The sequence below is a fragment of the Rhodothermales bacterium genome, from assembly GCA_041391505.1.
Lineage (GTDB): Bacteria > Bacteroidota > Rhodothermia > Rhodothermales > JAHQVL01 > JAWKNW01.
The window spans coordinates 288,358-346,028 of record JAWKNW010000002.1 but is presented as its reverse complement, the minus strand read 5'-3'; the positions used below and the strand labels follow the sequence as shown (position 1 = coordinate 346,028).

General features: G+C 65.7%; 43 protein-coding genes (1 of these 43 running past the window's edge). 28 read left to right on the top strand and 15 right to left on the bottom strand.

Annotation, left to right across the window (positions count from 1 at the left end; translation table 11 throughout):
• Positions 1–154: 154 nt before the first annotated feature.
• From R2834_03405 to R2834_03390, 4 genes are all read right to left on the bottom strand, one after another.
• Entirely contained in the window at positions 155–892 is a 738-nt protein-coding gene (locus R2834_03405) for a DUF547 domain-containing protein (protein MEZ4699354.1), read from the bottom strand.
• 322 nt (positions 893–1,214) lie between these two features.
• Positions 1,215–2,525 (bottom strand): aminotransferase class III-fold pyridoxal phosphate-dependent enzyme, encoded by a 1,311-nt coding sequence (locus R2834_03400; GenBank protein MEZ4699353.1) that lies wholly within the window; start codon positions 2,523–2,525, stop codon positions 1,215–1,217.
• Positions 2,526–2,594: 69 nt separating this feature from the next.
• Positions 2,595–3,629, bottom strand: coding sequence for a phosphotransferase (locus R2834_03395; GenBank protein ID MEZ4699352.1), 1,035 nt, complete (start codon positions 3,627–3,629; stop codon positions 2,595–2,597).
• A 3-nt stretch (positions 3,630–3,632) separates the two neighbouring features.
• Complete coding sequence (locus tag R2834_03390) at positions 3,633–5,192, bottom strand: sulfatase (GenBank protein ID MEZ4699351.1); 1,560 nt, start codon at positions 5,190–5,192, stop codon at positions 3,633–3,635.
• A 577-nt stretch (positions 5,193–5,769) separates the two neighbouring features.
• Here R2834_03390 and R2834_03385 point away from each other — a divergent pair.
• Complete coding sequence (locus R2834_03385) at positions 5,770–7,077, top strand: cytochrome c peroxidase (GenBank protein MEZ4699350.1); 1,308 nt, start codon at positions 5,770–5,772, stop codon at positions 7,075–7,077.
• An 85-nt stretch (positions 7,078–7,162) separates the two neighbouring features.
• Here R2834_03385 and R2834_03380 read toward each other — a convergent pair whose 3' ends face one another.
• Entirely contained in the window at positions 7,163–8,584 is a 1,422-nt protein-coding gene (locus R2834_03380; protein MEZ4699349.1) for an alpha/beta fold hydrolase, read from the bottom strand.
• Between the two features lie 155 nt (positions 8,585–8,739).
• On the opposite strand from R2834_03380, the gene R2834_03375 reads away from it, so the two are divergent.
• Positions 8,740–9,783: a 6-bladed beta-propeller gene (locus R2834_03375; protein MEZ4699348.1), complete on the top strand. Its 1,044-nt coding sequence runs from the start codon at positions 8,740–8,742 to the stop codon at positions 9,781–9,783.
• Positions 9,784–9,833: 50 nt separating this feature from the next.
• On the opposite strand, the gene R2834_03370 is transcribed toward R2834_03375, so the two are convergent.
• Together R2834_03370 and R2834_03365 are read right to left on the bottom strand one after the other, a co-directional pair.
• Positions 9,834–11,756, bottom strand: a complete 1,923-nt coding sequence (locus R2834_03370) for a heavy metal translocating P-type ATPase (protein MEZ4699347.1) — start codon at positions 11,754–11,756, stop codon at positions 9,834–9,836.
• A gap of 20 nt (positions 11,757–11,776) precedes the next feature.
• Positions 11,777–12,508, bottom strand: coding sequence for an SUMF1/EgtB/PvdO family nonheme iron enzyme (locus R2834_03365; protein ID MEZ4699346.1), 732 nt, complete (start codon positions 12,506–12,508; stop codon positions 11,777–11,779).
• 315 nt (positions 12,509–12,823) lie between these two features.
• Here R2834_03365 and R2834_03360 point away from each other — a divergent pair, with 315 nt between their 5' ends.
• Positions 12,824–18,814, top strand: coding sequence for a putative Ig domain-containing protein (locus R2834_03360; GenBank protein MEZ4699345.1), 5,991 nt, complete (start codon positions 12,824–12,826; stop codon positions 18,812–18,814).
• Between the two features lie 79 nt (positions 18,815–18,893).
• Here the strand turns inward: R2834_03360 and R2834_03355 are convergent, their stop codons facing one another.
• The 3 genes from R2834_03355 to R2834_03345 form a co-directional block, all read right to left on the bottom strand.
• Positions 18,894–19,175 (bottom strand): DUF427 domain-containing protein, encoded by a 282-nt coding sequence (locus tag R2834_03355; GenBank protein ID MEZ4699344.1) that lies wholly within the window; start codon positions 19,173–19,175, stop codon positions 18,894–18,896.
• A 112-nt stretch (positions 19,176–19,287) separates the two neighbouring features.
• Positions 19,288–19,719 (bottom strand): hypothetical protein, encoded by a 432-nt coding sequence (locus tag R2834_03350; protein ID MEZ4699343.1) that lies wholly within the window; start codon positions 19,717–19,719, stop codon positions 19,288–19,290.
• Entirely contained in the window at positions 19,716–21,116 is a 1,401-nt protein-coding gene (locus tag R2834_03345; protein MEZ4699342.1) for a TIGR01777 family oxidoreductase, read from the bottom strand. Before R2834_03345 ends, R2834_03350 begins: the two co-directional genes overlap by 4 nt.
• A 345-nt stretch (positions 21,117–21,461) precedes the next feature.
• Here R2834_03345 and R2834_03340 point away from each other — a divergent pair, with 345 nt between their 5' ends.
• Both R2834_03340 and R2834_03335 read left to right on the top strand, forming a co-directional pair.
• Entirely contained in the window at positions 21,462–22,040 is a 579-nt protein-coding gene (locus R2834_03340; protein MEZ4699341.1) for a hypothetical protein, read from the top strand.
• A gap of 157 nt (positions 22,041–22,197) precedes the next feature.
• Positions 22,198–22,815: a mercuric transporter MerT family protein gene (locus R2834_03335; GenBank protein MEZ4699340.1), complete on the top strand. Its 618-nt coding sequence runs from the start codon at positions 22,198–22,200 to the stop codon at positions 22,813–22,815.
• On the opposite strand, the gene R2834_03330 is transcribed toward R2834_03335, so the two are convergent.
• Together R2834_03330 and R2834_03325 are read right to left on the bottom strand one after the other, a co-directional pair.
• Positions 22,809–25,409 (bottom strand): serine/threonine-protein kinase, encoded by a 2,601-nt coding sequence (locus R2834_03330; protein ID MEZ4699339.1) that lies wholly within the window; start codon positions 25,407–25,409, stop codon positions 22,809–22,811. The two genes, R2834_03335 and R2834_03330, sit on opposite strands and share 7 nt — an antisense overlap.
• Before the next feature lie 32 nt (positions 25,410–25,441).
• Positions 25,442–26,044: an ECF-type sigma factor gene (locus tag R2834_03325; protein ID MEZ4699338.1), complete on the bottom strand. Its 603-nt coding sequence runs from the start codon at positions 26,042–26,044 to the stop codon at positions 25,442–25,444.
• Between the two features lie 313 nt (positions 26,045–26,357).
• Here R2834_03325 and R2834_03320 point away from each other — a divergent pair, with 313 nt between their 5' ends.
• From R2834_03320 to R2834_03245, 16 genes are all read left to right on the top strand, one after another.
• Entirely contained in the window at positions 26,358–26,561 is a 204-nt protein-coding gene (locus tag R2834_03320) for a hypothetical protein (GenBank protein MEZ4699337.1), read from the top strand.
• Positions 26,562–26,630: 69 nt separating this feature from the next.
• Positions 26,631–27,554: a methyltransferase domain-containing protein gene (locus tag R2834_03315; protein MEZ4699336.1), complete on the top strand. Its 924-nt coding sequence runs from the start codon at positions 26,631–26,633 to the stop codon at positions 27,552–27,554.
• A gap of 3 nt (positions 27,555–27,557) precedes the next feature.
• Positions 27,558–28,403, top strand: coding sequence for a methyltransferase domain-containing protein (locus R2834_03310; protein MEZ4699335.1), 846 nt, complete (start codon positions 27,558–27,560; stop codon positions 28,401–28,403).
• A 61-nt stretch (positions 28,404–28,464) separates the two neighbouring features.
• On the top strand, positions 28,465–29,373 hold the full coding sequence (locus R2834_03305) for a homogentisate phytyltransferase (protein MEZ4699334.1): 909 nt from the start codon (positions 28,465–28,467) through the stop codon (positions 29,371–29,373).
• A 184-nt stretch (positions 29,374–29,557) separates the two neighbouring features.
• Positions 29,558–32,173, top strand: coding sequence for a tetratricopeptide repeat protein (locus R2834_03300; GenBank protein MEZ4699333.1), 2,616 nt, complete (start codon positions 29,558–29,560; stop codon positions 32,171–32,173).
• A gap of 41 nt (positions 32,174–32,214) precedes the next feature.
• Positions 32,215–32,946: a DUF4159 domain-containing protein gene (locus tag R2834_03295; protein ID MEZ4699332.1), complete on the top strand. Its 732-nt coding sequence runs from the start codon at positions 32,215–32,217 to the stop codon at positions 32,944–32,946.
• 370 nt (positions 32,947–33,316) lie between these two features.
• Entirely contained in the window at positions 33,317–34,360 is a 1,044-nt protein-coding gene (locus tag R2834_03290; protein MEZ4699331.1) for an AAA family ATPase, read from the top strand.
• A gap of 77 nt (positions 34,361–34,437) precedes the next feature.
• On the top strand, positions 34,438–35,340 hold the full coding sequence (locus R2834_03285) for a DUF58 domain-containing protein (GenBank protein MEZ4699330.1): 903 nt from the start codon (positions 34,438–34,440) through the stop codon (positions 35,338–35,340).
• Positions 35,341–35,403: 63 nt separating this feature from the next.
• Positions 35,404–37,458: a VWA domain-containing protein gene (locus R2834_03280; protein MEZ4699329.1), complete on the top strand. Its 2,055-nt coding sequence runs from the start codon at positions 35,404–35,406 to the stop codon at positions 37,456–37,458.
• A gap of 114 nt (positions 37,459–37,572) precedes the next feature.
• The gene (locus R2834_03275) at positions 37,573–41,046 is read left to right on the top strand and encodes a DUF4175 family protein (GenBank protein ID MEZ4699328.1); all 3,474 of its coding nucleotides are present in this window, start codon (positions 37,573–37,575) and stop codon (positions 41,044–41,046) included.
• 132 nt (positions 41,047–41,178) lie between these two features.
• On the top strand, positions 41,179–43,494 hold the full coding sequence (locus R2834_03270; GenBank protein ID MEZ4699327.1) for a glutamine amidotransferase: 2,316 nt from the start codon (positions 41,179–41,181) through the stop codon (positions 43,492–43,494).
• Positions 43,495–43,549: 55 nt separating this feature from the next.
• The gene (locus R2834_03265) at positions 43,550–44,038 is read left to right on the top strand and encodes a hypothetical protein (GenBank protein ID MEZ4699326.1); all 489 of its coding nucleotides are present in this window, start codon (positions 43,550–43,552) and stop codon (positions 44,036–44,038) included.
• An 11-nt stretch (positions 44,039–44,049) separates the two neighbouring features.
• Positions 44,050–45,042 carry a hypothetical protein gene (locus R2834_03260; protein ID MEZ4699325.1) on the top strand — a complete coding sequence of 331 codons (993 nt, stop codon included), beginning with the start codon at positions 44,050–44,052 and terminating at the stop codon, positions 45,040–45,042.
• Positions 45,043–45,120: 78 nt separating this feature from the next.
• Positions 45,121–45,333, top strand: coding sequence for a hypothetical protein (locus R2834_03255; GenBank protein ID MEZ4699324.1), 213 nt, complete (start codon positions 45,121–45,123; stop codon positions 45,331–45,333).
• A gap of 79 nt (positions 45,334–45,412) precedes the next feature.
• Entirely contained in the window at positions 45,413–47,797 is a 2,385-nt protein-coding gene (locus R2834_03250; protein MEZ4699323.1) for a T9SS type A sorting domain-containing protein, read from the top strand.
• 206 nt (positions 47,798–48,003) lie between these two features.
• The gene (locus tag R2834_03245; GenBank protein MEZ4699322.1) at positions 48,004–49,293 is read left to right on the top strand and encodes a hypothetical protein; all 1,290 of its coding nucleotides are present in this window, start codon (positions 48,004–48,006) and stop codon (positions 49,291–49,293) included.
• 27 nt (positions 49,294–49,320) lie between these two features.
• On the opposite strand, the gene R2834_03240 is transcribed toward R2834_03245, so the two are convergent.
• A complete protein-coding gene (locus R2834_03240) occupies positions 49,321–50,028 on the bottom strand; it encodes a hypothetical protein (GenBank protein MEZ4699321.1) in 708 nt (235 codons plus the stop codon).
• Positions 50,029–50,369: 341 nt separating this feature from the next.
• Between R2834_03240 and R2834_03235 the strand changes: the two genes are divergently transcribed.
• The 6 genes from R2834_03235 (at position 50,370) to R2834_03210 (ending at position 54,815) form a co-directional block, all read left to right on the top strand.
• Positions 50,370–50,723: a PRC-barrel domain-containing protein gene (locus tag R2834_03235; GenBank protein MEZ4699320.1), complete on the top strand. Its 354-nt coding sequence runs from the start codon at positions 50,370–50,372 to the stop codon at positions 50,721–50,723.
• Between the two features lie 112 nt (positions 50,724–50,835).
• On the top strand, positions 50,836–51,519 hold the full coding sequence (locus R2834_03230; protein MEZ4699319.1) for an OmpA family protein: 684 nt from the start codon (positions 50,836–50,838) through the stop codon (positions 51,517–51,519).
• A gap of 30 nt (positions 51,520–51,549) precedes the next feature.
• Entirely contained in the window at positions 51,550–52,119 is a 570-nt protein-coding gene (locus R2834_03225) for a hypothetical protein (GenBank protein MEZ4699318.1), read from the top strand.
• 111 nt (positions 52,120–52,230) lie between these two features.
• A complete protein-coding gene (locus R2834_03220) occupies positions 52,231–52,632 on the top strand; it encodes a hypothetical protein (GenBank protein MEZ4699317.1) in 402 nt (133 codons plus the stop codon).
• A gap of 20 nt (positions 52,633–52,652) precedes the next feature.
• Positions 52,653–52,817, top strand: coding sequence for a DUF1328 domain-containing protein (locus tag R2834_03215; protein ID MEZ4699316.1), 165 nt, complete (start codon positions 52,653–52,655; stop codon positions 52,815–52,817).
• A gap of 138 nt (positions 52,818–52,955) precedes the next feature.
• Positions 52,956–54,815 (top strand): APC family permease, encoded by a 1,860-nt coding sequence (locus R2834_03210; protein MEZ4699315.1) that lies wholly within the window; start codon positions 52,956–52,958, stop codon positions 54,813–54,815.
• A 72-nt stretch (positions 54,816–54,887) separates the two neighbouring features.
• Here R2834_03210 and R2834_03205 read toward each other — a convergent pair whose 3' ends face one another.
• Both R2834_03205 and R2834_03200 read right to left on the bottom strand, forming a co-directional pair.
• Complete coding sequence (locus R2834_03205) at positions 54,888–55,670, bottom strand: DUF4159 domain-containing protein (protein ID MEZ4699314.1); 783 nt, start codon at positions 55,668–55,670, stop codon at positions 54,888–54,890.
• A 71-nt stretch (positions 55,671–55,741) separates the two neighbouring features.
• On the bottom strand, positions 55,742–57,079 hold the full coding sequence (locus R2834_03200) for a PQQ-dependent sugar dehydrogenase (GenBank protein ID MEZ4699313.1): 1,338 nt from the start codon (positions 57,077–57,079) through the stop codon (positions 55,742–55,744).
• 252 nt (positions 57,080–57,331) lie between these two features.
• Here R2834_03200 and R2834_03195 point away from each other — a divergent pair, with 252 nt between their 5' ends.
• Positions 57,332–57,671, top strand: partial view of a DMT family transporter gene (locus R2834_03195; GenBank protein ID MEZ4699312.1) — the 5' portion only. 497 nt of this gene lie beyond the right edge of the window; only the first 340 of its 837 coding nucleotides appear in the window; the start codon lies at positions 57,332–57,334; its stop codon lies off the right edge, out of view.

Here is a 57,671-nt window from a genome sequence, read left to right as displayed (position 1 = left end):
AAAAGGAGGGTATGTGCTTATAGAGTGCGCACAGCCATTTTTGTTAACAGTCCTGATGCAGGATGCAGGATATGAGGCGCCTTACACGTAGCAATTTCCGATTTTCGATTTCCAATGTCCTATTTCCCCTGCCCAGTCATCACTTGCGCCGACCTTATTGGCCGTTGAGTGTCCAGTCGTAGGGGATGGAGGCCGTTTGCGCGTTGGAGGGGATTGGTGTATCGCGGTAGGCGTTGATGAAGGCGAGTACTGATGGATGATTCCGGGTGAAGTCCGCTGCGTACCAGGTGAAGAGTTCGGAGAGCCGGGCGGTTTTGGTGCCGGCGTCGTACTGCACGATCTGCGGGCTGGTCATGGCGTGGCGCGTCTGGCGGTCGAGCTGGGCGTCGAGTGTGGCTGCTCGGTAGGCGTCGGGGATCAGCTCCGGGCAGCCGCGGGCGGCGCAGACGAGCGCGAAGTGGAGGCGGGCGTCCGGGTAGGCGGCGTAGAGCGTCTTTTTCTCGAGATCGTCCAGCGTGAGGGTCGCGCCGGCGACCGGGTAGGCGGCCTTATTAAAAAAGCCGGCGTCGTCGAGCGGGGAGTCGAGGGGGAGGCGGTCGACGACCGTTTTAATGACCAGGATATTGTACGCATTGACCAGAAACGCCTTGTCGTCGTCCGGTGCGAGGGCGGATCGATCCATCGAGGCGATGGTCTCCAGCAGGGCGTCCAGCGCAGCCGGCTGCTTCTTGATGGCCGAGTAATCGACCCGGCCGGCGCGGACGTGTTTTCCAAAAAACGCGTGCACGGAATCTTCGAACAGTTCCAGATCCGTTGTTTGGGCCCACAAACTGCCGTACGCCGGCAACAGGGCGCAGAGGAGTGCGATCAAGGTCGTACGTTTAGCGAGCATGATGCTACCGAGGTTGAGTGTGCTGCCTGAGCCAGGCAGCCAGTTCGTCTTCCGTCAAATCCCCGCTTGCGAGCTTCCGTGCTGAGCGGGCGGGGCAGGGCGGACTCCAGCAAACCCTGATCCCGAATGCCGTACGAACCGCCGTGTTGCCTGATTTGATCGACATGGATCACATTCGCCAGGGGCAGCTGGACCCATATTGGGTCTTCGATCACGACAACTCGTTCATGGCGTTTTGATCCTGAACATGATCTGCCCTGTGCGCTTGAAGTGGTGTCTACTTTTGTAGCTGTTTCCGGCGAAAGTGGTTTCGATCGAACGGCTAGAAAGCATCTCTACCTGATCGCCGGCGCTCCAGCCAGGCATCCAGGGCCCGGGTAACCTGACCCGCATTCTCCCGATCAAACGGCATCGGCGGCTTGATCTTGATGACGTTGTGATCGGGTCCGTCGGTGCTGAGCAGGATGCCCTGTTCCTTGAGGGCCTCCACGGCGGCCGATGCGGTTTCGGCGTCAGGGCTCCGCGTATCGCGGTCGGTCACGAACTCGATCCCGATGAACAGACCGAGCCCGCGCACGTCGCCGATAGCGGGGTGCCGGCGCATGAGGTCGCGCAGCCGCTCCAGAAAATAGCGGCCGGTATCCAGGGCGTGCTGCTGGAGGTCTTCGTCCCGGATCACGTCCAGCACGGCCAGGCCGGCGGCGCACGAGACGGGGTTGCCGCCGAAGGTGTTGAAATACTCCATGCCGTTGTCGAAGGCGTCGGCGATGGCCGGCGTGGTGACGACGGCCGCCATCGGATGGCCATTGCCGATCGGTTTGCCCATCGTAACGATGTCCGGCACCACCCCCTGCGTCTCGAACGCCCAGAAGTGTGAGCCGACGCGGCCGAAGCCGACCTGCACCTCGTCGGCGATGCAGACGCCGCCGGCGCGGCGGACCGCCGCGTAGGCCGATGCGAGATACCCTTCTGGCAGAACGATCTGGCCGCCGCAGCTCAGGATGGATTCGGCGATGAAGGCGGCCGGAGGATGCGCGGCGGCGAGGTCGGCCACGTAGCGGGCATAACGCGACCCGAGGTCCGGTTCGGGCGCGCGGTGCCGGCCCCGAAAGGCATCCGGCGCCGGCGCGACGTGGACGTGGGGCGGGGCGCCTTTTCCACCCGGGCTGTTGAACTTGTATGGACTGATATCGATCAGGGCGCCGGTATTTCCATGGTAGGCATGGTCGACCAAGATGACGTCCTTGCGGTTGGTATACGTCTGCGCCAGTCGAAGCGCCAGTTCGTTGGCCTCGCTGCCCGAGCACACGAAGTAGCAGACGCGAAGCGGTTCGGGGAGGGTCGCGGTGAGTCGCTCCGCGTAGGTGACGATGTGGTCGTGGAGGTAGCGGGTGTTGGTGTTGAGGAGCGCCGCTTGCTCCTGGATCGCGCTTACGACGCGCGGGTGGGCATGCCCGACGTGGCAGACGTTGTTCACGCCGTCGAGGTAGGCGCGGCCGGCCTCGTCGTACAGGTATTGCGCGCGCCCTCGCACGATCTTGAGGGGTTCGCGGTAGGAGACGCTGAGCGACGGCCCGAGGTGACGCCGGCGACGGGCGAGCAAGGCGTCTATGGGGGAGGGTGGCGTGGGCATGGATGAAGATGAAATGTGTAGGTGGGGTGCATCGAAAAATGGGCCAGCGTCGTTAAACCCGAAGGGTTTTCAAAACCCTTCGGGTTTGGGGGCCATCGCAGCGATAGCTAAAAATCGCCCCATCACCGCAGCCCGATCCAACGCCGCGAAGCGCTCCAGGACCTCCCATGCCGGCGCCTCGCTCACGGCCAGATACGCATTCTCCGGGGCGCGTTCGCGTTCGCGCGCCGAATAGCACACGCTCATCGCCAGCCGCAGCCGGATCAGGTCGAACCCGAGCGCCAACTCCTCCGCCGTCAGCGGAAAAACCTGATGGTAGCCTTCGAATAGACGGAGCGCGGCATCCACCGGATCCGACTTTCCCAGCAGCGCATACGCGGCCGCAATGGCCGGCTCGCACACGAGCGCCGTGCAGATCATGTCCCCAAAATCGATAACGCCGCTTACGGCCGCGTCGTCGCCGGAGGCCCCCACCAGCACGTTGTGGTCGTTGCCGTCGTTGTGGATGACCTGCATCCGCAGCCGATCCAGCGCCGCGGACGTCTCGCGCGCAAACCGGTCGAGGATATCTTCCGCGAGGCGCCGGCGCGCGGCATCCGCGATGGCCGGCAGACACGCCACCGCGAGGCCGGCCTGGCGCAGGTCCCACCGCAACACCCGATGCATTGCCTCGTGCTCGAAACCGGCCAGCGCCCGATCGAGCCGGCCGAAAAAACGGCCGACATCCCGGAGCAACGCCGGCGGATGCACGGGCAGATCCGCCAGAAACCGACCCTCCAGATACGAAACCATCCAGACGCCATGGCGCGCGCCCTGCGCGCCGTCGACCACGGTCCGCGGATGCCCCTCCGTCGTCGGGCGGAGCCTGGGGATCCGCAACCCGGGATCCGTGGAGGCCAGATGCAGCAACGCGCGTTGCTGGAAGTCCAGCATCGCCTCAGGTTCGTCGCTGTTGACGATCTTCAGGACCCACGCCCTATCCCCCTCGACCTCCAGCGCGATATTGAGATCGCTATAACTGGGCAGGGCGCGCGGCGTGGCCTCGAGTCCGTAAACCGAGCGGATGAGCCCGTCGATCCGGTCTGGCGTCAGCGAAGGGCGCATGCGTCAGGGTGTTTCGAAGCCCTGCCAGTCCTCGGAGTCGAATTCGCACGGCCCGCTCGGGCGCGTGTCTTCCGGCACCTCGTACTCCCGGCGCAGCCGCTCCAGTTCGGTTTTCATCTCCGCCACGACGTCCGCATATGCCGGGTCGTCGTACACGCTGGTCAGTTCGTCCGGGTCGGTTTCGAGATCGAACAATTCCCACTCGTCGACCAGGTAGAAATAGATCAGCTTGTAGCGCTCGGTGCGCACGCCGTAGTGCCGTTGCACGCAGTGCGAGGCCGGGTATTCGTAATACTGATAGTAGTGGCTCTTGCGCCAGTCCGCCGGCGTGTTACCCTCGAAAATGGGTTTCAGGCTGCGGCCCTGCATCGACGCCGGCGGGGTGACGCCGGCCAGCTCGAGAAAGGTCGGGCCGAAGTCGAGATTGGAGACGAAGTCGCCGTTCACGCTGCCGGGCTGGATGTGACCGGGCCAGCGCACGATGAACGGCGTCCGCAGCGATTCCTCGTACATCCAGCGTTTGTCGTACCAGCCATGTTCGCCCAGATACCAGCCCTGGTCGGAGCTGTAGACGACGATGGTGTTGTCGGAGAGGCCGGCCTCGTCGAGGTAATCCAGCACCCGCCCGATGTTGTCGTCGACGGACGCGACGGCGCGGAGATAGTCCTTCACGTACCGCTGGTATTTCCAGCGCGTGAGGTCGTCGCCCGAAAGCGGGTTGGCGCGCAGGACTTCGTTTTTGGGGTCGTATGCGGCGTCCCAGGTCGCCTGCTGCTCGGGGGTCAGGTTGGGGGGCGATACGATCTTGAGGTCGAGCGCGCGCAGGTTGTGGGCGATGGTCATGTGTTGATTGCGGGCGGAGCTGGTGCGGCCGGCGTAGTCGTCGAACAGCGTCGGCGGCTCCGGTATCGTCACGTCGTCGTACAGGTTGAGGTGGTCCGGCCCCGGGTCCCAGGTGCGATGGGGCGCCTTGTGCTGATACATCAGGAGAAACGGTTTCTCGGGATCCCGCCCCGTTTGCAGCCAGTCGAGCGCCAGGTCGGTGATGATGTCGGTGGTGTAGCCCTCCACACGGCTGGTATCCTCGGGTGAACCGATCGGCGGGTTGTAGTAGGGGCCCTGCCCGATGAGCGCGCGCCAGAAATTGAACCCGGTGGGTGTGCTCTTGAGGTGCCACTTGCCCACGAGCGCCGTTTCGTAGCCGGCTTGCTGGAGCAGCTTGGGGAAGGTGGTTTGCGTGCCGTCGAATCGTTCCTCGTTGGTGATCTGGCCGTTGATGTGGTTGTAGGTGCCCGTCAGAATGGTCGCGCGGCTGGGCGCGCAGATGGAGTTGGTGACGAAGCAATGCCGGAACAGCATGCCTTCCTGCGCCAGCCGGTCGATGTTGGGGGTCTGGTTGATGACGGAGCCGTAGGCGCTGATGGCTTTAGCGCTGTGGTCGTCGGTGAAGATGAATACGATATTGGGCGGCGGCGCGGCCTGGCGCGTGCAGCCGTTCGTCAGGAAGAGCAAGCCGGCGGTAAAAAGAACTACAAAATGCCGGCTGGATGCCGATACATGCATGGCGACCCCACGAGAATGAGCGAAGGAATACGATCGCCTGAACTTACAATGAATCCATTGAAACTGCGCGGATCGTCGTCAGATCTGCATTTTTTGGATGTCGGCATGGCGGGTTCTTCGCGTGGGTGTCGCATCGGTACAAAGGATGGGCATCCCGTGCGCTCGCGCCGCGCCCTGCCGCCCGATGCGGGCCATCCCGGCGAACGCTTCCGTCAAACACCCCCCCGGCCGGAAGCCCCTGCAAAGGTGTAGGGCTTGTCATTACAACCGCGATACGCAGCTCAAATGAGGCAAATATCCCTCGGGGTATGCGCCAAAAGGCTACGCGTCGAGTCGGGTCTCGCGGAGTACTTTGTGTTTGCAAGCGTGGGACTCCCATTCGCCCCTGTCACACCCTCAGCCCCTCTCGACTCCGTACAGGGTCACCACCTTTTTGAATCTCACTTAACCGTTCCAAGCAATGATCAGTACAGCGAAACACCTCCGTCGTGAGGGTGGGGCTGGCGATGCCAGTGCCGCTCCGGCGGGAACACGATTTTATGGTCGCTACCTGCGCCAGGCCGCCATTTATACGTTGATGGGCGTATTCTTCGTCGGTTGCGACATCTTCAAGGGCAAGGACGACGATCCGAAGCTCGATGAACAGCTCGAAGCCGCGCTGGTCGATGCCTCGAACGGCCAGGGCATGGATTATTTCCGCTTGCCGGAAAGCACCGATTTTAACGCGATTCCGCAGGATCCGCGCAACCCGATCACGGCGAAAAAGGTCGAACTCGGCCAGTTGCTCTACCACGAAACGGCGCTGAACATCAACGCCGTCAAGGCCGAAGGCATGGGCACCGAGTCCTGCGCCTCGTGCCACCATGCGGCCGCCGGCTTCCAGGCGGGTCGCATCCAGGGCATCGGCGAAGGCGGCTGGGGCTTTGGCCAGAAAGGCGAAGCGCGCACCCAGAACCCGAACTACGACGTCACCGAGCTGGACATCCAGCCGATCCGTACGCCGTCCGCGATGAACGGGGCCTACCAGGAAGCGCAGCTCTGGAACGGCCAGTTCGGCGCGCTCGGCATCAACGCCGGCACGCAGGCCTTCTGGACGCCGGGCACGCCCAAGGCGGACAACAGCTTCGGCTACGAAGGCCTCGAGATCCAGGCCATCGCCGGTCTGAAAGTGCACCGCATGGGCGATGTCGACCAGTCGATCGCAACCACGCACGCCCGCTACACACAGCTGTTCGCCGAGGCCTTCCCGGGCCAGCCGATCGACCGTGAGCATGCGGGTCTGGCGATCGCCGCGTTCGAACGCACGTTGATGGCCAACCAGTCGCCGTTCCAGAAGTGGCTGCGCGGCACCAAAGACGCGATGACCGAACAGGAAAAACGCGGCGCCATCCTCTTCTTCGACAAGGCGAACTGCGCCGCCTGCCACACCGGCCCGGCCCTGAACTCGATGACGTTCTACGCCCTCGGTATGGAAAACCTCAACGGCCCCGGCGTCTACGGCGACCCGTCCGTCGATGCGTCCCGCTTCGGCCGCGGCAGCTTCACCGGCAATGCGGCGGACAACTACAAGTTCAAGACCCCGCAGATCTACAACCTGATGGACTCGCCGTTCTACGGGCACGGCGGCACCTTCAAGTCGGTCCGTGAAGTGGTCGAGTATAAAAACGCGGCCATCCCCTCGAACAGCGAGGTGCCGGAGAGCCAGCTGGCCGCCGAGTTCGTGCCGCTCAACCTGACGGCCGACGAGATGACGGACCTGACGGCCTTCATCGAAGGCGCGCTCTACGATCCGGACCTCTTCCGCTACGTGCCGAACAGCGTGCCCTCGGGCAACTGCCTGCCGGCCAACGACAGCCAGACGCGCGCGGACCTGAACTGCAACTAAACAGCTTTTGACGCTGGCGCGATGTGCCGGCGAATGAAGTGCGGCCACGCCCCGACCGGTTAACCCGGTCGGGGCGTGGCCGTTTTTAGTTCCGTTCCGTGGTTTCCCTGATCCACGACGTGACGGCGTCCAGCGCCGCCGGCGAGAAGGTTTCTTCGATCTGGCCGTATTCGGTGATCGACCCCGTCGTCGCGGTCTGGAACAGGTGGTTGAGCGACGGCAGGATCATCGTTTTGCCCCGTGTATTGCCGGCCTGCCGGAAGGCCGCCTCGATCGCCCGGGTGTTGGGCTCGGCGGGCACCTGCATGTCGCGCTCGCCAATGAGCGACAGGATGGGGATCGTCAGGCGGGCGAGCGCCGGCGCCGGGTCGTAGGTGATGAACGTGCGCATCCACGGGCTGGTGAGCTGCTGGAGGAGGCCCTCCTTCCGCTCCGGAGATAGGCCCATCATCTGCCGATCCAGCGGAGACAGGGCCGCATACTGTTCCTCGTAGTAGGCGGATGCGCGTTCTTTCAGCTGCGCGGGATCGTCGGTCGTCCGGATGATGCGATAGAGGCCGCGATTGAACGCCAGGCTTTTTTCAACGAGGGGCCCGCCCACGCCGGCCGCCTGGAGTAGGGCTTTCGTCTGCAGCGCCAGCAGCGAGTCTCCGGGGATTCCGGGGCCGGCCAGCATCACGATAAAGGCGACCCGCGCGTCGTCACCCGCGACGATCGGGGCGATGAGGCCGCCCTCGCTATGCCCGATCAACCCGACGTTGCGGGCATCGATGCCGGCGTGACGCGCCAGGAAGTCGAACGCCGCCCGGGCATCCGTGGCGAAATCCAGGCTGGTGGCCTGCGCGATGTCGCCCGTGGAGCCGCCCACCCCGCGGTCGTCGTACCGGAGGACGGCGATGCCGTTGCGGGTGAGGTGATCGGCGAGCACCAGAAATGGTTTGTGGCCGAAGAGTTCTTCGTTGCGGTCCTGCGGCCCCGACCCGCTGATCAGGACGACGCCCGGATGCGGCCCCGACCCCTCCGGGAGGGTGAGGGTACCCGCCAGCGTCACGCCGGCGGTGGGGGTTTCAATCGTCACCTCCTCTACGCGATAGGCGTAGGGCGGATGCGGTTCCTGCGGGCGGTTGGGGCCCTGGATGGCATCCGCCTTCTCCATCGCGAGCGGGAACGACTGACCTCCCTGCGACCACGTGCCGATCAGGCGAAGCCCGTCGATGCTCAGCGTGCCTTCGTAGGATGCCATGAGTGCCGGCAACCGGAGCGTCAGTGCATCGTCCAGAAAGGTCGTCGTGCCTACCGGGATGCCGAAGGCCCCCTGGTCCGGACTGTCCAGTTTGGCCGTCAGCTGGCCGTCGTCGCCGCGTTCGATGTGGAAGACGATCTTCAGCGACGCGCCGCCCACCTGCAACGCGCCCTGCCAGTCGCCGGCGACACGGGTGTTTTCCTGCGCGTTGGCCGGCAGCGCGATGAGAACGAACAGGGCCAGAAGGATGATCGCTATACGCATGGTCGTAGTAGATTAGATATTTAGAGAATCGTCTAAATAGACGGGGCTTTTGCGTGGAGGTTGCACGTGTGATATTTTAAACCTGCGCCCGGCGGTTGAGGATTGGCAGGCCGGCGCATCAATCCCGAATGTCCACACCCCAGGAGACACCCATCATGAATCGTCGTTCGTTCGTTCAGCAGGCGGCCGCGCTGGCCGGCACCGCCTTCGTCGCCCCGAACATCATCGTCAAAAATCCGCTCGACGGCGAGATCATCGGGCACGGCGATTTCAAGTACCGCGTGCAGAAGACCTGGGGGGATCTCGATCCGGGCAGCACGCCGGTGAAGAATTGCCACGAGATGGTGATGGACTCGAAGAAGCGTCTCATCATGATCACGGACGAGACGAAGAACAACATCCTCATCTACGACAAGTCGGGGAAGCTCCTCGATTCGTGGGGCTCGGAATACCCGGGCGGCCACGGCCTGACGCTGTGGGACGCCGGCGGTGAGGAGTTTCTCTTTCTGACGGACCCCGGGCTGGGCCTCGTCGCCAAGACGACCCTCGATGGCCGCGTCCTGCTCAAGATCGAGCACCCGAAGGCGATCGGCCAGTACGGCGAAGAGGATCCGTTCCGCCCGACCGAAACGGCCATCGGGCCGAACGGCGACATCTATGTGGCGGATGGATACGGTTCGCAGTACATCCTGCAGTACACGAAAGACGGCGAATTCATCCGGAAATTTGGCGGGAAGGGCGACGGCGCGGATCAGTTCTCGACGGCGCACGGCGTCTGCGTCGATACCCGCGATCCGGCAAACCCCTCGCTGATCTGTACGTCACGGGCGCACAACGCCTTCAAGCGGTTCTCGCTCGACGGGCAGTATCAGTCGACCCTCTTCCTCCCGGGCGCCTTCGTCTGCCGCGCCGTCATCGCCGGCGATCACCTGTATTCCGGCGTCTGCTGGTCGCGCCTCAAATACCTCAACCAGACCGATCGCTCGGGCTTCGTCACGATTCTGGATAAAAACGACCGCGTGGTCTCCAACCCGGGCGGTACCCCGCCCGTCTACCGCGAAGGCGAGCTCCAGCTCATGGTTCAGGATCTGCCCATCTTCTTCCATTGCCACGACGTGTGCATCGACGACGACGAGAACATCTACGTCTGCCAGTGGAATGCCGAAAAAACCTATCCGATCAAGCTGGAAAGGGTTTAAACGGTTCGAGGTTGGCGGTTTAAGGTTCAAGGCGGATCACCCCTTGAACCCTAAACCTCAAACCTTGAACCCTTGAACGCCAGCAGCCGGAGCCCGTTGAGCGAAACGAGCACGGTGCTGCCTTCGTGGCCGATCACGGCGAGGGGGAGGGGAAGTTCGATGGTGAGGATCGAGATGATCATCACGATGATCATGAAGAGCGCGAAGCCCAGGTTGACGTAGAGCGTTTGGCGCGCCTTCCGGCTCAGTTCCACGAGGTAGGGGAGCAGCATGAGGTCGTCGCCCATGAGCACGACGTCGGCGGTCTCCAGGGCGACGTCGGTGCCGATGGCGCCCATCGCGATGCCCATCGACGCCTTGGCGAGCGCCGGCGCGTCGTTGACGCCGTCGCCCACCATCGCGACGGCCCCATACGTTTCATGGAGCCGGTCGAGCACCTGCATTTTTTCCTCGGGCAGCTGGCTGGCATAGACGGCGTCGACGCCGGCTTCGCGCCCGATGGCCTCGGCGACGGCCTGATTGTCGCCCGTGATCATGGCGATATGCGCGATGCCGAGTCGTTTGAGCGCTTTGACGGCGTTCGCCGCTTCGGGGCGCAGGGCGTCGGCGAAGGCGATGACGCCGACGAGGCGCTCGGAGGCTTCATCCTGCCCGGCGGATACGAGCACGCTCGTTTTCCCTTCGGCTTCGAGCCGGGCGAGCGCGGTCAGGGCGGCGGCCCGTTCGTCGCCGCCGGCGTTCGGGAAAAAGCGGGCGTTGCCGATGCGGACCGATCGTCCGTCGACGCGACCGCGCACCCCCAGGCCGGCCACGGCTTCGAAGGTCTCCGCGTCCGCCACGGCCAGCTGGCGCTGTCGCGCGGCATCGACGGTCGCATTGGCCAGAGAGTGTTCGGAGCGGGACTGGAGCGCGGCGGCCATGGCCAGCAACTCGTCCTCGCCGCCCTGCCAGGCGCCGTTCGTGCCAGGAAGCAGCTCGATATCCGTCACGGTACGCCGGCCGATGGTGAGCGTCCCGGTCTTGTCGAAGGCGATCGCCTTGATGTCGGCTCCCTGTTCGATGTACACGCCCCCCTTGAACAGCACGCCACGACGCGCGCCGTTGCCGATGGCCGAGAGGATGGTAGCAGGGGTGCTGATGACGAGGGCGCACGGCGAGGCCGCGACCATGAGCGTCATGGCGCGGTAAAAGGCCGGGTCGAACGCCTCGCCCAGGAGGAAATACGGGACGGCGATCGCGAGGCCTGTAAAGAGGATGACGCCGATCGCGTAATACTGCTCGGCCGTATCGATAAAGCGCTGCGTTTCCGCTTTTTCGCTCTGGGCCACTTCCACCAGCTGGATGAGCCGGGCGATGGTCGAGTCGGCCGCCCGCCGCGTGACCCGGATGTCGAGCGCGCCGTTTTCGTTGAACGTGCCGCCGAACACCGGGTCGCCGGCTTTTTTGGGGATGGGGACCGATTCACCCGTGAGCGACGACTGGTCCACCCGGCTCTCGCCGGCCACCACCTCGCCGTCCAGCGGCACCAGGTCGCCGGGGCGCACCTGCACCAGCTCGCCAATGCGCACCGCTTCCGCATCCACCTGCACCCAGGCGCCCTCGCGCTGCACCCGGGCCTGCTGCGGGTTGAGCTTCATCAGCTCCTGGATGGCGTTGCGGCTGCGGTCGATAGCAAAATGCTGTAGGGTGTTCGAGAGGGAGAAGAGGAAGAGCAGCATGGCCCCCTCGAACGGCGCGCCCACGAGGGCGGCCCCGAGGGCGGCCAGCACCATGAGCAGATCGATGTCGATGGTGAATTCCCGCAGCCCTTCGATCGCACTCGTCAACCCCATGTATCCGCCGGCGATGTACGCGATGACGTACATCGAGAGGACGAAGCGAGGATGGGCGCCCTGCCAGTCGCCCACGAGGCCGGCGATCATCGTGAGGAAGGCGGCAACCGTGAGGACGATTTCGAGTCTGCGATGGGACATGAGCTCGGTGGATGTCGCGCTCAGCGGGCGCAGCGAAAACCAATGTTGTCGGACGTCACATCGGCCAGGGTGCCCGACCGCCAGAACGTCTGGGTGAGCCGGGCTTCCGACTTGAAGCTGCCCCCCCGGAGGATGCGCATGGCGAACTGGTCGAGGTCCTTGAAAACGGGCGATTGGCCGGAGTCGGGGTACGCCTCGTAGTAGGCGCCGATCCATTCGTACACATTGCCGCTCATGTCGAGCAGGCCGAGTTCGTTGGGCATCTTGGAGCCGGCGGGAAACGAATGCATCACGCTATTCTTGAGCCACCGGCCGACGCCGTCGACGCTGTCCGCGCCGGCGAAGCGCCGGGGCAGGCCGCCGCCGCGGGCCGCGTATTCCCACTCGGCTTCCGTGGGCAATCGGTAGCCGTAGTAGGCGCAGAAATCGCGCGCATCGTACCACGACACATTCACCACGGCGCGGAGGCCCCGGCCGTAGCCGGCGTCGTCAGGCAGCGGCCGATCCGTGGCCGCTGCGAACGCGTCGTACTGCGCGTAGGTCGTCTCCACCCGTGCCAGCTCGAAGGCGTCGACAGCCACGGTATGCACCGGGATGGCGTCCTCGTTCTCTCCCTCGAAGATATCGCCCATCCGGAATTCGCCGGCGGGAATGCGCACGAAATCGAGAGGCATCGACGGCTTCCTGTGCCGCAGGGTGGCGCAGCCGGCGAGCAGCATGGCGAGCGCCAGCGTCGTTGCGATTCGCATCATGGGGCCGGAGAAGGGGAAAGGAGCATAGGGGCGGTCGTACTTGCGCCATTTCGCTAGATCAGACGCACCCATAAGTGGATTCGGTGTTCCAGCGCGTCTCGTTAGATTTTGCTCATCCCCACGCACACGCATCGCTTTCCCTCGCCGGTTGCGCTCGTCCCGAGTACCCACTCTTTCTGGACCGGCTTCGCTGCGCGTGACTTCCTTCTGTTGCATTCAAGGAACGTCTGTCTGGTTTTTCATATGGTATCTGCACGGGCTATTCGTACGCGCCTGCTCACGCGCGTTGGGCTTTTGTTGTTGTTGGCAGGATTCGTGGGTCCCCGCGCGTACGCGCAGGAAACATCGGTCGAGCATGCCGAAAGCGATGGATACTGGGCGGAACGCGCCCAGGCCTACCCGGCTTTTGAAGTCGATCCCGGCGCGCTCCGCGTCGCGGCGGCGAACGAGTTGAGTGCGCTCGGCGAATGGGGGCCCGTGCTCGAGTGGCCGCATATCCCGGTCTCGGTGGCCAACCTGCCCGACGGACGCATCCTCACCTGGGCCTCGAATCAGGTCGACGCCTTCCCGGTCGGCCCCGAGTACACGTTCGCGGCGGCGTGGGACCCGAAGACGGGGGCGTTTCAGCTCGTTCCGCACACGTCGCACGACATGTTCTGCGCGCACCAGGTGATGCTGGAAGACGGCCGCGTGTTCGTCAACGGCGGCCGCAACACGGTGGCCACGACCAGCTATTTCGATTTCGAGACGAACACCTGGACGACGGTCCAGCCGATGAACAATGGACGCTGGTACCCCACGACCGTGGCCCTCGCCAGCGGCGAGGTGATGACGGCGGTGGGCAGCGGCGGCGGCGCCAACCCGGAAGTCTGGAACGAAGCCGGCGGATGGCGGAAGCTCACCGGCGTGGACCTCAACGGGCCGATCCTCAACTACACCGGACACTACGAGCAGAACTGGTGGCCGCTGCTCCACGTCGCCCCGGACGGCGACGTGTTTCATTCCGGCCCGACGCCCGAGATGCACTACATCAACGCCGCCGGCACGGGCTCGATTCGCCCTGCGGGCGTCACGCTGGATGCCTGGTACCCGAAACACGGCACCACGATCATGTATGACGAGGGCAAACTTCTCGTCGCCGGCGGCGCCATCAGCGGCGGAAACCTCGCGAGCACCAACCTCGCCGTGACGATCGACATCAACGGCGACACGCCCAACGTAAAAAACATTGCTCCGATGGCCTATGCCCGCAAGTTTCACAGCGGCATGGTGCTTCCGAACGGCGAGGTGTTCGTGGTGGGCGGCAATACGTCCGGCACCAAGTTCAGCGACGACGGCACCATCCTGACGCCGGAGATCTGGAATCCCCAGACCGAAGCATGGCGCCCGGTGGTGGACATGGCCGTGCCGCGCAACTACCACTCGTTCGCGCTCCTGCTGCCGGATGCCCGCGTGCTCGTGGGCGGGGGCGGTCTTTGCGGCGCCGGCTGCGCCGCCAACCACCAGGACGCGCAGATCTATTCGCCCGGCTATCTCTTCGCCGCCGACGGCTCGCTCGCCGTCCGGCCTTCCATCTCCTCGGCGCCGGTGTCGGTGCGCAACGGCGCCACGTTCACCGTGACGGCCTCGGCCGGCGTCGCCTCGTTCAGCTTCATCAAGATGTCGAGCGCGACGCATGCCGTCAACAGCGACGTCCGGTTCCTGAACGTCGCCCACACCGACCTGGGCGGCGGCAACTACCAGATGACGGCTCATCCCAACCAGAATGTGCTCACGCCCGGCTACTGGATGCTGTTCGCGCTGGACGCGAGCGGCGTGCCTTCCGAGGCGGCCGTGATCCAGGTGAGCACCGAAGGCGCGCCCGACGTCGTGAATCCGGGTACGCAGGTTTCTCCGGTCGGGCAGCCCGTGTCGCTCGCGCTCGACGCCACTGACCCAGACGGCGATGCGCTGACCTTTGTCGCGACTGGGCTACCGGCCGGACTGTCGATCAACGGCGCCGGCGTCATCACCGGCACCCCGCCGGAAGGCAGCGAGGGCGTCAGCGAAGTCACGGTCTCGGTCAGCGACGCCGTCGGCAGCGTCACGATCTCGTTCGACTGGGTCGTCACCTCGGGCGCCACCGGTACCATCCTCCGGGAATGGTGGACGGGGATTACTGGCACCGCCATCACCGCGCTCACCGGCAACGGCAACTATCCCGACAATCCCGCCGGCAGCGACTTCCTGCCCAGCTTCTTCGCCCCGTCCGACTGGGCCGACAACTACGGCACCCGGATGCGCGGCTACATCTACCCGCCCGTCACCGGAGACTATACCTTCTGGATCGCGTCCGACGACAACGGCGAACTCTGGCTCAGCACCGACGAGAACCCCGCCGGCGCGGCGCTGATCGCCACCGTTCCGGGATGGTCGACGGATACGGAGTGGACCAAATTCCCCGAACAGCAATCCGCGACGATCGCGCTCGTGGCCGGCCAGCGGTATTACATCGAGGCGTTGCAGAAAGAAGGCGCCGGGCTCGACAACCTGGCCGTCGCGTGGCAAATCCCGGGCGGCTCGGTCGAGGTCATCCAGGGCGCCTTTCTGTCGCCGTACCTCGGCGAACCGCTGGTCGAAAACCCCGGCGCGATGACGCATGTCGAAGGCGCCGCGATCGACCTGGCCATCGCGGCGTCGGACCCCGAGGGCGCGGCGCTGACGTATGCCGCCGCCGGCCTCCCCGGCGGCCTCGCGATCGGCGCGTCGACGGGCGTCATCGCCGGCACCATCGCGGACGATGAGGCGGGCGATCATACCGTGTACGTGACCGTCAGCGACGGCGAGGCCGAGACGGTCGTATCGTTCGTCTGGACGGTGCTCGACGGCGGCGTGCTGCAGCCGGGCGTCGCGTATGACTATGTGGAAGGGACCTGGGATTTCCTGCCGGACTTCGACGCGCTCCATGCGGTGCGCACCGGCCGGATGACCAATTTTGCGCTGTCGCCCAGGGAGCAGAACGACTTCTTCGGCTTCCGGCACCGGGGGTACCTGCAGATCGAGACGGCCGGCGATTACACCTTCTATACGACGTCGGACGACGGCAGCCGCCTCTGGATCGACGGTGCGCTCGTGGTGGATAACGACGGCCTGCACGGGGCCGCCGAGAAGTCGGGCGTCGTCAACCTGGCCGCCGGCTTCCACCCCATCGAGGTCACATTCTTCGAGAAAGGCGGGGCGGAGAGCCTCGTGGTCCAGTACGCCGGCCCGTCCCTGACGAAACAGCCGATTCCCGATGCGAAGCTGTACCTGAACGCCCTCTCGAATCAGGCGCCGACGATCGCCGGCGTGGCGGACCAGTCGGGCGCCGAGGGCGAGGCGGTTGCGCTGGCGCTGAGCGCCACGGACCCTGACGGCGACCCCATCACGTTCAGCGCCGAAGGGTTGCCGGCCGGCGTCACGCTCAATGCGAGCACCGGCCAGATCGGGGGCGGACTCGTGGCCGGTTCGGCCGGCGCGACGATGGTGACCGTCACCGCCTCCGATGGTGAAGCCGCTTCGTCCACCACCTTCACCTGGACGATCGACGCCGCCCGCGGCACGTGGATCGACTTTACCGACGACTCGTCCATCCGGCTCGACATCACGTCGGTGCCGGCGACGGACAGCGAAGAGAAGGACGTGGCGGTGGGCGACCTGAACAAGGACGGCTGGGACGATATCATCGTCGTCCGCAAGGCGCCGTTCATGGAGACCGTCGCCAAAACCGATCTCCTGCTCATGAATGAGGCCGGCACGCTCGTCGACCGCACGACCACCTACGCCCCGGGCTTTGCCGCCCGCCCGACGATCGCCCGCGACGCGCTCATCGAGGACCTCGACGGCGACGGGTGGGATGACGTGATCATCGCCAACACCTTCGGCGATCAGCCGGTGTACTACCGCAACCTCGGGCTCGACGCGGCGGGGAACTGGCTCGGCCTGGCGGATGAGTCCACCCTCCGGCTCCCGACGCTCAACGCCGGCGCCATCCAGTACTGCGGCGTCGCCGCCGGCGACATCAACGGCGACGGCGCGCCCGATCTCTATTTCGCCAACTACGTCATGGACGGCACGACGCAGGACGTCCTGCTGATCAACGACGGCGCCGGCCACTTCGCGGATGAAGGGGCCGACCGCCTCGGCGACCTGCTCAACGCGGCCTTCGGGGTGCAGGCGACCATCATCGACTTCGACAAGGACGGCGACAACGACATCGTGAAGCTGTCCGCCGAACACGCCGCCCAGCCGTGGGGCGACGACGGCATCTTCATCCTCTACAACGAGGGCGGCGGGCAGTTCACCAACTGGTCCACCATCCCGTCGACCCTCGCCTACATGTACGCCATCGGCGATTTCGACAACAACGGCGGCTATGACGTCTATGTCGTCGATGACGAAGCCGACTATGTGAACCTGTCGACCGGCGTCACGGTCAATGCCGGCGCGAGCTTCAGCCAGACGGCGACGCCGTGGGCGCGTACCGCCGGCCATGGCGCGAACCTGCGCACCGGCGACCTCGACGGGGACGGAGACCTCGACATCGGCGTCGCGGACGTGGATACCTCGTTCCCCCCGTGCGCGCCAGGAGCGGGCAGCCTCCGTTCGTTTGTTATCCTGGAAAATGAGGATCAGGCCAGCGGCCGGTTCATCGACCCGTACGGCGCGGCGACGAAGCCCTGGAACGTGAATATGTTCGATTTCGCGCTGGTCGACGTGAACAACGACGGAAACCTCGACATCTTCTCGGCGCAGTGCAGCGGCTACGGGCTCTTCGTGAGCACGCAGGATCCGGTGGAGCCGCCCACCGAGCCGGTCGCGATCGCCCTGGGCAACCTGAACATGGGCATCGCCGCGCACGACACGCGCACCGGCGGGGGCTATGTGATGTATTCCGAGGAAAGCGTCCACACCCGGTTCGCGGCCACGCCGCCGAGCAGCGGCAACGCCGACCACCTGATCGCCGTCGTCTACGAAGCCGGCGCGTGGAAGGCCGACCGCAACAAGTACGCGCTGGTGCCCTTTACCCCGCGGGGCACGGATCGCCTCGTGGCGGCGGTGGATTTTGGCGCGAACACGGTGACGCACCTCGTGGGCGTCGCCGAGCCGATCCAGGGTATCGAGGCCGGCTATGCGAGCGGCGACCTCGTCATCACGCCCGAGATATGGGATGGACAGCCCAACGAGGGTGAGTTCGGCGTGGCGGGCACCCAGATTGTGATCGCCGGCGCGGGCGGCGGCAACCAGGCGCCGGTGCTGGCGTCGATCCCCGACCAGTCGCACGTCGTCGGCGCCGATGTCAGCCTCGCCCTGTCGGCGACGGATGCGGATGGCGATGCCCTGACGTTCAGCGCCATCGGGTTGCCCCCGGGGCTGACGCTTGACGCGTCGACAGGTTCGATCGCCGGGAGTGTGACGACGGTGGGCACCTTCGACGTGACGGTGACGGTCGCCGACCCGCAGGGCGCCTCGGACGGGGATACGTTTACCTGGACGGTGGACGCCGGCGACCCGACGGCCTCGGTCACTCTCCCGCTCGGCTCGCTCAATCTGGGCGTCGCCGCGCAGGAATCGGCCCGGGGCGTGGGCTACATCATGTATTCGAGCGAGAGCGTGCATACCCGGTTCGCCGCCAACGCGCCCAGCGCCTGGAACGCCGATCACCTCATCGCCGTGAAGTACTTCGACGGGCAGTGGCAGTACGACAACAACAAGAAATACTACCCCTTCACGCCGGCGCCCGACGACCGGCTGCTGGTGGAGGTGCAGTTCGAGACCGATGTCGTTACGCCGCTCGCCGGCGTGAACACCATCGTGAGCGGCATCGGCAGCGGGTACGTTTCGGGCGACCTCACCGTGACGGCCAACGAGTGGGGCGGCGTGTTCAACGAGGGCGAGTTCGGGATCGGCGGGTCGTTCGTGGAAGTGCCGGGGTCGGCCTCGAGCAAGCAGAAGGGCGCGTTCGATCTCTTCGCCTCGATCGCGGGCGATGGCAGCGGTCTGCCGGAAGTCTACGCGCTGGGCGCCATCTACCCGAACCCGTTCCGGACGATCGCCTCGATCGAATACGCCCTGCCCGAGGCGTCCTCGATCCAGCTGGAGGTGTACGGCGTGTCGGGGCAGCGCGTCCGAACCCTGATCGACGGCATCCGGGTGCCGGCGGGATACTGGCGCCTGGAATGGGATGGCCGCGATGAAAGCGGCCGCGCCCTGGCCTCCGGCGTCTACATCATCCGCTTCCAGGCCGGCGGCTACGTGAAGACCGGGAAGGTGGTGCTGGTTAAGTAGGGTTCGAGGTTTGAGGTTCAAGGTTTAAGGTTTAAGGGTGGATCATCCCCTTGAACCTTGAACCTCAAACCTTAAACCCTCACTCCTCCACTTTCACGCCCTTCCAGAACGCCACGTAGTCCTTGATTTCGGCGGCGGCGTCTTTGGGGGCGGGGTAGTACCAGGCGGCGCCTTCGTTGGTCTCGCCGGCGACCACGAGGTTGTAGTAGCTGGCCGAGCCTTTCCACGGGCAGATCGTTTTCATCGGGTTCATCCGGAAATACTCCGAATGGATGGCGTCGGGCGGGAAGTAGTGATTTCCCTCGATGACGATGGTGTCGTCACTTTCGGCGACGACGGTGTCTTTCCAGATCGCTTTCATGACAGAAGGCTTTGATGGGCGGTGCGGTTGGGGATGGCCATCGCGATGGCGCACGGGTGATGGCGTCGGGGGGGATAAACGGTAATGCTTACGTTCGTGGCCAGGATGCGTTTCAACGGACCGTGAGCGCCGCCGCGAGCATGCCGGCGCGGATGGACCACGCCGCCGTCCGCAGCCAGTTGGTGCGGACCAGCGCGCGGTAGGCGTCGTCGGAGAAGCCGGCCTCGAGCCGGGTATGCATCGGCACCTGAAGGAAGGCGGTGGACGCCCAGATGATCCCCACGAGCGCGAGCCCGATCCAGGCGAATCCGCGCGTGATCTCCAGCGGAGGCTGCCATACCATCGCCACGGAGGTGCCGAGCTCGATCAGCATCGGCAGGAGGACGATCCAGGTGATCCGGTGCGCGTGCTCCCGTTCGTAGGTCTCAAATCCCTCCGCGCCGACCCGGTTGAACAGCGGATAATGCACGATCTGGATCACGGCGATCACGCCGAACATGAACCAGGTGGCCAGCGCATTGACGAGGAGGAGATCGTAGGTCATGCCATCAGAGGGATCTGATCCGGTGCGAAGCGGCCCAGTTGATGGCGAAGGGTGGCTTCGAGTTCTGGATACTGGAAGACGAAGCCGTCGCCGAGCAGCCGCGCCGGCCCGAGGTTGAGGCTCTGGAAGAGCGTTTCGTCGGCCATTTCGCCGAGTGCGGCGCGGATGAGCGCGGGCGGCACCTGGCCGGCGACGGGGCGACGGAGCACGCGGCCCAGCGTGCGGGTCATGGCCTCCTGCGTCACCGGACGCGGGCCGACGAGGTTCACGGGGCCGGCCAGCGCGCTGTTCATCAGCAGATGACCGATGGCGTAGACGATGTCGTCCGCGGCGATCCAGCTCAGGTAGTCGCCCGTGCGGCCGGCCTGCACGCCGACGCCGAAGGTGAACGGGCGGACGAGCTGCGCCAGGGCGCCGCCCCGGGGCGTGAGCACGACGCCAATGCGGAGCTGGGCCGTGCGGATGCCGGCCGCCTCCGCCGGCAGGGTGGCGGCCTCCCAGGCGGCGCACACGCGCGAGAGAAACGTGTCGGTGGTCGTGCCGGCCCGCTCGTCGATCGCCTCGTCGCCGCGGTCGCCATAGATGGCGATGCCCGAGGCCGAGAGCAGGGTCGCCGGCGGCCGCGTCAGCCGCGCCAGCGTCTCCGCGATGAGCCGCGTGCCCCGGATCCGGCTCTGCTCGATCCGGTCGCGCTTGGCGGAGGTCCAGCGCAGTGCCATGATCGATTCGCCGGCCAGATGCACGACCGCATCGAGGCCCTCGAGCTTGTCCGATTCGATCTCCCCGGCGTCCGGATTCCAGTACACCGCGTCCGGCGCCGCAGCGGCCCGGCGCACGAGGCGGAGCACGGTATGCCCGCCGGTCGTGAGGAATGCGCACAGCAGCCGGCCCAGCACCCCCGACGCCCCGGTGACGGCGATCCGGAGCGCGCGGCCTGCCGGGTTGATCCGCCGATGGACCTCCAGGTCGGTCCGCGTGGTGATGTGCCGGTACGCAAACTGGCTGTCGAGCTGCCGCCGGATGAGGCGGCCCCCGACGAGGTCGCCCAGGCGACCCAGGGGGAGCGTATAGGAGAGGGCATCGACGAGCCGGCTGGTCGCGCCGTCGACGGGCTCCATGCGATGGGTGTGCGCCCAGCGCCGGAAGGGGCCGCTGCGCTGGATGTCGCGAAACTGCCGGCCGGCGATATAGCCCTCATGCTCGGCGATCCAGCGGAGCTGGACCGGCCGGGGCCCGAGGCGGATCTCCGCGCGCTGCCCGTCCTGTATCCCCTCGAACGAAGCGAGCTCCACGGCCGCCCAGGGGGGCGCCAGTCGCACGAAGGCGCCGGGACGCTCGTGCCAGGCAAAAAGCGCCTCGGCCGGAACGGGCATCGGGCTGGCGTAGGTTCGGTTCATGGGGGAAGGGTCTCGGTTCGATCGCCCGGTCATCCTCTCGTTCTGGGACCCAGCGGGCGGCGGGATCTCAACCTGATAGTTAGCCGTCAGTTTCCTAGCGCGAAATCGGGGCGTATGGCCTGTAGGTGTATTTACCGGCACGCCGTGGCACGGGCTTTGTTTTAAGGGGAATACCCATCCGCACCACACCCTACCCACCGCAGAAAGGAGCCCCGCCGCGGGTTTTCGCTTTCTTTATCATTCACCGGCAGCGGGCATCCCACACGCCCGCGCTCCGCTAACGCCGCCTGCCCACACCGCATCAGGCGTCGCCGGGCCTCGCTGCCGTGCATCGTCGCCGTACGCATGACTCCAGACCAGAACCCCTCCAACCGCCCCGTTCGTGTCCGTTCGTTTCCTCCCGATGTGCAGGATAAGGTATGTGAAGAGCTGATTTCCCGCCGGCTCGTCAATCAGGGCGACGTGGCCGCCGCCTACCGCAAGCGCCGCGCGCTCCACACGCTGGGGTCGACCCAGCCCGTCTGGCGCATCATGGCCCTCAACCCCGCGCTCGACAAGGAGCAGATCTATGCCATCGCGGCGGACATGCACGGCTACAAGACGGTGTCCGCCAGCCGGCTCGACCTGATCCAGTTCGTGCGCAGCATCGTCGACCGCTTTTCCGAGATGCAGTGGCGCAAACTCGGCATGCTCGGCGTCGTCCCCGTCGGCACCATCGAGAGCGACCTGTACCCCACGCGCTGGGTATTCGGCACGTTCGACCCGACGATCCGCGAGGCGCATCAGCTGGCGCGCGATTGCTCGGCCAATCATTTCGAACTGCGGTATCTGTCGCACGCCACGGTCGCCGAACTCATCGCGGAGGTCTTCCTGACCCGCCTCGAGCTTCCGCCGAGCGACGGCGAAGAGCCCGCCGTCGACTGATCGATCGACCTGCGTGAGCCATCGGGCCGCGCCACGAAGCCTATACTCCTGGACCGCCGCGAGCGCGCTCACCCGCGCCGCGGCGGCTTTTTTTTAACGGGCCAGCACCCGGGGAGGGGCTGGTGGAGGATCGCATGAACAACCAGGTCGCATCGATATGGACGCCGCTGAAAAAACACGCATCACCCGGGATATCGTAACCGCCGTCGCCGCCGCGCTGGCCGCGTCGGCCTGTTGTCTCGTTCCGCTCGCGCTGGTCTCGCTCGGGATGAGCGGCGCTTGGGTGAGTCGATGGAGCCTGCTCGTGCCGTACAGGCCGGCGTTCGCGCTGGCGGCCCTGGGCATGCTCGGTTTTGCCCTCTACCGCGAATACCGGATGACCACCGCGCCGGCATGCGCGTGCGACGTGGCGATCGGCGACCGCACCCGCCGGCTGCTGCTTGCCGCCGGCTCGCTCGCCACGATCGGGCTGCTCGTATCGCCGTATCTCTTTCCCCGGGCTGTAACGCGCGACGTCACACAGCCGGCCACGGCGAGGCTGGAAGAGGTGGTGCTCGGCATCGAAGGGATGACGTGCCCCGTCTGCGTCACCACGACGCAGCAGGCACTCGCGCAGCTGCCCGGCGTGGGGGAGGTGGAGGTCACGCTCGATCCGCCCGAAGCCCATGTTCGGTTCGACACCTCCCGCGTATCGCCGCGCGCGTTCATCGACGCCGTCGAGGGGATCGGCTTCTCGGCCACCGTAATGGATTCGGCGCCCGGCACGGTTTACTGACGCGCCGCAAGGCGGGCGCAACGATCTCGGGCTAATGACGCGCTGCCCGCATCCGTCATCGACGCGGGGAGGGCGTCGAGCAGCGAGTCCGCCGCCGCGCACCGGCCCCGCCGGGCCTCGATGAGCGCCAGATCCTCGCGGATGGCCAGCGTCGCGTGATGCCGGTCCCCGAGCAGGGTCAGGCTGCCGGCCAGCGCGCGGCGCGTCCATGCGGCCGCGTCGTTGAGGTCGTCGTGCTGCGCATAATACGCGCCGAGGTTGGCGTAGAGGGAGACGAGCGTCGGGCTCGCGTCGCCGTCGATGCGTTGCTGCATGGCAATGGCGTCCAGATGCAGCCGCTCCGCGCGGAGGGTGTCGCCGATGGTGTCGAAGATCATGGCCATACTCGCCATCGCCGCGGCGGCGAGCCGATGATCGCCGGCGTGGATGTGGTCGAGCCGTTCGAGCACGCGGGTATGGTAGGCGATGGCCAGGTCGTAGTCCTCGAGGCGGCGGTAGGTCAATCCGATCTGGTGCAGGTTGGTGGTGATGGAGAGATGATCGGCCGGCAGCACCCGTTCGCGCATGGCCAGGGCCTGCATCTTGAGCCGCAGGGCCTCGCCGGCCTGGCCGTCGGCTTCGAGCGTGATGGCGAGAGACACCAGCTGCGAAGCGTACTCCGGAAGGTCTTCCTTGCCGAGCGTCTCCAGGATCCGCAGCGAGGTGCGATGGTGCGCGGCGGCGCTTGCGAAGTCCATGCGCTTGAAATAATAGGCGCCGAGGTTGGAGTGCGCCTCGGGCAGATAATCCGTCAGCGAAGCCGAGTCGGCCAGGAAGAGCGCGCGATCCATCAGCGCCTTGCTTTCTTCGAGCCGGTCCAGGCTGAGCAGTACGCCGGCCCGGCTGTTCAGCAGCTCCAGATAGGTCCCGCTCGTCTCCCCGAGCGTCTCTCGGAGGATGGGATGCGCCCGGGCGAAGAGGGAGTCCGCCTCGCGATAGTGGCCGGTGACGCGCTCGATCACGCCGAGTTCGGTGAGGGTCTGGGCATAGGTCGGGCTGTCGGACCCGAACAGGGCGACGCTTTTCCGGCTGGCATCGACGGCCAGCTTGCGGGCGCGGTCGTGGTAGCCGAGGTTGCAGTAGGCCTTGCTCATGGTGCGGATGAGCGCGATCTGCACGTCGGGCTGATCCGCCAGGCCTCGGACATGTCGTTCCCCGTTCTGGAGCAGCCGGGCGGCATAGAGGGTGTCCGTGGCGCCCAGGCCCGGGTTGGCCTCGGAGAACATCGACGTGAGCGTCCCGGAAATCGTCTCCGCCTTGAGGCGCTCGGCATTGGCGACGGCGAGCGCCGACTCGGCCCGCGTCCATGCGGCGGAGAGGCGGGCGTGATCCCCGGTCACCACGAGCACGAACAACGCCAGCGCCGCCGAGGCCCAGCGGTGGCGGCGGATGAATTTTCGCGTCTTGTACAGGGCGGAGTCGGGCCGAGCCTGGATGGGCAGATCGAGGAGGAACCGCTTCAGGTCGGCCTGGAACTGGTCGACCGCGGCGTACCGCCGGCGGGGCTGTTTGTGGAGCGCCTTGAGCAGGATGATGTCGAGGTCGCCCTGCAGCCGGCGAGCGAGGCGGTCGGGCGCGGAGGAACGGTCGGTGGCGCGCCGCGTCTGCGTCTCGTCCGCCGTACGCCAGCGGGTGCTGGGCTTGTCGGGCTCTTCGTCGCAGATGGCGCGCTCGAGTCCGCCGGCGGAGCGTATGTCGCCGCGGTAGGGGAGGCTGCCGGTCAGCAGCTCGTAGAGGACGACGCCCAGCGTATAGACGTCGCTGGCTGTCGACAGCCGTTCACGCTTGATCTGCTCGGGGCTGGCGTAGCGGGGCGTGAGGAAGCCCAGCGTGGTCGGCTCGCCGGCGGGCGACGAGGCGTCGAGGAGCCGGGCGATCCCGAAATCGAGCAGCTTGACGGTTCCGGCATCGGTGACCAGGATGTTCGAGGGCTTGAGGTCGCGATGGACCACGAGGTTGTTGTGGGCATGCTGCACGGCGTCGCAGACCTGCATGAAGAGCTTGATGCGCGCTTCGATGGGCAGCCGGCGTGTGTCGCAGAAGGCGTCGATCGGCTGCCCATCCACGTATTCCATCGCGAAGTAGGGCGATCCGTCCGGCGTAAGGCCGCCATCGAGCAGGTGGGCGATGTTCGGGTGCGAGAGGCCGGCCAGGATGTGCCGCTCCTGCAGGAATCGCAGCTGGATGGCTTCGGGCAGGTCGACGCGGACGAGCTTGAGCGCCACCCGCTGCGCCAGGTCGGGATCGTCCCGCTCGGCGAGATAAACGACGCCCATGCCGCCGGCGCCCAGCCGGCGCAGCAGGCGGTAGGGGCCGACTTTCTCGAGCGCGCGCTCGGCATAGGCGGTTTCGATGGCGCGCCGCCAGCGTCCGTGCCGGTTGGCCTCGACGGGGTCGGGAGCGTCCGAGACCTCGAGCAGGGCGTCGACCTCGGCGCGCACGTCGGGGTCGTCGGAGAGGGCGTTCAGCGCATCGCGCCGGCGGTCCGGCGGGAGGGCCAGGAGGGTCTCGAACGTTTCCTGGATGCGCAGCCACTGAGCGGGAGTGAGCGGCATGGTGCGTCGTGATGAGGGGTTGGATCGGGGGATCAGGGGGCGGTCAGGTGGCGCGCGAGCCAGCTCTTGAGGAACGTCCATTCGCGCTTCACCGTCGCCGGCGAGATGCCCATCGCCTCGGCCGTCTCCGCGATCGTCAGGCCGCCGAAAAACCGGCACTCCACGATCTGGCTGTGGCGCTCGTTCAACCGCCCCAGCTCCTCCAGCGCCTCATGCACGGCCAGGACGTCGGCGGCCTGGCGATCCGAGATGGGATCGGTGAGCCCGTCCACATCCTCCAGATCGACGCGCTGCAGGTCTTTACCGCCCCGTTTCTGGCGGTGCTTCCGGGTGGCGTACGTCACGAGGATATGGCGCATGAGCCGGGAGGCCGTGGCCAGGAAGTGGGTCCGGTTTGCCCAGGTTATCCGGTCGAGATGGACGAGCTTCAGGTAGGCTTCGTGGACGAGGCCCTGGGTGTTGAGCGTATGCCCCTGGCGCTCGCGCAGCAGATGGCGGTGCGCGATGAACTGGAGGTCGTCGTAAAAATACCGGGTGATGTCGTTCCAGGCGGCCGGGTCGCCGGCGATCGCGTCGCGGAGCCGGGCGGTGATGTTCGACGCGTCGGCGTCGCGGGTGCTCGGGTAGGCGTTCATGCAGGATGTGGGTTGCTTCCAGGAAAAATACCGACGTTTGCCGGTACGTGAGCCATGCGGCAAAAAAAGAGGGCTTGTAGAGGTGAGAGGATTCATACAAAGCCCGCCTGGAAGTCAACTTCTGCTGTATATGGACGTGGCCGGCCGTGGTTCCTCGATGCAGATCGCCTCGACCCCGTATGCAAATCCATCTAGTGCAGGGGGCGAGATGGTTTCATCGATGCCGCTCCGGTGTACCGACCTGTCGCCAGAGGGCTGATTTTCGGGCGGGCTCTCCGTTTTCGATCACGTTCTGGCATCGACTCGCGTTTCCATGTGCCGCATCGTTTCACGTCTCCTGGCCCTGGTCGCCGGCACGGCCCTCGGCTTTTCGGTAGTGCTGTCGATGGCCGCGCTGCCGGCGTGGACGCGGGTCGTCGTCGCGGCCGGCGCCGTCGTCGCGGCGGCATGGGCCGGATACCGGGCCGCCGACATGCCGCAGGAACGCCCATCCGCCCCGGAAAAGGGGCATCCCTGAGACGCTGCTTGCACGGGAGTGTTTATTGTTGGATTTTGCGTGCCACTCCGGCATCTCCAACACCCCCTTATGCGTCTCGTCCAGCACAAAAAGGAAGCGTACTGGTTTTACAGCTTCCTGTCGATCTTCTACGATAACTACGTCAACCCCTTCTTCTGGAACGCGCGGATGCGCGACGAGGCGCTGACGCTTGCCCGGCTCGACGATCCTTCGCTGGATACGCTCGATGCCGGCGCCGGCACGGGTTTTACCACCGAAGGCATCGTGGCGCACATCGATCCGGCGCATGTCACCTGTCTGGATCAGAGCCCCCATCAGCTCGCCCGGGCCCGGGCCAAGAGCGCGCTCGGTGGGTGCACGATCCTGGAAGGCGACGCGGAGGACTTGCCGTTCCCGACCGACCGGTTCGACCGGTACGTGTCCGCCGGCAGCATCGAATACTGGCCCGATCCGCAGCGCGGCATCGCGGAGGCCTACCGCGTCCTGAAACCGGGCGGCGTCGCGCTGATGGTGGGGCCGCTGCGGCCGGAGACACCGCTCGCCCGCGCCGTCGCGGATGCCTGGATGCTGTTTCCCGAAGAGGAGGCCTACGAGCGCTGGTTTCGGGATGCCGGATTTACGAGCATCCGGAAGCAGTACGTGGCCCCGACCTGGGTACGCCGGGAGCGCTATGGGATCGCCATCTCGGGCGTAAAGCCGAAGGCGGGTCCGTCGCCGCTCCCGCAGGACAGCCGGCAGCTGGAGCGGCTGCACGCGCCGGCGGACGCGGGGCGCATCCTCACCCTGGTGGGCCGACTGGCGCTGGGGTCGATCGCCGGTTTTCTATTCATTCCCGCGGCCATGATCGGGCAGGCGCGCGCCGGCCTCGAGCGCCGCTTCGGCCGGCGGACGACCCCCGTGGATCCCATCCCGCCGCGCCAGGCGGTCGGCGTCGCGGTCTTCGTCGCCGTAGCGAGCGCGGTGCTGCTCACCCTGTTCCGCAGACGCCGGTAGCCCATGCAGACCGACGCCCTCCAACGCGCCATCCAGCGGTTTTACGACGTTTCGACGCCGCTGTGGGAAGATGTCTGGGGGGATCATCTGCATCACGGCTATTACGGCAGCGACGGCTCGGTCCGAAAAGCGCCCTATGAAGCCCAGGTCGATCTGGTCGAGGCGCTGCGGCGGTTCGGGCGTCTGGAGCAGGCCGGCCGCATCCTCGACGCCGGCTGCGGCGTGGGCGGCAGCGCGCTGTATCTGGCCAGAAAACTCGGGGCCGAGGTCGAGGGCATCACGCTCAGTCCGGTGCAGGCGCGCAGCGCCACCGCGCGCGCCGAGGCGGCCGGCCTGGGCGACCGCGTGCGCTTCTCCGTCGCCGATGCCCTCGCACCACCCTTCGAGCCGGCTTCGTTCGACGCCGTCTGGGCGCTGGAGAGCGCCGAACATTTTCCCGACAAATCGGCCTGGCTGGCGACGTGCGCCCGGCTGCTGCGGCCCGGCGGCCGGCTGGTCGCCGCCACCTGGTGCATCCGTCCGTCGCCGCCGGATCCCGGGGCCGCCGAACGCCGGTTGCTTCGACGACTCTACGGCGCGTATCATCTTCCCGACATGATTTCGTTGCCAGATTACCTGGAACGGCTCGCCGGGCTGGGGTTCGACGCCGTGTGCGGCGAGGACTGGACCGGTGCCGTGGCGCCGTTCTGGGGCGAGGTCGTCCGCTCGGCGATGCGTCCGGCAAGCCTCGCCGGGCTGCTGCGGGCCGGCTGGCCGACCATCCGCGGCGCGCTGGCCATGCGCCATATGATGCGCGGGTACCGCACCGGGCTGATTCGCTTTGGCGTGTTCACCGCCGTTCGCCGCTGACCGTCCGCCGCCCGTGGCGCTCCCGGTCCCACCCTCCAACGTTTCATCTTCCCCTTTTCTCTTGTCGACCTCCCGCCATCCAGCACGCGCCCTCTGGGCCTTTTCGCGGCCGCATACGATCATCGGCACGACCTTGAGCGTGGCGGGGTTGTTTGTGATGGCCTACAGCCTGGGGGGGCGGCCCGAGGTGAGCTGGCAGGTGCCGGGTTGGACGCTGCTCGCGTGTCTGGCGGCGAACGTATTTATCGTCGGGCTGAACCAGCTGGTCGATATCGACATCGACCGGATCAACAAGCCCGACCTGCCCCTGGCATCGGGCGCGCTTTCGGTGCGGGCCGGCCGGCTGATCGTCGGGGCGTGTCTCGCGGTGGCCGTGGCCGTCGCGCTCGTCGAGGGCCGGTATCTGGCGATCACGGTCCTCGCCAGTCTGGCGATCGGCACCCTGTATTCCGTCCCGCCCATCCGGCTCAAGCGGTTTCATTTCTGGGCGGCGGCGTGCATCATCACCGTGCGCGGGCTCATCGTGAACATCTTCCTGTACCGGCATTTTGCCGACCGGATGGGCATGGAAAGCCGCATCCCGGCCGTTGTATGGTTGCTCACCGGTTTTATCTTTGTGTTCGGGCTCGTCATTGCCTGGTACAAGGACATCCCGGACATGCAGGGCGATCGGACGTTCGAGATCGCGACGCTCAGCCTGCGGCTCGGTCCTCGGCGCGTCTTCGAGCTGGGAGGGGCTGCGTTGGCCGCCGGCTATCTCGTGGTCACGTTTGCCGGCCTCGTCGGGGTCGATGGCGCGCATGGTCCGATGCTTGCCAGCGTCCATCTGCTGCTGCTCGCGATGGCCCGCTCCCGCGCACGGAGTGTGCAACCTGAGGAACCCCGGGCGATGACGCGGTATTACCTATTGCTCTGGGGACTGTTCTATGCTGAATATATCGTCTTCCCTCTGTCCGTCTGGATCGGATGAGTCGCATGCCCGCATGCTCGTCCGACGGAACGCGGTGGCGATCGAGCAGCGTAATGGAATGTCGAATGGCCTGGGGCGTCTAGCCATCTAGCCCCCTTTTCGACGATCCGCGGGCAGAACGTCTTATCACGCGTGCCGGATTCCCTCAATCCCGGCGCGTCGACCATCACCCCTGTCGAGGCCTATGCGTACGCTCGCCATCGGTCTGGTATTGCTCGTCTTCGCCACCTCCGGGCGTCCTGCGGACGTGTATGCGCAAGCGGATGCGGGCTATGAAGCGTTGCAGACGGGCGATTATGCCCGGGCGCGGCGCGCGTTCACCGATCAGCTGAACGAGGCCGGCGGCCGGGGCGGCCGCGCCGCCGTCTATCTGGCCGAGACGTATATCGCGACCGGCGCATACGACGAAGGGCTGGGGGTCATCGACGGCTACCTGCGCCGCGCCGGCGACGACGCCTTCCTGCTGTCCGCCCGAGGCCGGCTGCTCGAGGCCATGGGCCGCCTGGGCGATGCATCCGTCGCCTACCGCGCCGCGGCCGAGCGGGATATCAGCTACCTGCGCAACGTGCTCGCCCTGGCGCTCGTCATGGAGCGGCAGGGGCAGGTGACGCAGGCCGCGGATATTTTCGGGGCCATCTACCGCCGGTACAAAAACAACGAACTGACGACGGCTGAAGAGCTGGGCGTGGGGGCGCTCGCCGCCGCGCGGATCGGGGAATTTCGCGATGCGAACGAGGCGTTCCGGCTCGCGTATCGCATCGAGCCCGGGCATATCGAAAACCTCTACTGGTGGGCGGAGCTGTTCCGCGAGAAATACAACGACGCCGACGCCGTCCGCACCTACGAAGAGGCGCTGACCCTGAACCCGCATTACGCGCCGCTCTATACGGGGCTGGCCCGGGCCACCAACGGGTTCGAGGCCCGCGAGCAGTATGCCCGGAAGGCGCTGGCCGAGAACCCGCTGAGCGTCGACGCCTACAGCATCCTCGCCGGCCTCGCGATCGTCGACGGACTCTTCACCGAGGCCGAGACGTCGGCGCTGCGGGCGCTCGACATCGATTCCACGTCGATCGAAGCCCTCGGGCACCTCGCCTCGTCCTACTACCTGCAGGGCGACACGGTGCGGTATGCCGAGGTGGAGCGCCGCGCCCTGGCGATCAACCCGCGCGCCGGCGAGTTCTATCTCACCCTCGCGCATAACAGCGAGATGAAGTTCCGGTACCCGGATGCGGTCGATTTCAGCCTCGCCGCCGTGCAGACCGATCGCCGCAATCCGAAAGCCTATGCCCAGCTGGGCACGAGCCTGCTGCGTCTGGGGCGGTCGCAGGAGGCCCGCCGGTATCTCGATTTCAGTTTCGAGCGCGATCCGTTTAATGTCTTCGTGGGCAATACCCTCGAACTGCTCGACGAATACGAGAACTTCGCGCTGCTCGACAGCGAGCACTTCCGCCTGCTGATCCACGCCAGCGAGAGCGACGTGCTGGGGCCGTCCATTCTGGCGCTGGCGGAGGAGGCGTATGTCGACCTCCGCCTCCGGTATCCGTACACGCCGGCCGGGAAGATCTTCCTGGAGGCCTACAACGATCCCGACGATTTCGCCGTCCGCGTCGCCGGCGTTCCCCACATCGGGCTCCTCGGGGTGTGTTTCGGCGACGTCCTGGCGATCAACACGCCGAAAGGCCAGCCGGCCGGCAGCTACAACTGGGCGCGCACGCTGTGGCACGAGCTGGCGCACACCATGTCGATCGGGCTCGCGGAGTTCAAGCTCCCACGCTGGTTCGCCGAGGGGCTTGCGGTCTACGAGGAACGCGTCGCACGGCCGGAGTGGGGGCGGGAGATGGAGCTCGAACTCCTGATGGCGTTCGATCAGAATAAGTTGCTCCCGCTCGAATCGATCGACCGCGGCTTCACGCGGCCGACCTTCGAGGGGCAGATTCTGCTGAGCTATTTCCACGCCTCCGAAGTCATCGCCATGATCGACGCCGACTACGGGCACGACGCCGTCGTCAACGTCCTGCGCGGCTTCGCGGCCGGGCTGAATTCAGCCGAAAGCGTGCGCCAGGCGACGGGGCAGACGCTGGCGCAGATCGATGCGGCCTTCGCGGAGCGGCTCCGCCGGCGTCGCGGCGAGCTCTCGGACGTCCTCGCCGGCTGGCCCAATCCGTTCGTCGAGGACCAGGCGCCGTCGCTGCTGGATCGGCTGACCGGGGGCGGTGAAAACGCCCTGATCGCGGCGCTGCGCGAAGGCTACAGGTTGCTCGACGAGAAGGACTTTGCCGGCGCCGAGCGCAACTTCCGGCAGGCCCTGTCGGTCTACCCTGCGTACGTGGATCCCGGAAACGCCTATACCGGACTGGCCGCCGTCTATCGCGAAACGGGCGATACGGCCCGGCGCATCGAGGTGCTGGAAGCCTATCTGGCGCGCGCCGAACACGCCGCGGCGGAGGCGCTCGAACTGGCCGACCTGTACGAGGCCGCCGGCCGCACCGCGGAGGCCGTCGCCCTGCGCGAGCGGAGTCTGGATGTCGCCCCCTACGATCGCGACGTGCAGGCGCGTCTCGCGGAGGGCTACCTCGAAGTGGGTAACACCGCCGGCGCCGTGCGCGCGCGCCGCGCCATCCTGGGGCTGAACCCGGTGGATCGCTCCGAGGCGTATTATTTGTATGCCCTCAGCCTGTATGCCGACGGTCAGTCCGCCGGCGCCCGGCGGGCGGTGCTGCAGTCGCTGGAGCTGGCCCCGGGGTACCGGGAGGCCCAGAAGCTGCTCCTCAAACTGGTCGACGATCCGGCCGGCGAGTAACCCGGGCAGGGTCACTAAATGCGCGTCACGCGCTTCGCTTCATGTTGCTTCGAATCCTACTTTTTGTCGCCCTCATGCCGGCCGCGCTGCTGCCGGTGGCGCCGCATGCCGCGGCGCAGAGCGACGAAGGGTTTCGGTTCATCCGGGTCCGCTACGAAGACCCGCGCGGCGAGGGGCGGGGATTCCGTCGGGGCGGGGGCGCATGGAGCCACGACTACCCGACGGCCGAGCACAACCTGCACATGGCGCTCGAACGGACCACCGGCATCCGGGTGGCCGGCGAGCCCCTCATCCTCTCGCTCAGCGACAAACGCATCTTCGAGTACCCGTTCCTCTACCTGTGCGAGCCGGGCTACTGGAGCATGAACGAGGAGGAAGCCGGCAACCTGCGCGAGTATCTCAACCGGGGCGGCTTTATCATGTTCGACGACTTCGGGAACGAGAACGAACTGATGCAGCTCGTCCTGCAGATGGAGAAGGTGTTTCCCGATCAACAGCCGCAGGAGATCCCGAACGATCATCCGATCTGGAGTATCTTCTTCGACATCGATCCCGTAGCCGCCCCCTCGCTCGTGGGCGGGCGCGGTTATTTTACCGATACCGACGATACCTACCTGGCGTATTTCGACGACAAGGGCCGGATGGTCGCGCTCGTCTGCTACAACCAGGACCTCGGCGACGGCTGGGAATGGCCCGAACGCAGCCTCGCCGACGCCTCGACGATCAGCTTTCAGATGGGCATCAACTTTATCATTTATGCGATGACGCACTGAGGAATCGCAAAAGGCCCATTGCAAAAACGCAAAATGGACAGATGCCCCGGACCTCTACCCAGTGACTCAATGACCGCGCGCAGCGCGCCATGACTGCGGCCGCAGGCCGCATTGACCGCGTGCGCAGCACGCCTGACCCATGCCAATGACCAGTGTCCAATGCCCAGTGACCCACTACCGCGCGCGCAGCGCGCCATGACCGCGGCCGCAGGCCGCATTGACCGCGCACAGCGCGCCATGACCGCGGCCGCAGGCCGCATTGACCGCGCGCAGCGCGCCATGACCTCGGCCGCAGGCCGCATTGACCGCGTGCGAAGCACGCCTACCTCGGCCGCAGGCCGCTTCTGACCCTGAAAGAAATCCCGCAAGCATGACAGACACCCACGACACGAACGGAGCGCCGATGCACGATCCATCGGAAGAAGAAGTACTCAACCGGCTCCGCTCCGGCAAGGAGCAGGTCTTGAGCCAGTTGCGGCGGCGGATCATCGGGCAGGACGATGTGATCGAGCGGGTGCTCATCGCGTTGTTCGCCGGCGGCCACTGTCTCATCACCGGCGTGCCGGGTCTGGCGAAGACCCTGCTCATCAAGTCGCTCGGCGAAATCCTGGACCTGAGCTACAAACGCATCCAGTTCACGCCGGACCTCATGCCGGCGGACATCACCGGCATCGACATCATCGAGGAGGACCGCGCAACCGGGAAGCGCGAGATCAAGTTCGTCCGCGGCCCCATCTTCGCCAATATCATCCTGGCCGACGAAATCAACCGAACGCCACCGAAGACCCAGGCGGCCCTGCTCGAAGCCATGCAGGAATACCAGGTCACCGCCGGCGGTACGCTGATGCCGCTCGATCGCCCCTTCTTCGTGCTCGCCACGCAGAACCCGATCGAACTCGAAGGCACCTACCCGCTCCCGGAAGCGCAGCTCGACCGGTTTATGTTCAACCTCGTGATCGACTACCTGTCGGCCAAGGATGAACTCGCCGTGGCGATGGCGACGACCTCGCAGGAACAGGCGGTGCTGACCCCCGTGCTCACCGGGGAAGACATCGAGGCGTTCCACCGCCTCGTGAAGAAGGTCTACGTGCCGGAGAACGTCGGTTCGTTCGCCGTGAACCTCGTGCGCAGCACCCGGCCGGTCAACGACGAGGCGCCGGACTACGTGAAGAAATGGGTGCGGTGGGGCGCCGGCCTGCGCGCGGCGCAGTACCTCATCCTCGGCGGCAAGGTCCGCGCGGTGTTCAAGGGGCGTTACAACGTGGCGGTGGAGGATATCCAGGCGCTGGCGCCGGACGTCCTGCGGCACCGCGTCATCACCAATTTCTACGCGGATTCCGAGGGCATCACGGTCGAGCATATCATCGACCGGCTCATCCAGGAGGTGCGCCAGCCCGTGTCCGGACTGGCGTGACGCCCGTCGCCCTGACCATGCCTGGCTTGTCGGACGCCACCGGGGCGTCCGTACGGTAGAACGAATCGCTTTGCATCATGCCCGAATCGCCGGCCATAGCGCGCTTCATCAAACCCGAGATCCTCTCGCGGATCAGCAACCTCCAGTTGCTGGCGCGCGGCGTGGTCGAAGGTTTTTTGTCGGGTCTGCACAAGAGCCCCTACAAGGGCGCCAGCGTCGAGTTCGTCTCGTACCGGCCGTACATCCACGGCGACTACCTGATGCACGTCGACTGGAAGCTGTTCGCCCGCACCGACCGGCTTTACGTCAAGGAGTTCGAGGAGGAGACCAACACCCGGTTCGACCTGATGGTCGACATCAGCCCGTCGATGGCGTACACCTCGACGACGGTGACCAAGCAGGATTATGCGTTTTTCCTGGCGGCGTCGCTCGGTTATTTCATGACGCGGCAGCAGGACGCCGTCGGGCTGACGTTTTTCGACGACGAGATCGTGCAGCGCATCCCGCCGCGGCGGGCTTCGGGGCACCTGCTCACGATCCTGCAGCACATGCACGACGCCCGGCCGGGCAAGCCGACCGCGATGGGCAAGCCGCTGCACGAACTGGCCGAGATCCAGCGCCGGCGGGGGTTCGTCGTGCTGATTTCGGATCTGCTCGATGAGCCGGAAGCCATCGTAGACGGGCTCCGGCATTTTCGGTACAACGGCCACAACGTCCTCGTCTTCCACATCCTCGATCCCCAGGAAATCGCCTTCGCGTTTTCGGACATGGTCGAGTTCGAGGACATGGAAACCGGGGAGAAGATGCTGCTCGAGGCCGAATCCGCCCGCAAGATTTATCAGGACAACTTCAACCGCTACAAGGATACCCTGACGCGCGAATGCGGCGTGCTGGGCATCGACTACAACCTGATCACGACCGATCAACCGCTCGACTTCGCCCTCTTCCAGTACCTGGCCGCCCGGGCCAAGCACCGCTAGGAAGAGCAAATCCCAAATCACTATTCGCTAATCGCTAATCACTAATCCCTAATCGCTATTCCCTTGTCCGTCATCAACGCCATATTCCTCTTCGGGCTCGCCGCGGCGCTGTTGCCGATCCTCTTTCATCTCGTACGACGTGTGCGGGCGAAACAGGTGCGGTTCAGCTCGTTGATGTTCCTGAAGATGACGCCGAAGGAAGTGGTGCGCCGCCGGCGGATCAAGGATTGGCTCCTGATGGCGATCCGGACCGTGATGCTGGCGCTGCTGGCCCTGGTCTTCGCCCGCCCCTTCATCCCCGAGGAGCGCATCCCGTTTTTTGCGAGCCAGGAGGCGCGGTCGACCGTCGTGCTGATCGACCAGTCGTTCAGCATGCAGTACGACGACCTCTTCGACCAGGCCGTGGCCGCGGCCCGGGAGATCGTCGGTACCGCCGGCCCCGACGACGAGATCGCCCTCATCGCGTTCTCCGATGAGCCGCGCCAGCTGACCGAGTTGAGCGACGACCTGAGCCTGCACCGCAACGTGCTGGATGCGGCGCTGGAGCCGACCTACCGGCCGACCGACTTTTTCCGTCCGATCCAGCTGGCCCAGGAAATCCTCGCGCGGGCCCGGCACGAGAGCCGGCGGATCGTCCTCCTGTCGGACCTCCAGCGCAGCGGCTGGGGCGGGGCCTTCGAGAACTGGAAGCTCGATCAGGGCGTCGGCTTCGAGGTGGTGCAGCTGGGCGATCCCGACCGCGAGAACGCCTATGTCGGCGGGCTGGCCGTCGCAACGCGCCGCGTCGACGGGCAGGTGGTCAACCGGTTCGATACCCGGATCGGGGCCTCCGGCGAAGCCCGCCCGGCCGGCCGAGCGATGACGCTCACCCTCGACGAGCAGGTGGTCGAAGAGACCACGGTGCCGGCGTCCACGGCCGGTCGCGTGTCCTTCCAGTACCGGCCGGAGCGCGAGGGGCTTTTCCTCGGCGCCGTCAACCTGGCGGACGACGCGTTGCCGGCGGACAACCGGTATTATTTCGCCATCGATGTCAAGAGCCGGCCGGCCCTCTTCGGGGTCGACGGCAGCCGCGCCGCGCGCAACGACGTCTATTACCTGGAGCGCGCGTTCAACCAGGGCGAGGCGGCGCTGTACACTTTTTCTTCGGGCGCGGTCGGCGAGCTGACGGGGCGTGCGCTGGCGACGCAGGCGATCGTCTTCGTGAGCAACACGGCCTCGCTCAACGCGCCGCAGCGGGCCGCGCTGCGCGCCTACCTCGAGCGCGGCGGCAGCGTCGTGCTCTCCTTCGGCTCCGAGAGCGAGCCGGCGGGGTGGGCGGCGGCGCTGACGGAATTCGGCGTCGGCCGGCCGACGGGGCGCATTCAGCCGCGGAACACCCAGGGCTACCCGGCCATCATCGGAGAGGTCGACCTCCGCCATCCGATCTTCAGCCTGTTCGCGCAGGCCAGCTCGGGCGCCATCTTCCGCCCCCAGTTCCGGGAATACCTGCGGATCGTACCCGACTCCAGCGCCTCCGTCGTAGGTCGCTATGATACCGGCGACCCGTTCCTGATCGAGCAGACCGTCGGCGCCGGCCGGCTGCTGGTGTATACGTCGACGTTTAATGCCGACTGGACCGATTTCCCGATCAACGAACTGTACGTGCCGTTCGTCTACCAGCTCGTGAAATACGCGCTGGAGGGCCAGGAGCGCCGGCTGTCGTTTCTTGTCGGCGAACCGGTCCGGCTCCAGGGTCAGCCCGGCGGGATCTGGGACGTGCGCACCCCCGACGACCGGCTGCTTCGCGTGGAGCTTGACGCGGAGGGCGTAGGTTTTTTCCGCGATACGGCGCTCCCAGGGCATTATGCGGCCGCCCAGGGAAACCAGCGCTTTTCCTTCTCCGTCAATGTAGACGTGACCGAGTCCGACCTTGAAGCGCGCGCCGTCGACGAAGTCGTCGCCGCCGTCGTCCCGCCGCCGGACGACGTGGCGCGAACCGTCGAGATGGCGCGCACGATGGAGATCGAGGACGAAGAACGCAAACAGAAATTCTGGCGCTATCTGTTGATCGCGCTCATCGGCCTGTTCGTCACCGAGACGTATCTGGCGAACAGGAAAATGGCAAATCGCATAGCGTAAATCGCACATTCAGGGTATCTCACCACGCATCGAGAAGACCCAGTTAGCGATTTGAGCTATTCGATTTGCGACGGAAACACCCTTTTTCTTCTTGCACCATCCTTCTCAACCGCCATGGCATCAAACCAACGCGTCCTCGCCCTCGTCCGCATGGTCCGGCAGCGGCTGCGCCGGCGCGCCCTCATCCAGGGTGTCGCGCTCACGTTGTTGACCATGCTGTTTTTCGTGGTCCTGTACCTGCTGGTTTATCTCAATACCGAGATCGACCTGAAGTACCTGATCGCGGGCGCGGCGCTGGCGGGTGTGGCAGTGCTTTATGTGGCCATCCGGTTTATCGTCCAGCCGTTGCTGCTGAAGATGGATGACCGTCAGGTGGCGCTGTTCGTCGAGGAGAAGATCCCGGGGCTCGAAGACCGCCTCAACAGCGCGGTGGAAGTGAACGCGCAGCAGGCGCAGGCCGGCTCGCTGCTCGACCGCCTCATCGAGGACGCGGTGCAGCAGGTGCGCGCGATCCCGATCACGACCGTCGTCGACCGCAAGAAAGAGCGCATCATGGCCATCGCGGCCGGCGCCGGCGCGCTGCTCTTCCTCGTCTACGGCTATTACGCGTCGGACGATATCCTGAGCGCCTTCTCGGGGGCGCGCTACCAGCTGGTGTCGGCCATCGAGCAGCCGCTGATGTCCATCGCGCCCGGCACGATCGAGATCGAACGGGGCGCGACACAGGAAATCATCGCCGAGTTTCGGGACGCGTCCGAAGCGGAGGTGTTCGTCACCTATCGCACGGAAGGCGGCGAGTGGCGGAAAGAGCCCATGCAGAAGGGTCTCGGCCAGCCGGTTTATCTTTTCGAATTCGCCGATGTCCAGGCGCCCCTCGAGTATTTCGTGCAGCGGGATGAGTTGCAGTCGGACATCTTCTCGATCACCCTCTACGCGTTCCCCGAGATCGAGCAGATCGACCTGCGCTACACCTATCCCGCCTACACGGGCCTGCCCCCGCGCGTCGACGAAAATCGGGGCGACATCCGCGGGCTCAAGGGCGCGAAGGTAACCGTCAGCGTGCGGGCGACGGGCGACCTCGAGGAAGCGGCCCTCGTGATGGATAGCGGCCGCCGGCTTCCGCTCCAGACCGCCGGCGACGGGGTCTACCGCGCCGAACTCGTGCTCGACACCGAGGACATGTACCATGTGGAGCTCAACGACCGCGCCGGCAAGCAGAACAAGTTTCCGGACGACTACCTGATCGTCCCCGAAGACGACGAATCCCCGCGGATCACGATCACCGATCCCCAGCAGGACGTGCGGGTGAACGCCATCGAGGAAGTCGTCATCGCCGCGCGCGCGGAGGACGACTACGGGGTCAAGGATCTCCGGCTACGGTTCTCGGTGAACGGGGCCGACGAGGAGACGGTCGCGCTCATGCCGGCGGACAAGGCGCGCGAGCAGGCCGTGTCCGGCGACTACGTGTTTTTCCTGGAGGATTACGAGCTGGAGCCCGGCGACGTGATTTCGTATTACGTCGAGGCGGAAGACTTCTTCGCCGGCCGCGAGGCCGAGGCGTCCGACATGTATTTCATCGAGGTGGCGCCGTTCGACCGCCGCTTCACCCAGGCGAACAACATGGGCGGCGGCGGGGGCGGCGGCGGGATGCAGAGCCGCACCGTCGTGAGCCAGCAGGAGATCATCGCGGCCACGTGGAAGCTGCATCGCCAGCGGAATCAGGGGACACCCGAAGCGTTCCAGGAGGCCGTGCGCGGTCTCGTCCAGGCGCAGACGAGCCTGAAGGAGAGCATCGAGGAGAAGATTGGATCGACGGCGTTTTCCCTCGAGCTGCGCGACAGCGAGGAGAGCCAGAAAATCGTCGAATACCTCCGCAATGCCATCGATGAGATGGACGGGGCGATCGACCAGCTGGACGACGCCAACCTCGAGGAGGCCCTCGCGCCGGAACGCCGCGCCCTGAACCATCTGCTCCGCGCCGACGCGCTCAACCGGGACCGCCAGGTGGCGATGAACCGCGACCAGCAGGGCGGCGGCGGGGGCGGTGGCGGTTCGATGGAGGACCGCATGACCGAGCTGATGGATCTGGAGCTCGACATCTCGCGCGACAAGTACGAGATGCAGCAGCAGCAGAGCCCGCAGGCCGGCGGGGGCGGCGGCGAACAGGCCATGGACGACGCGCTCCAGCGCATCAAGGAGCTGGCCCGCAAGCAGCAGCGCCTCGCCAACCAGCGCGAGCAGTCGCTGCAGGGTGAGGACAAAAAACGCTTCATCGAGCGCCTCAAACGCGACCAGGACGAGCTGCGCCAGCAGGCGGAAGACCTCGCCCAGCAGATGCAGCAGATGAGCCGCAGCGAGGAGGGGATGTCCCGCGACATGCAGCAGGGGCTCCAGCGCGCCATCGACAACATGCGTGAGGCCGAACGCGCCCTGCGCAACGGCGACGACCAGCAGGCGTCCGCCAAACAGCAGCAGGCGCTCAACGAGCTCGACCAGCTCCAGCAGGATATGCGCATGGCCGGCTCGGACAGCAAGCGCGAGATGCTCGACGAGTTCGTGCGCGACTTCGAGGAGATGCGCGAGCAGGAGGAACGCCTCGGCCGCGACATCGCCTCCGCCCTGGAAAAAGCCCAGCGCGAGGGGCGGATCGAACGCGAAAAACTCGAAAACCTGCAGGAAAACCGCGAGAGCATGCGGAATAACCTCGACCGACTCAAACGGCAGGCCGAGTCGCTCGAAGCCGGCATCCGCGAGGAAGACCCCGAGGCCGCCACCACGCTGCGTAACATGCTCCAGCAGATGCGGCGGGACGACCTCGAAAAGAATATGGACGATTCGCAGACCGCGCTCGACCGCGGCTGGGTGGACTTCGCCGAACGGGTCCAGGACAAGATCGACGAGAGCCTGCGAGGCCTCACGACCCAGGCGCGCGAACTCCAGGAAAACCTTCCGCAGACCGACGAGGATCAGCTCCGCCGCGCGCTGAGCGATCTGCAGGATATCCGCGAACGCATGCAGGAAGCGCAGGAACGCGCCGGCGGCCAGCAGCCGAGCCCGAACGGGCAGCAGCAGGGGCAGCAACAGAGCCAGCAGGGCCAGCAGCAAGGCCAACAGCAGGGCGACCCCGGTCAGCAGGGCCAGCAGCAGGGAGAGGGCCAGCAAGGCCAGCAGCAGAGCCAGCAACAGGGTCAGGGCGGAGGCCAGGGGGGCGAGCGCGCCCGGCAGGCCCAGGCCGCGCGTCTCCAGCAGCAGGCGCGCCAGGCGCAGGAAACCCTCGAACGGCTCCAGGAGCAGTTCGGGGAGGATGAGGGCATCCAGCGAAGCCTCTCGCGCGCCCAGCAATCCATGCGCCGCGTCGGCGACAACAGCTTCACGGGCGTGCTAATCGACGAGGAGTCGGCGAAGGATTTCTTTAACGAAAACGTCTACGACCCGCTGTCCGACCTCGAGATGCTGCTGTCGCGCCAGCTCGACGACATCGAGATGGAAAAGAAACTCTACGGCTCCCGCAACGCGGAGGTGCCGGACGAATACCGCGACGCGGTCGACCGCTATTACGAGTCGCTCTCGAAGTCAAAAAATGAATGAGGATCCTGGATCCTGGATCCTAGATGCTGGATGGGTGCCATGTAGACCTCATCCGGTACTCAGGATCTAGGATCCGGCATCCAGGATCAAGCATCCTCACCCTCGCCGCCCGCCCGTAACCTGCCGCAATCAATGCCCCATACCTGGTTAGAACGTCTTTTCAAGTTCAACAGCCTGCAGTTCTCGGAAGGCGAGATCGGCGTGCAGGCCGGCCAGTGGCTATGGGTGATCGTAGGGCTGGTGGTGCTGCTGGCCGTGTTGTTCGCGGTGTTCTACGGGATCACGAACCTCTTCGCATCTACGCGGGCCCGCGCGTTTTCGCTGTCCCTCCGCCTGGCGGCGCTGGCCCTGCTGGCGCTGCCCCTGCTCGAACCGGTCCTCATCACGCCGGACGTCGTGCCGGACGAAAACTTCGTCGCCGTCCTCGTGGACGCGTCGGAGAGCATGTCGATCCCAGACGCCGGCGAGGGGCGCACGCGTCTGGGCGAGGCGTCGTCGCTCCTCTATGCCCCCGGGCGCGCGCTCGCCGCCGGCCTGGAAGAGCATTTCAAGGTGCGCTACTACACCTTCGGCGAACGGGTCAGCCGGGTCGACAGCGTGCAGCACGCGGCTCCCGACGCCGGCGGCACCGACCTTTCCGAGGCGCTCGACCGCGTGATTTCCGACTTTCGGGGCGTCCCGCTCTCCGGTGTCGTCATGATGACCGACGGCGGCGACAACAGCGACGGCGTGCCGCTCAACGAGGCGGAGGAACTCCGCGCGATGGATGTGCCGCTCCACGTCATCGGCATCGGACAGACGGCCTTCGCGCAGGACCGCGAGCTGCTCGACGCCGTCGTGACGCGGAGCGTGGAGGAGACCACCGGCGCCGAGATCGAGGTGAAGGTGCGCAGCTGGGCGGCCGAACCCGAACCCGTGGCGTTTAACCTCTTCCGGGGCGAGGACCGCGTCTTCACCGAAACGCGGCAGCTCAAAGGGGAAGGCAAGGTCGATCAGTTTACGTTTTTCTACGAGCCCGAGTCCACCGACGCCCGCGAGTACACGTTGACGATCGAGGAGGCCCCGGGCGAGCAAAACACCGCCAACAATGCGCACCACGTCCTGATCGACACGCGGCAGGACACGATCCGGGTGCTGTACATCGACGGCCACCTCCGGCCCGAGTTCAAGTTCTCGAAGCGGGCGATGGAGGACGACCAGGTGATCGAGGTGTCGTCGGTGGCGCGGACCGGGCCGGCGCAGTTCTACCGGCAGGGCATCCAGAGCGCCGGCCAGCTCCAGGGCGGGTTTCCGCGCGACCGGGCGGAGATGTTTCGTTATCACGCCATCCTGCTCGGCGACATGGAGGCCGGCGCGTTTACGCTGGATCAGCTGGAACTGATGGAGGACTTCGTCCGCGAACGCGGCGGTGGCTTCCTGATGATCGGGGGGACGAAGACGTTCGCCGAGGGCGACTACTGGAATACCCGCGTGGCCGACATGCTCCCGATCGAAATCGACCCGAGCCGGCGCTACGTCGTCCCGCCGTCCTTTGGCGATACGGAGGGGGCGCCCGAAGAGCAGGGCTTCCGGTTTGTCCCCACGGCCGTGGGGATGGAGAACCCGATCCTCAAGCTCTCGCCCGACGGCGACAACAACCGGCTGTTGTGGGACGGGATGCCCGGCCTCACCAGCATCAACTACCTCGGCCGCATCAAGCCCGGCGCGGTCGTCCTTGCCGAGAAGCCCGACGATGCATTCGGATCGTCCGAGCCGCTGCTCGCCGTGCAGCGTTACGGCCGCGGCCGCACCGCCGCCCTCGCTACGGCCAGCACGTGGCGCTGGCAGATGCACCTGGAAGCCGAAGATCGCCGGCATGAGCGGTTCTGGCGTCAGCTCATCCGCTGGCTGGTGGCCTCCGCGCCGCAGCCGGTGGACGTGACGATCGAGGGCCGGCGTTTTGCACCGGGGGATGAGGTGCCGGTCTCCGTCCGCCTCTACGATGCCGACTTCAGCCCGGTCGACGACGCCCAGGTGACCGGCTATGTCGTCGATCCGTACGGCGCGCAGCAGGCGGTGACGTTTCAGGCCGACCTCGCCGAAGCGGGCGCCTACATCGCGACGTTCGTGCCGCAGGATCTCGGGGTGTACGAGCTGGAGGTGGAAGCCCGCGCCGGCGACGCCGTCCGGCAGGCGCTGCCGCAGAGCTTTCTCGTGCGGTCTTCGCAGAAGGAGTATTTCGACGCCACGCTGAAACGCGATCTCCTCCAGCGGCTTGCCCAGGCCAGCGGCGGATTTTATTATGAACCGACGGAGGCGTCCACGATCCCCGACAACCTGCGGGGCCGGCGGACGAGTACATCGATCTACCACGCCGAATACCTGTGGGACATGCCGGCCCTCTGGGGGCTCATCCTCCTGCTGCTCTGCGTCGAGTGGGTCTGGCGCCGGCGACAGGGCCTGCCGTAGCGCGTTAACGACCGTTTCGTGCTCCGGTTGAGGACGAAACGAAGCACCGATAGCCATGGAAAATCAAACCCAGACGACCACGCTGCACGCCGAGCCGAAACGTTTGATGTCCAGCGACTTCGTCATCACCCGGGACGGCGAGGAGATCGCCTTGCTGGATCTGAAGAGCATGAGCGAGGCCGGCACGCTGCACATCGGTGACGAGGAATACCGGCTGGGTCGCGAGGGCATGATGAGCGGTGCGTTTTTCCTCGCCCGCGGGGAGCAGGTCGTCGTCAAAGCCGAAAAACCGAGCGCATTCCGGTCCGAATTCGTGATCCACATCGGTCCGACTCCAATCACGCTGCGGAAGGTGTCGATGCTGGGCTCGGGGTATGAGCTGCTCCACGGCGAGGCCGTCATCGGCCATATCGACAAGGACGGCCTGTTGACCCGCAAGGCGACGCTGTCGCTGCCGGCCGACTGGCCCCTTCCGCTCCAGCTGTTCGTCTACTGGCTGGTTCAGCTCATGTGGAACCGTGACGCCTCCGCCGCCGCCACCTGATGGGAATGGACATGATGATGAAACGCTTCTCGCTTCTCGCGGCCTCGCTGTGTCTCGTCACGGCCGGCTACGCCCAGTCCGGCGACCGCTACGCCCTGCTCATCGGCGGCCTGGGCGGGAGTGCGGAGTACACCGAGCGGTTTCAGCAATACCTGTTCGATACGCGCAAGGCGCTGATCGAGAACCACGGCTTCGCCGGCGACCACGTGGTGGTGCTGGGCGAGACCAAGCTGCAGAACCTCGACTTCGTCGACGGGGTCTCGCTCGAGGAGACCATCCGCGCCGAGTTCGGAAAACTCGCGGGCCGCGTTACGGCGGAGGACCACGTCTACGTCATCCTCTACGGACACGGCGGATTCGACGGCACCGAGGCGCGCTTCAACATCCCCCGGGCCGACCTCACGCAGGGGCAGTACGCCGAGCTGGTGAACGGCCTCGACGCCGGCCGCGTCATCTTCATCAACACCGCGAGCGCCAGCGCCCCGTTCGTCGCCGCGCTGAGCGGGGCCGGCCGGATCGTCATCACCGCGACGCGCGTCGGATCGCAAAAAAACGAGACGTTTTTCCCGGGCTTTCTGGTGGACGGGCTCACGTCGCCGGCGGCCGACCGCGACAAGGACGGCAGCCTCTCGGTCCTCGAATGGTACACCTACGCCGCCGAAAAAACCGACCAGTGGTTTACCGACAACGGCAACATCCCCACCGAAAACGCGCTGATCGACGACAACGGCGACGGCAAGGGGACCCGCCTCAACGAGCTGGAATCCGGCGCCGACGGCAACCTCGCCGGCCTGACCTACGTCCGCCGGCGGGACGCCATGCTGGCGGCGTCGGTGGGCACGGTGTCGGCCTCGTGGCTCCGGGAAAAAGAGCAGATCGAACAGGCTATCGCCGACGTCAAGAGCCGGAAGTCGGGGATGGAGACGGAGGTCTATTACGCCGAACTGGAGACGCTCTTCGTCCGCCTGGCGCGGGGCAACGAGGCCGCCGAGCAGGGGCAGTGAGATGGCTGGCGCCGGCTTGATACTCCGGTAACAATGCGACGGTAAGTTTGGGTATGCATCAACCCAGCGATACCGCGCATGAACAACCCGCACTGGACCGCCTATCGCCACGACGTGGCCCGACTGCATCGAGCGGAGCACCTCACTCCCCGGGAACGCGAACGCATCGAGGACCGCGTCGCCGGCCTGCTCGAACTCCTCGAAGCCGACCTCTCCGCCGTCGAGAAGGGGCGGCGCGTCGTGCAGATCGACGTCCGCATCGACGAGGACCTCGATCTGGAACGCGACTGACCGCTCGATGCTGGCACACATCTTGTCGATGTGCGGAGCGTGATCGCCCTCCACGCACCCATCGACGAGGACCCTGCGCATGGCATCGCTACGACTCCAATTCGCGTTTCTAATTCTGCTCTTCCCGTTCCTGAACCCGGCCGCCGGCCAGGATCGCACCGATCTCCCCAACCCCATCCTCTTCGTCACCCATCTCCCGATGCCGACGGAGTGGATGATGTTCTCGCAATCCTTCGGCAACCACCTCGGCAACGTCTCGAACGCCGGCCGCGGCGGCGACCTCTGGATCTATTATCCCGCCCAGGACAGCCTCAAGAACCTCACCGCGCTCGCCGGCTTCGGTACGGAAGGCTTCCAGGGCGCGACGAGCATCGCCGTCCGCGACCCGCAGGTGCACCGGGACGGCGCGAAGGCCGTCTTCAGCATGGCCGTCGGCGCGACGGAGCAGCAGTATCAGCACGTAGCCTACTACTGGCAACTCTACGAGGTGACCGGTCTGGGGATCGACGAGACGCCCGTCATCACCAGGGTCCCGAACCAGCCGGCGGACTACAACAACATCGCCCCGTTCTACGGCACCGACGACCGCATCCTCTTTACATCGGACCGCCCCCGCAACGGCGAGCGCCACCTGTATCCCCAGCGCGACGAGTACGAATCCGCCCCGACCGTTACCGGCATCTGGTCGCTCGATCCGGCGTCGGGCGATCTCTTCCTGATGAACCACGCGCCGTCGGGCAGCTTTACGCCGTTCATCGACCGCTTCGGGCGGGTGCTGTCCACGCGGTGGGATCACCTCCAGCGCGACCAGCAAAATTACCCCGGCAGTTCCAGCGGCGCGTACAACTGGACCGACGAGTCGCCGTCCTCGTCGAAGACGTCGTCGAACGATGAAGTGTATCCCGAGCCTCGCGAGCGGGTGGGGGATGTGAACGGCCACACGATCGAGCTCTTTCTGCCGTGGCAGATCAACGAAGACGGCACCGGCGAGGAGGTGCTGAACCACCTGGGCCGGCACGAACTCGTCGGGTACTTCGAGCAGAGTTTTCTGGACGACAGCGCCCTGGATGCGTTCATCCCGAATCGCCCGAACTCGATCCCCATTCGCAACCTGTTCCAGCTGGCCGAGAATCCGCAGGTACCCGGGGAGTATGTGGGGATCGATGCGCCGACGTTTTACCAGCACACGTCCGGCCCCATCGTCCGGCTCTACGCGCCGCCGGGCATGAATCCGGATTCGATCCGGGTCGAGCGCCTCACCGCGGATGAATACGCCGACGGTCACTACCGGCATCCGCGGCCGCTCTCGAACGGGTGGATGATCGCGTCGCACACCGACTACGCCGGCGCGTCCGACAACCTCGGTTCGCGCACGCAGCCGGAGTCGCCATTCCGGTTCAGGCTGCGCGTCCTGCAGCAGAGCGGGAGTACCTTGACGCCGGGCGCGTTCATCACCGAAGGCATCCACAAAGCCGTCTCGTACTGGGATCCCGACGAGATGGTGACCTACAGCGCGGAGGTCCCGATGTGGGAATTCAGCCCGGTGGAAGTCGCGGCCCGTCCGAGGCCGGCGCGGACGGCCGGCGTCATCGAAGCCCCCGAGCAGCAGATCTTCGATGAGGAGGGCGTGGACGTCGATCGGCTCAAGCGGTTTTTGAAGGAGAACGATCTGGCGCTGGTCGTCAGCCGCAACGTCACGAAGCGGGACGCGGCGGACACGCAGCAGCCCTACAACCTGCGGGTGGCCGGCACGTCGACCGAAACGACCGGGTCGGGCGGCAAGATGTACGATATCTCGCACCTGCAGATCTTTCAGGGCGACCAGCTACGCGGCTACGAGGCGAGCCCGGGCGGACGGCGCGTGATCGCGCAGCCCATGCACGACGCCGCCAGTAACCCGGATACATCGGGGCCGGCCGGCAGCGTCGAAATCGCCGGCGACGGCTCCGTGGCGGCGTTTGTGCCAGCGCGGCGCGCGCTGTCGTGGCAGCTGGTCGACGAACAGGCCTTGCCCGTCGTGCGCGAACGGTACTGGCTCAGCCTGCAGCCCGGCGAAATCCGGTCGTGCAGCGGGTGCCACGGCGCAAACACCGTGACGCAGGACGGCAGCCTGCCGCCCGTCAATCCGCCCGAAGCGCTCCGCAACCTCATGCGCTTCTATCTGGAGCAGCCCACGGCGGTGGAGCCCGTCGGCGTCGCCCGGGATACGGAGCTGCTCGGCAACTATCCCAACCCGTTCAATCCCGAAACCGTCATCCGCTACCGCACGGACAAGGCCGGCCCCGTCCTGCTGGCCGTCTATGCCGTCACCGGCCAGGAAGTGGCCCGGCTGGTGGACGGATTTCAGGCGGCGGGCGAACATGCGGTGCCCTGGAAGCCGGCCGGCGCGGCCAGCGGCGTATACATCTATCGGCTGACGACGAACGACAGGACCTTCGCGGGGAAGATGGTGCTGGCTAAATAAGTATGAAGCACGATCCGTAAAGCATTTCTGCCCATCAAAAAAAATCACGACGTGTCGAAGGACCTCCCGGCCTGCCGGGCTTTCGACACGCCGGCCGGCTGCGCCGCGGCGCAGGTTGACGTGGAGCATGAGCATGCTATGCCTTACCTTCCCGAAGCGCGGGCCGCACCCGGTCGCCACGCAGGCTCATAGACGGACATCCCCCCATGAAACGATCGCTGCTCTGTATGTCGCTTTTCGCCCTCACCGGGGCGGTGCTGGCCCAGGTGCCGGACTGGCCGGACGAAGAGCGCGAGGGGGTGGTCGTCAACTACACCGAGGCGAAGGTGGGCCGCTTCACGCTCCCCGACCCGTTGCGGCTGAACGACGGCCGGCCGGTGACGGACGCCGAGACCTGGTTCGCGCAGCGCCGGCCCGAGATCCTGCGTCTCTTTGAAACGCACCAGTTCGGCAAGGCCCCGGCGGCGCCGGACGGCATCACGTTCGACGTCACCGACGCCGGCACGCCGGCCTTCGACGGCAAGGCGCTGCGTCGCCAGGTGACGGTGTACCTCTCGGGCTCGAAGAACGGGCCGGCGATGGACCTCCTGATCTATCTGCCGGCCGCGGCGCGCGGGCCGGTTCCGCTGCTGCTCCACGTCGGTTTCACCGCCAACAACACCCTCGTCCGCGATCCGGGCGTCAAGCGGGGCGCCATCTGGAACCGCGACGGCGTCCGCGAGCCGGCGCCGGACAGCTCGCGCTTCGGACAGCTGCGTGTCCTGCCCTTTGTCGAGGCCGGGATCGGGGTCGCGACGGTGTATTATGGGGATATCGAGCCGGATTTTGCGGCCGGCCTGCCGCATGGCATCCGGCAGACGTTCCTCCGCCCGGGGGAGCAGCTCGCTCCGGATGCGTGGGGCGCCATCGCGGCCTGGGCGTGGGGACTCAGTCGGGCGATGGATTATGTTGAGACCGACGCCGGCATCGACGCCGAGCGCGTGGCGCTCATCGGGGTCTCCCGTCTGGGCAAAACCGTGTTATGGACCGCGGCGCAGGATCCGCGCTTCGCCGCCGTCATCGCCAGTTGCTCGGGAGAAGGCGGGGCGGCGCTCAGCCGGCGCAACTACGGCGAGACCATCAAGCTCATCACCCTGCCCCAGCGCTTCGGCTACCAATTTGCCGGCAACTACGCCCGGTACGGCGATGACCCCGGCCAGAGCCCGGTCGATGCGCATATGCTCGTGAGCCTCGTCGCTCCCCGCCCGGTCTTGCTGCAGACCGGGACCACCGACAAATGGTCGGACCCCGTCGGTGAGTTCGAGGCCGCGGTGGCGGCGGAACCGGTGTTCGAACTCCTGGGAGAAAAAGGGCTCGGCACGACCACGATGCCGCCGGCGCAGACGCCGATCTTCCACACGATCGGCTATTACATGCACGAAGGCGGGCACGGTACCCAGCCCGACGACTGGGATCAGTACCTGGCGTTTCTACAGCAGCATCTGCTCCGCGACTGACCGACTGCCCCTAGCGCCATTCCCCATTCAACGATTGAGGTGGTCCATGACCCCTTGCACGACGGCATCGTAGTCGTCGCGCAGGATCTCCGTTTGCATGTTGTTGCTGTAGGTGTCGCGAAAGGTCGTGCGCAGGGTGACCGTCACGAGCTGGTCGTGCCGCGTCTTGAAGACCGTCTTGAGGCCGCGGACGGCGGTTTCCTCCGGGGTGGTGCCGCTGAAGAGGAGCTGTTCGAGCGACGCGCCGATCAGGGGCGCTTTGGGAGGACGCAGGTAGTAGTGCGCGAGCGTTTCATCCCGGTCGAAGGCGTCGATGATAAAGCGCGATGCGGGATACGACATCGCCCCGCCCGTGAGTCCGCGAACCGAGATCGTCACCGTGGTCGGCGGGCTGACTTCGTCGATGCGCAGGATATACCGATGGGTGCCGCCGTCGGTATAGGTCGAGTCGACGCTCCACGCGGCGGGATAGGAAAATTCCAGCAGGTCGTCGGCGTAGTGGGACGTTTCATCGACGCGAGCGGATGGAAGCGCCGGCACCACCGTGGCCGACGCCATGAGCGTGCCGCCGTCGTTCTGGTAGTGACGGGATTGGGATAGCGACGCCGCGAGCAAGAGGGCCGGCCCCAGAATAAAAATGGCGCCAGGATGGATGCCTGACGCCATGAGCCGATGCTTGATGAGACGGAGCGCGTGAACGATCTGTGTTGCAAACTGGGATGCTGCCGTAATCATGGTCGAAGGGGATAAAACAGGTGATCATCAATCGAATGGTACTAACCTACTAAAAGGGGCGGGATGGACCTGTAATCCGGGCCGGGAGGCGTCGGTAAGAGGGAGTGATCGGCGTGCGTAGGACGGGCGCAACGGGGGGTGTCAGACGAGGACTACACGGGGTATTCGGGGCGGAATTCGGGCATATTTCGGTGGATTTGTATCCGAATCTGTACCTGTAATCCGTACCCCGGTCTATGGAGAATCGCTCGGAAGCGGGGTAAGCTGGATACACGATGGCCCGGCGCCGGCACGAATTCGACGCGTCGGGTCTTTTTATAGATCTAGACCAGAACAATCCTATGCGACCCTATACATTGTCCAGCAGCTCCCTCAATCATACCAAGGTCCGCAACACCGCCGGCGAGCACCTCGGTGAAGTCAAAGATTTCATGGTGGACCTCAATACCGGCCGTATCGCCTATGCCGTGCTGTCGTTCGGCGGCTTTCTGGGCATCGGCGACAAGCTGTTCGCCATTCCCTGGGCGGCGATGAAGGTGAATACCGAGGATGAAGTCTTCGTCCTGGATGTCGACAAGAAGCGGCTCGAAAAAGCCCCGGGTTTTGACGAGAACAACTGGCCGAGTTCGGCCGACGCCCGCTTCCTGGATACCATCTACGCCTTCTACCGCACGGAGCCCTACTGGCAGTCGTAACGGCTCCTGTCTCCCTGGTACCCTCTATCACGCAACGGTCTTCCGGGCGCCGATGGCCTTCCACCTCGCTGGATCGCCATCGGCCCGCCGGAGGGCCCAGACACACCCTATCATGACATTCCAACGGATTACGTACGCATCCCGGGTGCCGACCATCCTGTCCCTGGTGGTCTGCCTTCTCGCTTCCGGCTGCGCCCGACTCAGCAACACCGAGAAAGGCGCCGCTGTAGGCGCCGGCGCCGGCACGGTGGTCGGCGGCGCGATCGGCAAGGCAGCCGGCAGCACCGCCAAAGGCGCCATTCTGGGCGCCATCGTGGGCGGGACGGCCGGCGCGGTGATCGGTCAGCAGATGGACCGGCAGGCGGCCGAGCTCGAACAGGAACTCGAAGATGCCGAGGTGCAGCGCATCGGCGAAGGCATCGTCGTCACGTTCGACTCCGGCATCCTGTTCGATTTCGACTCGGCCGGCTTGCGCGAAGAGGCTCGGTCCAACCTGCGCGAACTGGCCCAGAGCCTGGATGAATACGACAACACCGACGTGCTCATCGTCGGCCATACCGATGCCGTCGGCGACGCGTCCTACAACCTCGCGCTCTCCGAGCGGCGGGCCGCGTCGGCCGCGCAGTATCTCGCCACGCTGGGCATTCCTGTAAATCGCGTCGAGACCTCGGCGCGCGGCGAGGCCGAGCCCATCGCATCCAACGATACGGACTACGGTCGGCAGCAGAATCGCCGCGTCGAGGTGGCCATCTACGCCGACGAAGCCTACCGCGAAGAGATCGCGGAGAGCCGCTAACCCTCCCTTTTCACAGACGAGCAACGCATCATGAAAACACTTCCTTATATGGCGGTGATAGCCTGTGTCCTGGCCTTCACCCCGCAGGACGCCCGGGCGCAGTTCAGCCTGGGGTTTCAGGGGGGATATAATGTCGACACCTTCAGCGACGAGGGGGTCGGGACCGGCGCCTACTACCTGGGCGGGCAGGCCCAATTCGGCCTTTCCAACAACCGGATCGTCCTCACGCCCAGCGTGAACTACTATTTCACGGGCATCAACGACGTGAACGCGCTGCAGATGAACGCCGACGTGCTGTTTCCCTTCAGCGCCGGCGCGCGGGGTAATGCCGTCTTTACGCCGTATGCCGGACTCGGACTCGGTATCACCCGGGTGATGCTCAATGTCGATACGCCCTTGCTCGGCAACGTGATCGAGGCCGATCGCACGGATTACGGCCTGAACCTGATCGGCGGCGCTTCGTTCGGCGCGGGCCCCATTTCGCCCTTTGTCCAGGCGCGGGTCACGTTCGGGGATCATCTCGCCTTCGCCAACGACGACGGTGAAGGCGGCCCGGGCTACATGTTTTCCGCCGGTCTTCTCTTTCGAGTAGGTCAGTAGTGAATCGCCCCCCGGTTTTTCACCTGCCTGCTCGATTCCACGCGCCCGGCCCGAATCATGGGCAAGGGGCCGGGCGCGTGGTCCTGCTGTACGCCTGAATCCATACCCGCCATGCAGCCTGCCAACGCCTTAACCCGCCTCAGCCTGATCCTGTCCAACGAACCGCGCCTGCTGCGCGAGTTGCTGGGCGCGGGTCTGAGCGCGCTGGATGGGGTGACGGTGGTTGCGGAAACGCCCATGTTGTGCCATCTGCCGGGTCTGGCCCGAACGCACCATCCGCAATGGATCGTGCTCTCGCTGGATGAAAACGGCTGTCTGCCCCCGATCACGGACGCCATCGTCGCGATGGACCCCGATGTCGGCATTCTCGCCATCGCGGCGGACGGGCAGTGCATCCGCTGCGTCCAGAACGGTCGGGTCCGGGAAACATCCACGTGGCGTGGATTCGTCCAGCTGATCCGGGAGCCGCCGGCATCGGATGGACCCGCTTCCACGCCGCATCTCACGCCCTGATAACCAGAACCCCCATAACCATGTTACGTCTTGCCTTTGTTGCCCTCATCGTCGCCCTCATCGCCGGCATTCTCGGCTTCGGCGGCATCGCCGGCGCCGCCATGGGTGTCGCCAAGTTCGCCTTCTTCGTGTTCATCGTCATCGCCGTCCTCCTGTTCGTCATCGGGAAGCGGGTGGTTACCTGATTCATTCGCGCCATGCCGGGGCGGACGCCTGTCCGCCCCGGGCAACGCGCCTGGTATCCCATCAAAAAAATTCGTATTTCTGCGTGACGCCATCGACCCCATCACCTGGCTACCGTCACACGCAGATCTAAAATGGGTATGAGTACCAAGGGCCAACCCGCCGACGAGGGAGCACCGGCATCCTGGGAATTCGCCGGCTGGGGGAAAGCAGAACGCATCCTGGATCTCAAGCCCGGTCCGACTCAGGTCCGGCACCTCGACCAGGAAGAAAAGCACATGCTGGGGACGTGGCGTTCCACGGCGATCTGCGGCAACGACATCAGCTCCAGTGTGCTCTATGTATCGGCCCTTTGCGCGGCGCAGGCCGGCGCGCTGGCGCCGGTGGTGCTGGTGATCGTGGCCGTTGTGCTGTATTTCTACCGCAGGGTCTACGCGGAAGTCGGCAGCGCGCTGCCGCTCAACGGGGGCACCTACACGGTGCTGCTGAACACGACCAACAAGCAGCTGGCCGCCGGGGCGGCGTGCCTCACGCTGCTCTCGTACATCGCTACCGCGGTGATCAGCGCCAACGAGGCGATGCATTACGCCCACAACATGTTCGCGGGGCTCAACATCATCTCGGCCACGGTAGCGCTGCTGGGTATCTTCGCGGTGCTCAATATCCTGGGCATCACGGAATCGGCCGTAGTGGCGCTCGGCATCTTCATCGTTCACCTCGTCACTCTCACGGTGCTCTCCGTCACCGCCACCATCGCGGTCGTGGAGGATCCGTCGATGCTGTTCGCCAACTGGACGATGCCCGACCCGTCCGGTATCGGGCATGCGCTGTTTTTCGGGTTCGCGGCCGCGATGCTGGGGATCAGCGGCTTCGAAAGCTCGGCCAATTTCATCGAAGAGCAGCAGTCGGGCGTCTTTCCCAAAACGCTGCGCAACATGTGGCTGGTGGTGGCCATCTTCAACCCCCTCATCAGCCTGCTCTCGCTGGGCCTGCTGCCGCTGGCCACCATCCGGGAAGTCCCGCCCGACCTGCTGGCCGACATGGGCGCGCGCTCGGCCGGCGACTGGCTCCGGCTCGGGGTGAGCATGGATGCCGTGCTGGTGCTGTCGGGCGCGGTGCTGACGAGTTATGTGGGCGTGACGGGCCTCGTGCGCCGGATGAGCCTGGACCGATGTCTCCCGCAGTTCCTGTTGCGCGAGAACACCTGGCGAAAGACCAATCACTGGATCATCCTGAGCTTTTTCGGACTGTGTACCTCGATTCTGTTTGTGACGGGGGGCAAGATCGAGACGCTCGCCGGCGTCTACACGCTTTCGTTCCTGAGCGTGATGGCCCTCTTCGCGATCGGCAACATGCTGCTCAAACGGTCCCGCGGCCGGCTGCCCCGGGAGGTCCGCGCCAGCTGGCCGACGGTAACGCTCGCGCTCATCGCCGTGCTGATCGGGCTGGTGGGCAACATCGTCCTGGATCCCCGCAACGTGGAGATCTTCGTGGTCTACTTCATGGTCGCGGCGGCCATCGTCGGCGTCATGTTTCTGCGCATCCAGCTTCTGCGGCTCGGCCTGGTCGTTTCCCGGTCGCTCGTGGAGTGGGTGAACAAGGTCAATGAGTGGATACGGGAGAGCGTCACGGGCAAGATCAACGACATCAACAGCCGGGCCGTGGTTTACTTTACAAAAAACGACGACGCCGCGGCGCTGAACCGGGTGGCCCTGTACGTGCTGAAGAACGAACAGACGTCGCGCCTGCAGGTGGTGCACCTGTACGACGACGAAGAGGACATCCCGTCCGACCTCGCCCGGTCGCTGCGCACCGTCGATCACCTCTATCCCCAGCTCCGCATCGACTTCCTGGCCGTGAAAGGGACCTTCGGCCCCGAGACCATCGAACAACTCTCGCAGCGTCTGGACGTCCCGAAAAACTACATGTTCATCAGCACGCCCGGCGACCATTTCCCCTACCGCATCGAGAAGCTGGGCGGCGTTCGGGTGATCCTTTGAGGTTCGAGGTTTGAGGCTCACGGTTCAAGGCAGCTGGTTTACCTTGAACCTTGAGCCTCAAACCTCGACCCTTCAATGCGTGAGCGCCCACATGATGAAGTTGATGGCCATCTGGAAGCTCACGGTCGAGGCTTCGCCGAGGTGCCGGCCCGGCCATTCCCAGCCGTCGCCGATGTCCTGGTTGTAGCAGATGACCACCATCAGCCGGCCGTTGTCGTCGAAGATGCCGTAGTATTCGTCGTCGTCGTAATCCAGCCAGCCGACTTCCCCGCGCATCTTTGTCGATAACGCGGCCAGCGGGTCGATATCGTAGAAGATCGACCAGATCGGGTGATCGTTGGGGAGCAGGACCGGCTCGCGCTCGGGGTAGACCTGCTTCATGTTCATGTACATGTTCTCCCACTGGGGGCCTTTCTGGCCGTCTCCGAAGTCGTGGAAGTCGTCGATGATCAGAAAGCCGCCGCGGTCGAGGTATTCGCGCAGGCCGGCCACCTCCTCCTCGTCGATGTACCAGTATCCGGGCTCCGTGATGTAGAGGACCGGGTAGTCGAGGATGGCTTTGTCCTTGAGCGTGAAGACGAGCGGGTCGCCGCCGAGCGGGATCTGCGTGGTGCGCTCGATGGCCTGGTGGAGGTTGAGATCGGCCGTGGGGTAGTCCGTCGCCCAGATGCCCATGCCCCGCCGGCCCCATCCGCGCCGGCCGTTGCCGTTGCTCTCGTACTTCACGCGGACGAACTGAAAGGCGACGTCGGGCGACTGCGCCTGCACGGTTTCCGGAGGCGGGGCGACGAGCAGTATCGCCAGGATCGGGATGAGTGCGGCGAGCCGGGGCATCGGGTGCGTCCAGATGGGCATACCCGGGCGGATCCTCGATCTGGCGAGGAGCCACCCGGGTACACGATGTTCATGAGAGGCGCGCCGCCTGCCTAATTCGCCTGCGCCAGATTGGCGCCGGCGTAGATGACGCGCCAGATTTTGCCTTTCATCGAGTCGGCGATATACACCGTTCCGTCGGGGCCCTGTGCGAGGCCCATCGGCCGGTACGCCGCTTCGCCGGGATTGCCGATCATCTCCTTGCCGGAGAACCCGTCGGCGAAAATCTCCCAGTCGCCGGCCACGTTGCCGTTGTCCATCGGCACGAACGCCACCAGATAGCCCTTCTGACCGCGGGGGTCGAACCGGTTCCACGAGCCGTGGAACGCGATCAGCGCGCCGTTGCGGTACCGGGCGGGATACTGGTCGCCCTCGATGAAGATCAGGTCGTTCGGGGCGTAGTGCCCCGGGAACGCGACCAGCGGGTTTTGATACGACTCGCAACCCTCCGTGGAGGTCCCGTCGCCGCCATATTCGGGGCCCCGGACGCGCCGGCCCTGGATCTGGTCGTAGTAGCAGAACGGCCATCCCAGGTTGGTGCCGTCGTTGACCTTGTAGAATTCCTCCGCCGGCAGATCGGCGCTCTGTTCGGCCGTGAAGAGATCGGGGAAGAGGCGCGCCAGGTCGTCCCGGCCATGCTGGGTGGCGTAGATCGACTTCGTGGCCGGGTCCCAGGCCAGGCCCATGGCGTTTCGGATGCCGGTTGCGAAGCGGTAGCCGTCGGCCTCCTGGGTTTGTCCGAGGCGTTCCGCGTCGAAGCGCCAGATGCCGGCCTGCCGCTCGAGCTGCGGGCAGGGATCCTGACCGGGCGAGCCCGGCGTCCGCATCTGCACCTGGCAGGCGTTGGACGGGGCGCCGATCGTCACGTAGAGGTGGCCGGCTTCGTCGAATGCGAACGGTTTCGAGGCGTGCTGATTCTGGGCGATGAAACCGCGGACGACCGTCTCGTAGGGGGCGGACGGGACGAGTTCGCCGGCGCCGAGCGGATACCGCACGATCGTGGTATCGGTCGAATAATACAGATAGCCGTTGTGGAAGGCGACATCCGTTCCTTTCGTGGAGCCGAAGCGGGCGAACACATCGGCGCGTCCGTCGCCCGTCGTGTCACGCAACGCCACGATCCCGACCTGGTCGTCCGAGCGTCCCTGGAGCGCGATGTAGATATCGCCGTTGTCACGCACGGCGAGGTGCCGCGCGTTGCCGACGCTGTCCGCCACGACGAGCGCGCAGAATCCTTCGGCCAGCATGATGTCGCCGTTGTCCGCGTCGCAATCATAGGCCTCGGCGACGGCGCGCCAGGCGCTGGCTTCGGGCATGGACGAATCGCTCGAGCAGCCCGCCAGGGCGAGAAGCAGGATGAACGTTGCGGCGGTAGTGCGCATCGTAAGCATACGTGTCTGGGGTTGGTGGTTGATCCCGTAGGATGCAAGAAGAAACCGGTTAACCGGGCACCTGGAACCTGAATCCACAAACGCAAAAATCATTCAAAAGCCCTGCGTTTGTCGCTCCAACATAAGAAATAGTCGGTCGAGGTTCCATCTCAAGCCGTTTCGATCTAAGTTCGTCCGGCGCTGTCCTGCGGGGCGAGGGTTCCGTGCAGGGCATGATGGCGCTACCTGCATACACCCGAACGAGTGCGTACCATGCCCGCGTCGCGCATTTATTTTCTGACTGCGCTCGCGCTCGTCGCCTTCGCCGGCAATTCGATTCTCTGCCGGCTTGCGTTAGGCGCGCAACGGATCGACCCGCTCAGCTTCACCACGCTCCGCCTCGCGTCGGGCGCGTTCGTTCTGGCGACACTGTGCTCGCTCCGGGATCGCCGTGTGACGGCAGGGGGCGGCGACTGGCGGTCGGCCGGGGCGCTCTTCCTGTATGCGCTGCCGTTCTCGATGGCCTACACCCGGCTCCAGACGGGCACCGGGGCGCTGATCCTTTTCGCGGCCGTGCAGGTCACCATGCTGGCGGCCGCGCTGCGGGAAGGGG

Excerpts from the sequence above, each read along its gene's own strand:
- R2834_03405 (MEZ4699354.1), bottom strand. The coding sequence starts at position 892 with ATGCTCGCTAAACGTACGACCTTGATCGCACTCCTCTGCGCCCTGTTG.
- R2834_03400 (MEZ4699353.1), bottom strand. The coding sequence starts at position 2,525 with ATGCCCACGCCACCCTCCCCCATAGACGCCTTGCTCGCCCGTCGCCGG.
- R2834_03395 (MEZ4699352.1), bottom strand. The coding sequence starts at position 3,629 with ATGCGCCCTTCGCTGACGCCAGACCGGATCGACGGGCTCATCCGCTCG.
- R2834_03390 (MEZ4699351.1), bottom strand. The coding sequence starts at position 5,192 with ATGCATGTATCGGCATCCAGCCGGCATTTTGTAGTTCTTTTTACCGCC.
- R2834_03385 (MEZ4699350.1), top strand. The coding sequence starts at position 5,770 with ATGGGCGTATTCTTCGTCGGTTGCGACATCTTCAAGGGCAAGGACGAC.
- R2834_03380 (MEZ4699349.1), bottom strand. The coding sequence starts at position 8,584 with ATGCGTATAGCGATCATCCTTCTGGCCCTGTTCGTTCTCATCGCGCTG.
- R2834_03375 (MEZ4699348.1), top strand. The coding sequence starts at position 8,740 with ATGAATCGTCGTTCGTTCGTTCAGCAGGCGGCCGCGCTGGCCGGCACC.
- R2834_03370 (MEZ4699347.1), bottom strand. The coding sequence starts at position 11,756 with ATGTCCCATCGCAGACTCGAAATCGTCCTCACGGTTGCCGCCTTCCTC.
- R2834_03365 (MEZ4699346.1), bottom strand. The coding sequence starts at position 12,508 with ATGATGCGAATCGCAACGACGCTGGCGCTCGCCATGCTGCTCGCCGGC.
- R2834_03355 (MEZ4699344.1), bottom strand. The coding sequence starts at position 19,175 with ATGAAAGCGATCTGGAAAGACACCGTCGTCGCCGAAAGTGACGACACC.
- R2834_03350 (MEZ4699343.1), bottom strand. The coding sequence starts at position 19,719 with ATGACCTACGATCTCCTCCTCGTCAATGCGCTGGCCACCTGGTTCATG.
- R2834_03345 (MEZ4699342.1), bottom strand. The coding sequence starts at position 21,116 with ATGAACCGAACCTACGCCAGCCCGATGCCCGTTCCGGCCGAGGCGCTT.
- R2834_03340 (MEZ4699341.1), top strand. The coding sequence starts at position 21,462 with ATGACTCCAGACCAGAACCCCTCCAACCGCCCCGTTCGTGTCCGTTCG.
- R2834_03335 (MEZ4699340.1), top strand. The coding sequence starts at position 22,198 with ATGGACGCCGCTGAAAAAACACGCATCACCCGGGATATCGTAACCGCC.
- R2834_03330 (MEZ4699339.1), bottom strand. The coding sequence starts at position 25,409 with ATGCCGCTCACTCCCGCTCAGTGGCTGCGCATCCAGGAAACGTTCGAG.
- R2834_03325 (MEZ4699338.1), bottom strand. The coding sequence starts at position 26,044 with ATGAACGCCTACCCGAGCACCCGCGACGCCGACGCGTCGAACATCACC.
- R2834_03320 (MEZ4699337.1), top strand. The coding sequence starts at position 26,358 with ATGTGCCGCATCGTTTCACGTCTCCTGGCCCTGGTCGCCGGCACGGCC.
- R2834_03315 (MEZ4699336.1), top strand. The coding sequence starts at position 26,631 with ATGCGTCTCGTCCAGCACAAAAAGGAAGCGTACTGGTTTTACAGCTTC.
- R2834_03310 (MEZ4699335.1), top strand. The coding sequence starts at position 27,558 with ATGCAGACCGACGCCCTCCAACGCGCCATCCAGCGGTTTTACGACGTT.
- R2834_03300 (MEZ4699333.1), top strand. The coding sequence starts at position 29,558 with ATGCGTACGCTCGCCATCGGTCTGGTATTGCTCGTCTTCGCCACCTCC.
- R2834_03295 (MEZ4699332.1), top strand. The coding sequence starts at position 32,215 with ATGTTGCTTCGAATCCTACTTTTTGTCGCCCTCATGCCGGCCGCGCTG.
- R2834_03290 (MEZ4699331.1), top strand. The coding sequence starts at position 33,317 with ATGACAGACACCCACGACACGAACGGAGCGCCGATGCACGATCCATCG.
- R2834_03285 (MEZ4699330.1), top strand. The coding sequence starts at position 34,438 with ATGCCCGAATCGCCGGCCATAGCGCGCTTCATCAAACCCGAGATCCTC.
- R2834_03275 (MEZ4699328.1), top strand. The coding sequence starts at position 37,573 with ATGGCATCAAACCAACGCGTCCTCGCCCTCGTCCGCATGGTCCGGCAG.
- R2834_03270 (MEZ4699327.1), top strand. The coding sequence starts at position 41,179 with ATGCCCCATACCTGGTTAGAACGTCTTTTCAAGTTCAACAGCCTGCAG.
- R2834_03265 (MEZ4699326.1), top strand. The coding sequence starts at position 43,550 with ATGGAAAATCAAACCCAGACGACCACGCTGCACGCCGAGCCGAAACGT.
- R2834_03260 (MEZ4699325.1), top strand. The coding sequence starts at position 44,050 with ATGATGATGAAACGCTTCTCGCTTCTCGCGGCCTCGCTGTGTCTCGTC.
- R2834_03255 (MEZ4699324.1), top strand. The coding sequence starts at position 45,121 with ATGAACAACCCGCACTGGACCGCCTATCGCCACGACGTGGCCCGACTG.
- R2834_03250 (MEZ4699323.1), top strand. The coding sequence starts at position 45,413 with ATGGCATCGCTACGACTCCAATTCGCGTTTCTAATTCTGCTCTTCCCG.
- R2834_03245 (MEZ4699322.1), top strand. The coding sequence starts at position 48,004 with ATGAAACGATCGCTGCTCTGTATGTCGCTTTTCGCCCTCACCGGGGCG.
- R2834_03240 (MEZ4699321.1), bottom strand. The coding sequence starts at position 50,028 with ATGATTACGGCAGCATCCCAGTTTGCAACACAGATCGTTCACGCGCTC.
- R2834_03235 (MEZ4699320.1), top strand. The coding sequence starts at position 50,370 with ATGCGACCCTATACATTGTCCAGCAGCTCCCTCAATCATACCAAGGTC.
- R2834_03230 (MEZ4699319.1), top strand. The coding sequence starts at position 50,836 with ATGACATTCCAACGGATTACGTACGCATCCCGGGTGCCGACCATCCTG.
- R2834_03225 (MEZ4699318.1), top strand. The coding sequence starts at position 51,550 with ATGAAAACACTTCCTTATATGGCGGTGATAGCCTGTGTCCTGGCCTTC.
- R2834_03220 (MEZ4699317.1), top strand. The coding sequence starts at position 52,231 with ATGCAGCCTGCCAACGCCTTAACCCGCCTCAGCCTGATCCTGTCCAAC.
- R2834_03215 (MEZ4699316.1), top strand. The coding sequence starts at position 52,653 with ATGTTACGTCTTGCCTTTGTTGCCCTCATCGTCGCCCTCATCGCCGGC.
- R2834_03210 (MEZ4699315.1), top strand. The coding sequence starts at position 52,956 with ATGAGTACCAAGGGCCAACCCGCCGACGAGGGAGCACCGGCATCCTGG.
- R2834_03205 (MEZ4699314.1), bottom strand. The coding sequence starts at position 55,670 with ATGCCCATCTGGACGCACCCGATGCCCCGGCTCGCCGCACTCATCCCG.
- R2834_03200 (MEZ4699313.1), bottom strand. The coding sequence starts at position 57,079 with ATGCTTACGATGCGCACTACCGCCGCAACGTTCATCCTGCTTCTCGCC.